This window comes from Halovenus aranensis (assembly GCF_900100385.1).
Classification (GTDB): Archaea; Halobacteriota; Halobacteria; order Halobacteriales; family Haloarculaceae; genus Halovenus; species Halovenus aranensis.
In genome coordinates, this window is record NZ_FNFC01000009.1 from 1 (window position 1) to 54,712 (window position 54,712).

The 54,712-nt window shown below is 63.2% G+C and carries 61 protein-coding genes and 1 pseudogene (1 of these 62 cut by a window edge); 36 read left to right on the plus strand and 26 right to left on the minus strand.

What is annotated here, in order from left to right; all coding sequences use genetic code 11:
* The coding region (locus BLR34_RS09985; RefSeq protein ID WP_092702565.1) for a PKD domain-containing protein at nucleotides 1-3,067 on the plus strand (3,067 nt) is incomplete at its 5' end.
* Nucleotides 3,068-3,079: 12 nt separating this feature from the next.
* Here BLR34_RS09985 and BLR34_RS09990 read toward each other — a convergent pair.
* Complete coding sequence (locus tag BLR34_RS09990; protein ID WP_092702567.1) at nucleotides 3,080-3,823, minus strand: SDR family NAD(P)-dependent oxidoreductase; 744 nt, start codon at nucleotides 3,821-3,823, stop codon at nucleotides 3,080-3,082.
* A gap of 86 nt (nucleotides 3,824-3,909) precedes the next feature.
* Here BLR34_RS09990 and BLR34_RS09995 point away from each other — a divergent pair, with 86 nt between their 5' ends.
* On the plus strand, nucleotides 3,910-4,368 hold the full coding sequence (locus BLR34_RS09995; protein ID WP_092702569.1) for a hypothetical protein: 459 nt from the start codon (nucleotides 3,910-3,912) through the stop codon (nucleotides 4,366-4,368).
* Nucleotides 4,369-4,444: 76 nt separating this feature from the next.
* On the opposite strand, the gene BLR34_RS16975 is transcribed toward BLR34_RS09995, so the two are convergent.
* Nucleotides 4,445-4,603, minus strand: coding sequence for a hypothetical protein (locus BLR34_RS16975; RefSeq protein ID WP_176765288.1), 159 nt, complete (start codon nucleotides 4,601-4,603; stop codon nucleotides 4,445-4,447).
* Nucleotides 4,604-4,731: 128 nt separating this feature from the next.
* On the opposite strand from BLR34_RS16975, the gene BLR34_RS10000 reads away from it, so the two are divergent.
* The 5 genes from BLR34_RS10000 to BLR34_RS10020 all read left to right on the plus strand — a co-directional run bounded on the left by BLR34_RS10000 (nucleotide 4,732) and on the right by BLR34_RS10020 (nucleotide 7,452).
* Nucleotides 4,732-5,550: a hypothetical protein gene (locus tag BLR34_RS10000; RefSeq protein ID WP_092702571.1), complete on the plus strand. Its 819-nt coding sequence runs from the start codon at nucleotides 4,732-4,734 to the stop codon at nucleotides 5,548-5,550.
* Between the two features lie 43 nt (nucleotides 5,551-5,593).
* Nucleotides 5,594-5,857, plus strand: a complete 264-nt coding sequence (locus BLR34_RS10005) for a hypothetical protein (RefSeq protein ID WP_092702573.1) — start codon at nucleotides 5,594-5,596, stop codon at nucleotides 5,855-5,857.
* Between the two features lie 41 nt (nucleotides 5,858-5,898).
* Entirely contained in the window at nucleotides 5,899-6,558 is a 660-nt protein-coding gene (locus tag BLR34_RS10010; protein ID WP_092702575.1) for a YkgJ family cysteine cluster protein, read from the plus strand.
* 90 nt (nucleotides 6,559-6,648) lie between these two features.
* Nucleotides 6,649-7,029 (plus strand): TRAM domain-containing protein, encoded by a 381-nt coding sequence (locus BLR34_RS10015; RefSeq protein ID WP_092702577.1) that lies wholly within the window; start codon nucleotides 6,649-6,651, stop codon nucleotides 7,027-7,029.
* A 174-nt stretch (nucleotides 7,030-7,203) separates the two neighbouring features.
* Nucleotides 7,204-7,452: a DUF7123 family protein gene (locus BLR34_RS10020; RefSeq protein WP_092702579.1), complete on the plus strand. Its 249-nt coding sequence runs from the start codon at nucleotides 7,204-7,206 to the stop codon at nucleotides 7,450-7,452.
* On the opposite strand, the gene BLR34_RS10025 is transcribed toward BLR34_RS10020, so the two are convergent.
* Both BLR34_RS10025 and BLR34_RS10030 read right to left on the minus strand, forming a co-directional pair.
* Nucleotides 7,442-8,062, minus strand: a complete 621-nt coding sequence (locus BLR34_RS10025) for a winged helix-turn-helix transcriptional regulator (protein ID WP_092702581.1) — start codon at nucleotides 8,060-8,062, stop codon at nucleotides 7,442-7,444. The two genes, BLR34_RS10020 and BLR34_RS10025, sit on opposite strands and share 11 nt — an antisense overlap.
* A 62-nt stretch (nucleotides 8,063-8,124) precedes the next feature.
* Entirely contained in the window at nucleotides 8,125-9,252 is a 1,128-nt protein-coding gene (locus BLR34_RS10030; RefSeq protein WP_092702583.1) for an SPFH domain-containing protein, read from the minus strand.
* A 250-nt stretch (nucleotides 9,253-9,502) separates the two neighbouring features.
* Between BLR34_RS10030 and BLR34_RS10035 the strand changes: the two genes are divergently transcribed.
* From BLR34_RS10035 to BLR34_RS10045, 3 genes are all read left to right on the plus strand, one after another.
* Nucleotides 9,503-10,264, plus strand: a complete 762-nt coding sequence (locus BLR34_RS10035; RefSeq protein ID WP_092702585.1) for a TrmB family transcriptional regulator — start codon at nucleotides 9,503-9,505, stop codon at nucleotides 10,262-10,264.
* A 38-nt stretch (nucleotides 10,265-10,302) separates the two neighbouring features.
* A complete protein-coding gene (nth, locus tag BLR34_RS10040) occupies nucleotides 10,303-10,986 on the plus strand; it encodes an endonuclease III (RefSeq protein ID WP_092702587.1) in 684 nt (227 codons plus the stop codon).
* A 75-nt stretch (nucleotides 10,987-11,061) separates the two neighbouring features.
* A complete protein-coding gene (locus BLR34_RS10045; protein ID WP_092702589.1) occupies nucleotides 11,062-12,489 on the plus strand; it encodes a PAS domain-containing protein in 1,428 nt (475 codons plus the stop codon).
* Nucleotides 12,490-12,507: 18 nt separating this feature from the next.
* Here the strand turns inward: BLR34_RS10045 and BLR34_RS10050 are convergent, their stop codons facing one another.
* Nucleotides 12,508-12,936 (minus strand): bis(5'-nucleosyl)-tetraphosphatase, encoded by a 429-nt coding sequence (locus BLR34_RS10050; RefSeq protein WP_092702591.1) that lies wholly within the window; start codon nucleotides 12,934-12,936, stop codon nucleotides 12,508-12,510.
* Between the two features lie 102 nt (nucleotides 12,937-13,038).
* Here BLR34_RS10050 and BLR34_RS10055 point away from each other — a divergent pair, with 102 nt between their 5' ends.
* The 4 genes from BLR34_RS10055 to BLR34_RS10070 all read left to right on the plus strand — a co-directional run bounded on the left by BLR34_RS10055 (nucleotide 13,039) and on the right by BLR34_RS10070 (nucleotide 15,819).
* Nucleotides 13,039-13,362, plus strand: a complete 324-nt coding sequence (locus BLR34_RS10055) for an uS10/mL48 family ribosomal protein (protein WP_092702593.1) — start codon at nucleotides 13,039-13,041, stop codon at nucleotides 13,360-13,362.
* 51 nt (nucleotides 13,363-13,413) lie between these two features.
* On the plus strand, nucleotides 13,414-14,703 hold the full coding sequence (locus BLR34_RS10060) for an amidohydrolase (RefSeq protein WP_092702595.1): 1,290 nt from the start codon (nucleotides 13,414-13,416) through the stop codon (nucleotides 14,701-14,703).
* A gap of 52 nt (nucleotides 14,704-14,755) precedes the next feature.
* Complete coding sequence (locus BLR34_RS10065; RefSeq protein WP_092702597.1) at nucleotides 14,756-15,094, plus strand: 2Fe-2S iron-sulfur cluster-binding protein; 339 nt, start codon at nucleotides 14,756-14,758, stop codon at nucleotides 15,092-15,094.
* A gap of 134 nt (nucleotides 15,095-15,228) precedes the next feature.
* Nucleotides 15,229-15,819, plus strand: a complete 591-nt coding sequence (locus tag BLR34_RS10070; RefSeq protein ID WP_092702599.1) for a DUF7110 family protein — start codon at nucleotides 15,229-15,231, stop codon at nucleotides 15,817-15,819.
* A gap of 70 nt (nucleotides 15,820-15,889) precedes the next feature.
* On the opposite strand, the gene BLR34_RS10075 is transcribed toward BLR34_RS10070, so the two are convergent.
* From BLR34_RS10075 to BLR34_RS16980, 4 genes are all read right to left on the minus strand, one after another.
* On the minus strand, nucleotides 15,890-16,675 hold the full coding sequence (locus tag BLR34_RS10075; RefSeq protein WP_092702601.1) for a DUF7388 family protein: 786 nt from the start codon (nucleotides 16,673-16,675) through the stop codon (nucleotides 15,890-15,892).
* Nucleotides 16,676-16,750: 75 nt separating this feature from the next.
* Nucleotides 16,751-17,344, minus strand: coding sequence for an NUDIX hydrolase (locus tag BLR34_RS10080; protein WP_092702603.1), 594 nt, complete (start codon nucleotides 17,342-17,344; stop codon nucleotides 16,751-16,753).
* A gap of 25 nt (nucleotides 17,345-17,369) precedes the next feature.
* Nucleotides 17,370-17,858, minus strand: a complete 489-nt coding sequence (locus tag BLR34_RS10085) for a DUF7109 family protein (protein WP_092702605.1) — start codon at nucleotides 17,856-17,858, stop codon at nucleotides 17,370-17,372.
* 32 nt (nucleotides 17,859-17,890) lie between these two features.
* Complete coding sequence (locus BLR34_RS16980) at nucleotides 17,891-18,061, minus strand: HVO_0758 family zinc finger protein (RefSeq protein WP_176765289.1); 171 nt, start codon at nucleotides 18,059-18,061, stop codon at nucleotides 17,891-17,893.
* A 128-nt stretch (nucleotides 18,062-18,189) separates the two neighbouring features.
* Here BLR34_RS16980 and folP point away from each other — a divergent pair, with 128 nt between their 5' ends.
* The 3 genes and pseudogenes from folP to BLR34_RS10100 all read left to right on the plus strand — a co-directional run.
* Nucleotides 18,190-19,368, plus strand: a complete 1,179-nt coding sequence (gene folP / locus BLR34_RS10090; RefSeq protein WP_092702608.1) for a dihydropteroate synthase — start codon at nucleotides 18,190-18,192, stop codon at nucleotides 19,366-19,368.
* A gap of 2 nt (nucleotides 19,369-19,370) precedes the next feature.
* Nucleotides 19,371-20,480: a glycosyltransferase family protein gene (locus BLR34_RS10095; protein WP_092702610.1), complete on the plus strand. Its 1,110-nt coding sequence runs from the start codon at nucleotides 19,371-19,373 to the stop codon at nucleotides 20,478-20,480.
* A 43-nt stretch (nucleotides 20,481-20,523) separates the two neighbouring features.
* A pseudogene (locus BLR34_RS10100) lies at nucleotides 20,524-20,823 on the plus strand (DUF5518 domain-containing protein); the annotation flags it as partial.
* On the opposite strand, the gene BLR34_RS10105 reads toward BLR34_RS10100, so the two are convergent.
* Nucleotides 20,746-22,047, minus strand: coding sequence for a lycopene cyclase (locus tag BLR34_RS10105; RefSeq protein WP_368086087.1), 1,302 nt, complete (start codon nucleotides 22,045-22,047; stop codon nucleotides 20,746-20,748). The pseudogene BLR34_RS10100 and the gene BLR34_RS10105 overlap by 78 nt on opposite strands.
* Before the next feature lie 64 nt (nucleotides 22,048-22,111).
* Nucleotides 22,112-23,368 carry an RNA-guided endonuclease InsQ/TnpB family protein gene (locus tag BLR34_RS10110; RefSeq protein ID WP_092702614.1) on the minus strand — a complete coding sequence of 419 codons (1,257 nt, stop codon included), beginning with the start codon at nucleotides 23,366-23,368 and terminating at the stop codon, nucleotides 22,112-22,114.
* A gap of 252 nt (nucleotides 23,369-23,620) precedes the next feature.
* Between BLR34_RS10110 and BLR34_RS10115 the strand changes: the two genes are divergently transcribed.
* Together BLR34_RS10115 and BLR34_RS10120 are read left to right on the plus strand one after the other, a co-directional pair.
* Nucleotides 23,621-24,259, plus strand: coding sequence for a metal-dependent hydrolase (locus BLR34_RS10115; protein ID WP_092702616.1), 639 nt, complete (start codon nucleotides 23,621-23,623; stop codon nucleotides 24,257-24,259).
* A 47-nt stretch (nucleotides 24,260-24,306) separates the two neighbouring features.
* Nucleotides 24,307-25,059, plus strand: coding sequence for a creatininase family protein (locus BLR34_RS10120; RefSeq protein WP_092702618.1), 753 nt, complete (start codon nucleotides 24,307-24,309; stop codon nucleotides 25,057-25,059).
* A 4-nt stretch (nucleotides 25,060-25,063) separates the two neighbouring features.
* Here the strand turns inward: BLR34_RS10120 and BLR34_RS10125 are convergent, their stop codons facing one another.
* The 3 genes from BLR34_RS10125 to BLR34_RS16985 all read right to left on the minus strand — a co-directional run bounded on the left by BLR34_RS10125 (nucleotide 25,064) and on the right by BLR34_RS16985 (nucleotide 26,096).
* Nucleotides 25,064-25,471 carry a DUF5790 family protein gene (locus BLR34_RS10125; protein ID WP_092702620.1) on the minus strand — a complete coding sequence of 136 codons (408 nt, stop codon included), beginning with the start codon at nucleotides 25,469-25,471 and terminating at the stop codon, nucleotides 25,064-25,066.
* A 68-nt stretch (nucleotides 25,472-25,539) separates the two neighbouring features.
* Nucleotides 25,540-25,941, minus strand: coding sequence for an Hsp20/alpha crystallin family protein (locus BLR34_RS10130; RefSeq protein WP_218120877.1), 402 nt, complete (start codon nucleotides 25,939-25,941; stop codon nucleotides 25,540-25,542).
* On the minus strand, nucleotides 25,938-26,096 hold the full coding sequence (locus BLR34_RS16985; RefSeq protein ID WP_176765290.1) for a DUF7559 family protein: 159 nt from the start codon (nucleotides 26,094-26,096) through the stop codon (nucleotides 25,938-25,940). Before BLR34_RS16985 ends, BLR34_RS10130 begins: the two co-directional genes overlap by 4 nt.
* 139 nt (nucleotides 26,097-26,235) lie before the next feature.
* Between BLR34_RS16985 and BLR34_RS10135 the strand changes: the two genes are divergently transcribed.
* Together BLR34_RS10135 and BLR34_RS10140 are read left to right on the plus strand one after the other, a co-directional pair.
* Nucleotides 26,236-26,475 carry a PRC-barrel domain-containing protein gene (locus BLR34_RS10135; RefSeq protein WP_092702622.1) on the plus strand — a complete coding sequence of 80 codons (240 nt, stop codon included), beginning with the start codon at nucleotides 26,236-26,238 and terminating at the stop codon, nucleotides 26,473-26,475.
* Nucleotides 26,476-26,479: 4 nt separating this feature from the next.
* A complete protein-coding gene (locus tag BLR34_RS10140) occupies nucleotides 26,480-26,938 on the plus strand; it encodes an NOB1 family endonuclease (protein ID WP_092702624.1) in 459 nt (152 codons plus the stop codon).
* Nucleotides 26,939-26,941: 3 nt separating this feature from the next.
* Here the strand turns inward: BLR34_RS10140 and BLR34_RS10145 are convergent, their stop codons facing one another.
* From BLR34_RS10145 to BLR34_RS10155, 3 genes are all read right to left on the minus strand, one after another.
* Complete coding sequence (locus BLR34_RS10145) at nucleotides 26,942-27,100, minus strand: CopG family transcriptional regulator (RefSeq protein ID WP_092702626.1); 159 nt, start codon at nucleotides 27,098-27,100, stop codon at nucleotides 26,942-26,944.
* Between the two features lie 62 nt (nucleotides 27,101-27,162).
* Nucleotides 27,163-27,936, minus strand: coding sequence for a CPBP family intramembrane glutamic endopeptidase (locus BLR34_RS10150; protein ID WP_176765291.1), 774 nt, complete (start codon nucleotides 27,934-27,936; stop codon nucleotides 27,163-27,165).
* Between the two features lie 40 nt (nucleotides 27,937-27,976).
* Entirely contained in the window at nucleotides 27,977-28,162 is a 186-nt protein-coding gene (locus BLR34_RS10155) for a DUF7554 family protein (RefSeq protein ID WP_092702630.1), read from the minus strand.
* An 83-nt stretch (nucleotides 28,163-28,245) separates the two neighbouring features.
* On the opposite strand from BLR34_RS10155, the gene BLR34_RS10160 reads away from it, so the two are divergent.
* From BLR34_RS10160 to BLR34_RS10170, 3 genes are all read left to right on the plus strand, one after another.
* A complete protein-coding gene (locus tag BLR34_RS10160) occupies nucleotides 28,246-29,316 on the plus strand; it encodes a helix-turn-helix transcriptional regulator (RefSeq protein ID WP_092702632.1) in 1,071 nt (356 codons plus the stop codon).
* A 97-nt stretch (nucleotides 29,317-29,413) separates the two neighbouring features.
* Nucleotides 29,414-30,463: a hypothetical protein gene (locus tag BLR34_RS10165; protein ID WP_092702634.1), complete on the plus strand. Its 1,050-nt coding sequence runs from the start codon at nucleotides 29,414-29,416 to the stop codon at nucleotides 30,461-30,463.
* Between the two features lie 30 nt (nucleotides 30,464-30,493).
* The gene (locus tag BLR34_RS10170) at nucleotides 30,494-31,627 is read left to right on the plus strand and encodes an aspartate aminotransferase family protein (protein WP_092702637.1); all 1,134 of its coding nucleotides are present in this window, start codon (nucleotides 30,494-30,496) and stop codon (nucleotides 31,625-31,627) included.
* Between the two features lie 16 nt (nucleotides 31,628-31,643).
* On the opposite strand, the gene BLR34_RS10175 is transcribed toward BLR34_RS10170, so the two are convergent.
* Nucleotides 31,644-34,403 (minus strand): hypothetical protein, encoded by a 2,760-nt coding sequence (locus tag BLR34_RS10175; protein ID WP_092702639.1) that lies wholly within the window; start codon nucleotides 34,401-34,403, stop codon nucleotides 31,644-31,646.
* Nucleotides 34,404-34,517: 114 nt separating this feature from the next.
* Between BLR34_RS10175 and BLR34_RS10180 the strand changes: the two genes are divergently transcribed.
* Entirely contained in the window at nucleotides 34,518-35,408 is an 891-nt protein-coding gene (locus BLR34_RS10180) for a winged helix-turn-helix domain-containing protein (protein ID WP_092702641.1), read from the plus strand.
* 18 nt (nucleotides 35,409-35,426) lie between these two features.
* Here BLR34_RS10180 and BLR34_RS10185 read toward each other — a convergent pair whose 3' ends face one another.
* Both BLR34_RS10185 and BLR34_RS10190 read right to left on the minus strand, forming a co-directional pair.
* Entirely contained in the window at nucleotides 35,427-37,466 is a 2,040-nt protein-coding gene (locus tag BLR34_RS10185) for a DEAD/DEAH box helicase (RefSeq protein WP_092702643.1), read from the minus strand.
* A 72-nt stretch (nucleotides 37,467-37,538) separates the two neighbouring features.
* Nucleotides 37,539-37,871: a 2Fe-2S iron-sulfur cluster-binding protein gene (locus BLR34_RS10190; RefSeq protein WP_092702645.1), complete on the minus strand. Its 333-nt coding sequence runs from the start codon at nucleotides 37,869-37,871 to the stop codon at nucleotides 37,539-37,541.
* 494 nt (nucleotides 37,872-38,365) lie between these two features.
* On the opposite strand from BLR34_RS10190, the gene BLR34_RS16990 reads away from it, so the two are divergent.
* From BLR34_RS16990 to BLR34_RS10215, 7 genes are all read left to right on the plus strand, one after another.
* Nucleotides 38,366-38,530 carry a hypothetical protein gene (locus BLR34_RS16990; protein WP_176765292.1) on the plus strand — a complete coding sequence of 55 codons (165 nt, stop codon included), beginning with the start codon at nucleotides 38,366-38,368 and terminating at the stop codon, nucleotides 38,528-38,530.
* A 179-nt stretch (nucleotides 38,531-38,709) separates the two neighbouring features.
* Nucleotides 38,710-41,844 (plus strand): S8 family serine peptidase, encoded by a 3,135-nt coding sequence (locus tag BLR34_RS10195; RefSeq protein WP_092702647.1) that lies wholly within the window; start codon nucleotides 38,710-38,712, stop codon nucleotides 41,842-41,844.
* A gap of 72 nt (nucleotides 41,845-41,916) precedes the next feature.
* Nucleotides 41,917-42,450 carry a glycerophosphodiester phosphodiesterase gene (locus BLR34_RS10200; protein ID WP_218120878.1) on the plus strand — a complete coding sequence of 178 codons (534 nt, stop codon included), beginning with the start codon at nucleotides 41,917-41,919 and terminating at the stop codon, nucleotides 42,448-42,450.
* Nucleotides 42,408-42,524: a hypothetical protein gene (locus BLR34_RS17595; RefSeq protein WP_368086088.1), complete on the plus strand. Its 117-nt coding sequence runs from the start codon at nucleotides 42,408-42,410 to the stop codon at nucleotides 42,522-42,524. The genes BLR34_RS10200 and BLR34_RS17595 overlap by 43 nt, the downstream gene beginning before the upstream one ends.
* A gap of 64 nt (nucleotides 42,525-42,588) precedes the next feature.
* A complete protein-coding gene (locus BLR34_RS10205; RefSeq protein WP_092702649.1) occupies nucleotides 42,589-43,779 on the plus strand; it encodes a sensor histidine kinase in 1,191 nt (396 codons plus the stop codon).
* Nucleotides 43,780-43,966: 187 nt separating this feature from the next.
* Nucleotides 43,967-46,138: a polyphosphate kinase 1 gene (gene ppk1 / locus BLR34_RS10210; protein WP_092702651.1), complete on the plus strand. Its 2,172-nt coding sequence runs from the start codon at nucleotides 43,967-43,969 to the stop codon at nucleotides 46,136-46,138.
* A 194-nt stretch (nucleotides 46,139-46,332) separates the two neighbouring features.
* Nucleotides 46,333-47,013 carry a metallophosphoesterase family protein gene (locus BLR34_RS10215; RefSeq protein WP_394327690.1) on the plus strand — a complete coding sequence of 227 codons (681 nt, stop codon included), beginning with the start codon at nucleotides 46,333-46,335 and terminating at the stop codon, nucleotides 47,011-47,013.
* A gap of 61 nt (nucleotides 47,014-47,074) precedes the next feature.
* Here BLR34_RS10215 and BLR34_RS10220 read toward each other — a convergent pair whose 3' ends face one another.
* The 4 genes from BLR34_RS10220 to BLR34_RS10235 all read right to left on the minus strand — a co-directional run bounded on the left by BLR34_RS10220 (nucleotide 47,075) and on the right by BLR34_RS10235 (nucleotide 51,089).
* Complete coding sequence (locus tag BLR34_RS10220) at nucleotides 47,075-47,959, minus strand: DMT family transporter (protein WP_092702655.1); 885 nt, start codon at nucleotides 47,957-47,959, stop codon at nucleotides 47,075-47,077.
* A 477-nt stretch (nucleotides 47,960-48,436) separates the two neighbouring features.
* Nucleotides 48,437-48,805 carry a cupin domain-containing protein gene (locus BLR34_RS10225; protein ID WP_092702657.1) on the minus strand — a complete coding sequence of 123 codons (369 nt, stop codon included), beginning with the start codon at nucleotides 48,803-48,805 and terminating at the stop codon, nucleotides 48,437-48,439.
* A 48-nt stretch (nucleotides 48,806-48,853) separates the two neighbouring features.
* Nucleotides 48,854-49,738, minus strand: a complete 885-nt coding sequence (locus tag BLR34_RS10230; RefSeq protein WP_092702659.1) for a winged helix-turn-helix domain-containing protein — start codon at nucleotides 49,736-49,738, stop codon at nucleotides 48,854-48,856.
* Between the two features lie 67 nt (nucleotides 49,739-49,805).
* A complete protein-coding gene (locus BLR34_RS10235) occupies nucleotides 49,806-51,089 on the minus strand; it encodes an NAD(P)/FAD-dependent oxidoreductase (RefSeq protein ID WP_092702661.1) in 1,284 nt (427 codons plus the stop codon).
* A gap of 61 nt (nucleotides 51,090-51,150) precedes the next feature.
* On the opposite strand from BLR34_RS10235, the gene BLR34_RS10240 reads away from it, so the two are divergent.
* Genes BLR34_RS10240 through BLR34_RS10250 form a run of 3 tightly spaced genes read left to right on the plus strand, consistent with a single transcriptional unit; the run spans nucleotide 51,151 to nucleotide 53,405 of the window.
* On the plus strand, nucleotides 51,151-51,342 hold the full coding sequence (locus tag BLR34_RS10240) for a hypothetical protein (RefSeq protein WP_143414149.1): 192 nt from the start codon (nucleotides 51,151-51,153) through the stop codon (nucleotides 51,340-51,342).
* A 20-nt stretch (nucleotides 51,343-51,362) separates the two neighbouring features.
* Complete coding sequence (locus tag BLR34_RS10245) at nucleotides 51,363-52,697, plus strand: M28 family peptidase (protein WP_092702665.1); 1,335 nt, start codon at nucleotides 51,363-51,365, stop codon at nucleotides 52,695-52,697.
* A 54-nt stretch (nucleotides 52,698-52,751) separates the two neighbouring features.
* The gene (locus BLR34_RS10250) at nucleotides 52,752-53,405 is read left to right on the plus strand and encodes a hypothetical protein (RefSeq protein ID WP_092702880.1); all 654 of its coding nucleotides are present in this window, start codon (nucleotides 52,752-52,754) and stop codon (nucleotides 53,403-53,405) included.
* A gap of 3 nt (nucleotides 53,406-53,408) precedes the next feature.
* On the opposite strand, the gene BLR34_RS10255 is transcribed toward BLR34_RS10250, so the two are convergent.
* Both BLR34_RS10255 and BLR34_RS10260 read right to left on the minus strand, forming a co-directional pair.
* The gene (locus BLR34_RS10255; protein WP_092702667.1) at nucleotides 53,409-53,756 is read right to left on the minus strand and encodes a fluoride efflux transporter FluC; all 348 of its coding nucleotides are present in this window, start codon (nucleotides 53,754-53,756) and stop codon (nucleotides 53,409-53,411) included.
* Nucleotides 53,753-54,121 carry a fluoride efflux transporter FluC gene (locus tag BLR34_RS10260; protein WP_092702669.1) on the minus strand — a complete coding sequence of 123 codons (369 nt, stop codon included), beginning with the start codon at nucleotides 54,119-54,121 and terminating at the stop codon, nucleotides 53,753-53,755. The genes BLR34_RS10255 and BLR34_RS10260 overlap by 4 nt, the downstream gene beginning before the upstream one ends.
* A 160-nt stretch (nucleotides 54,122-54,281) precedes the next feature.
* On the opposite strand from BLR34_RS10260, the gene BLR34_RS10265 reads away from it, so the two are divergent.
* Nucleotides 54,282-54,712 carry the 5' end (the start) of a tubulin/FtsZ family protein gene (locus BLR34_RS10265; RefSeq protein WP_092702671.1) on the plus strand. 643 nt of this gene lie beyond the right edge of the window, so 431 of the gene's 1,074 nt are visible here — the first part of the coding sequence; the start codon lies at nucleotides 54,282-54,284; its stop codon lies off the right edge, out of view.

Consider the following 54,712-nt stretch of genomic DNA (forward strand, 5'->3'; position numbering starts at 1 on the left):
GGGAACAGTTCTCGGCGACCACGAGACCGACGTAGAGCCAGAAATCGGTCCCACTCTGGTCGAGGCTGACCCGGAAGCGGGGTTCGAGTACCCTTACTTCCTGTACGCCCCGACCCGAGACGAAGGCGACGAGCCACGGCCGGTACTCGCTCAGCCGAACAACACGGGCTACTCGACCGACGACTTCAGCGTCCACCGCGAGCGAGCCAAAGAGACGGCTGAACGCTCTTCGGGGCGGCAGATAGTCGACCGGCTAACCGCGCCGTTTCTCGTTCCCGTGTTCCCACGGCCGCGCCCAGATTCCCAAAACCCGAATGGGTACAACCACGCACTCGACCGCGATATGTTCGAACTGGAGGAAGGCCCGCTCGAACGCGTCGACAAGCAGTTGCTCGCGATGGTCGACGACGCCCGCGACCGTCTCGACGATGAGGGGTATCCTGTCGCCGAAGGGTTGTTACTCAACGGCTTCTCTGCGAGTGGGAACTTTGTCGAGCGGTTCGCGAGCCTCCACCCTGATGAGGTAATCGCAGTCACGGCGGGCGGCATCAACGGGATGCCACTGCTGCCACTCGACCGGGCCGACGGACGGGAGTTGCCGTATCACGTCGGCGTGGGCGATATCGAGGAGTTGACCGGCGACGCCTTCGACGCCGACGCGTTCGCCGACGTCCACCGGTTCCTGTATCTGGGCGAAATCGACGTGAGCGACACCATCCCCTACGGCGACGTGTTTCCGGCCGACCTGCGGGAGGTCGCACTGGACGTGTTCGGGTCGAACATGCAACGCGACCGACTCCCGTACGCCAAACAGGTGTACGAGGACGTGGAGGCAAATGCCGTCTTCCGGATGTACGAGCGTGAGCCACACACGCCGCGACCAGCAATCGACGATATGGTTGCGTTCCACGAGCGGTCACTCGCGGGCGAGTCGATTGACGATATCCGCGCCGACCTCGGGGGGAACGTTCCGGAGTTGGGTGCTCACGTCGAGAGTGACGTGACCGAGCTAGAGGTCGACGAATCGGTCACGTTCGACGGCAGTCGGTCGTCACTCGACGCGGGCGAGATAACCGACTACGAGTGGACGATTGACGGCGACCGGACGGCGACCGGCGAGACAGTCACGCACACGTTCGAGACAGCAGGCGGGCACGCGGTACAGTTACGCGTCGAGACGGCCGATGGGACGGCCGACGAGACAGTCCACCAAGTCGTCGTTGGAGGGGGTCAGAGTGTGTCTGAGCCAGTAATCGAGGTGTCTGAGCAGTCATTTGCCGACCGGACGGTGACGATAGACCGGGTTGCGACGGACCGCCCTGCGAGGCTGGGCGTCAGTGGCCTAACTGGAACTATCGGACTCGACGCGGACGAGGAGCGCGCCAATCTCACGCTCGACCTGACAGAACGACCGTCGCCGGGCGAGGAACTGCGCGTGTCGCTGTACGACGCCGACACCGGTCAGGGCTTTGCCTCGAAAACCGTGTCGGTGACAGGTGACCTGTCGGACCGCACCGAGGGAGTCGAGCCGACACTGATCGAGGCCGACCCGGATGCTGGCTTCGAGTACCCCTACTTCCTGTATGCGCCAGAGCGGTACGCAGACGAGACACCTGGCCCGATGGTCGTTCAGCCAAACAACACCGGCACATCGACCGACGACTTCTCGCGACACCGAGAGCGAGCCCGCGAGGCCGTCGAGAGAAATCCGGGGCGACTCGTGGCCGACAGCTTCGCGAGCCCGCTCCTCGTGCCCGTCTTCCCCCGTCCGCGTTCAGGTGAGATTAATTTCCGGTACTACACACACCAACTCGACAGAGATACGCTCGAAATCGACGAGGGACCGCTGGAGCGAATCGACCGCCAGTTGCTCGCGATGGTCGACGACGCTCGCGACCGTCTCGACGATGAGGGGTATCCCGTTGCCGACGGGCTCGCAATCGACGGGTTTTCTGCCTCGGGGAACTTCGCGAATCGGTTCACAGCACTCCACCCCGAGGAGGTGTCGTCGGTCACCGCCGGCGGCGTGAATGGGATGCCGCTTCTCCCACGAGAGTCGGCACAGTCACAGCCCTTAGACTACCACGTCGGCGTGGGCGATATCGAGGAGTTGACCGGCGACTCCTTCGACTTAGAGGCCTACCGCGATGTCGACCAACTGCTGTACATGGGGGAGTTCGACGACAGCGACACGATTCCGTACGGAGACGCCTTCTCCGAGGAGTTGCGCGACGCGGCGCTGTCGGTGTTCGGCCCACACATGACAGACGACCGGTTCCCGTACGGTCGGGCAGTCTACGATGCGTTCAACATCGGGACTGTCTTCCGGACGTATCCTGGGTCTGCTCACACCCCTCGTCCCGCAATACGTGACATACTCCGGTTTCATAAGGCGAGTTTCACCGGTACGGACACGGAGACACTACGGGCGCGATTTGGGGGCCAGACGGCGAATACGCGAGCCCATGTCAGGTTCGCGCCCACGCGACCGGCTGTCGACGAACGCGTTACGTTCGATGCAAGTCAGTCCAACATTCGAGGCGTCGACGCCGAGCCGGAGTCGTATGAGTGGGCGTTTGCCGACGGACGGACCGCGACCGGCCCGGTGGCACGTCACACGTTCGACTCGACGGGACGACACGCCGTCGAACTCACTGTCACGTACACCGACGGCACAGTCGTAACCGCCGTCGAGTACGTGCCGGTGGGACCAGACGGCACACAGGTTTACAACGACGGCGTCACGTCCGAGACTGGCGGCGAGCCAATCGCGTATCGCTCACAGTCTGAGTCGTCGACCCCGACAGCGACCGAGACACCGACACCCACAGAGACGACGCCAACGCCGACAGCGACCGAGACGCCGACCGAGACAGCAACCCCGACGGCGACAGCGACGCCGACAGAGACGACACCCGAGGCCGAGCCGTCACCGACCTCGGCACCGGCGGCCGACGACGATGGTGCCAGTGTCTTCGGTTTCGGCGTTGGAAGCGCGCTCGCCGGCCTCGGCACCGCAGCGTACGCTGTCGCCCGACGACTAGGCGACGAGGACGAGACAGAGTAACAACCGCCCTCGTCAGGACGACTGCTCTGTGAGTCGTCCCCCGTCGACGGCGACGTTCTCGCCGCTGATGTATGCGGCCCCATCGGAGAGGAAAAACAGGAGCGGAGCAGCCACGTCGTCGAACGACGCCGCCCGGCCACGCGGGTACGCAGACACGTCGGAGACGGTGTTTTCGACGGCAAACGGCGAGACGGCGTTGACGGTGATACCGTCGTCTTGCGTGTCGCCGGCCAGCATCCGCGTGAACATCAGGACGCCGGTTTTCGCCACGAAGTACGGAAAATTCACCGGCGCGGCGTGCATCCGGTCGCTGTCGGCAAAGCCGATGTTGACGATGCGACCCCATCCCTTGTCGCGCATGCCCTCGAGCGCCCGCCGTGAGCAGAGTACAGTGCCATAGAAGGTGCTCTCGACGACGCTTCGCCAGGCGTCCCACTCGATGTCTTCCCAGTGGCGGGCGTCGAAGTTGCCGACGTTGTTCACGAGTACGTCGACATGCCCGAGTTCGGCCGCGGCCTCGTCGAACATCGCATCGACCGCGTCCGGGTCGGTGATGTCACCCTGGACCGTCGTCGCGGCAACGCCGTGTTCGCGCGCTTCCTCGGCCGTCGCAGCGGCCTCGGCGTCGCTCTCGCGGTACTGAACGACGACATCGGCGCCGCAAGCTGCGAGGCGAAGCAGTAACTCCCGGCCAACGCGGGTGGCGCTTCCGGTGACGAGTGCTGTGCGACCGTCCAAATCTGGCTCTGGAGCCATACAGTACTGAGAGTCGAGACCGTCTTAAATCGGATACCAACACTGTTTCCTGGCGAGTATTTAGGTGTCCCACTCGTGTCGTGAGTATGGACCTAGACCGGTTTGCAACAGACAGTCCGGCCGACGACGCGCCGGGCGAGGCGTCGGTCTGTGTCGTGGCGACCCAGTCAGAGACGTTCGAGCGCTGTCGGGAGGGGTACTATCCCTCGCCGCGGTCCTACCCCCGGACCCGCGAATCCTTCGAGTACATGGCCTTTTATCGTACGGCACCGGTCTCCAGCGTGACACACTACGCCCGAGTCACGGACCGCGTTCCACAGACCCGCTCCGAGACGGGACCGATGGACGAGGCGGACTGGGCGGCACTTATCGACCCATTCTCGGAGGAAGACGAGGTGGTCGTCTTCACCCTCAGTGACCCCGTCCCGCTCGATACCCCCGTCGCGAACGACGAGAACGGCGTTCGTGGGGCGTGGTACTGTACAGTGGCCGACCTCCGGTCCGCGTCGACGCTTTCGGCGCTTGCAGACAGAGCGCGGACCTGACACAGAGACAAACCGGTACAGACATCAATATCAAGAGCGAGCGACAGCTGGGTGTGAAAGAGTGTGTGACGGACCGTCAGATTTCGTCGACAGAACTGTACTTGTTCCAGCACTGGCAGTCGAGGTCTTCAATCGAGTTCACTTCGTCGGGCAGGTCGGATATCGGCATCCCGTCCCCAACTTCGTCACAGTCGTCGTCATGAACGGTAAAGTCGTCGCTCGACATAACCGGCATACATACGAATACGAGTGAACGATAATAAATTCTGTCACTAAGACAATTCGACAGCACAATCGTGAGACCACCAGTGACCAGTGCGATAAAAAGACAGTAATTTGACGGTACAGCGAGAATTTTGGCCCGTGGTTGGATTAGACAGACTCATCATCGGCGGCTTACTTGCGGTGGTCGGTCTGGTGTTGCTGTATCGCCTTGCAGGTGTGGTATCCGCGTTTGCCACCGTGTGGGCTGCATCGCCAAGCGAGAATCCGACAGTTGCCGACGGCGAGCCGATTACAGTCGACGGGCGGGTGTTCGTCGAAGAGTCGGCAACTGTGACCGACCGGTTGTTTCCCGACGCGCCGGATGTCGGCGGCTACGTCTGGCAGGCCGGCTTTCCCAGCGCAGGGACGTACACATACGACTCGGCACGCGGTGAGTTCCGCCAGCGTCGGACGCCGTTTGCTTCTGGCGTCGAATCCGGACAGCTCGGCGTCGAGAGTGGTGGACAGCGGTTGTACCTCGATTTCGACTGGCTCCGAGACCAGTACGACTGTCCGGCGCTGACAGACCTCGAAGTCGGCAATCCGCGTAAGAACGTCTCACTTCCGGCACTGGTGACGCGGTATCTCATCGACTCCGAGTTCGTCTGTCTGCACTCGACGGTCGGTGAGGTGGCCGTCGACAAGCTCACCGATGTCGTGGAACTGTACCGCGACGACGTTCACACAGACGAGTTCTTCGTCGACGCACGGGGAATTCCGGCCGGCCAAGAGCTGTTCGTCCACGGCAACGTGAAGCTGCGAAACGGCCGCCCAGCGGTCGTCGGCACCGACGACACGCCGCTTGTCGTCTCCGACCGTGGAAAGCGTGGACTGTGTCGGATGCTCCTGTGGAAGGCAGCGAAGTACGGGCTTGTTCTCGCTGTGGTCGGATTACTCGGCGCCGTATTCGTGCTGTGACCGGTCGGGTGTGCTTATCAGGCTGGGGGGCGGAGTATCGCCTATGTTCACGCTCGACGTAGACCGATTCACCTTCGAGTTGAAAGACGGGGCGCTCAAACACGTCGGTGCCTCGAACAAATCCGCGACGGCGAAGCTCTACGACGTCGAGTCCGCCGAGGTCCGCGAGTTCGGCGACGAGCGGGTGAAAATTACCTGTGAAGACGACAGCGGCAACGAAATCGAGGTGGCGCTCGGTCCCGAGGCGGCGAGTGACGTCGCACAGGAACTCACACAGCTCGAAGCCGAGAGCGAGGTATTCGAGTAGACGCCCCGACGCGCTTTTCAGGCCGCCGACGAAGACTCTGTGTGGACAGCCTGGAGACGGAACTCGACCGCGCTCGCTCGCTGTCGGTCGACAGCCTCGCGGACGCAATCGAGGCAATCGGCTTCGAGTGTACCCACTGCGGGGCCTGCTGTAAGGCCGCCGACTGTGGTGATTCAGACGATTCCGACGAGGAACACACCGCGACGGTGTTTCCCGACGAGGTGCGCGAGTTACAGGACCGCGGGGACTACGACTGGCGGGACGTGGCCCGACCGATGCCGTACGGCCTCACCGAGGGCGACGACGGCCCGACGGGGGAGACCTTCGAGTGGGCGCTCCAGACCGACGACTGCGGGGACTGTACCTTCTACGATGGCGGTGCCGCCCGGTGTACGGTCCACGAGGACCGCCCGCTCATCTGCCAGACATACCCCTTCAGCGTCGCACTTGGCGGTACCTCCCAGCCGATGGGCGAAGCCGTCGACAGCGAGGGGATGGTCCGGGCACACGAGTGCGAGGGGCTGGGCCAGGACATGTCCCGCGGCGAGGCCGAAGAACTGGCCGCCGCGCTCAAAGAGCGCGCGGTCCGCGAACTGGAAGAGGCGATTGGCGTCCGAGACTCCTACGAACCCGTCGAGACGGAGGGTATCGTCGTCTACGATTCTGAAGGCCCGAAAGACGCCGACGGACGGCCGTACTGACCGCAATCCCGGACGCAAGCTGGGTGGTGGCAGATAACAACTACTTTGACGGTGGCAGTTGCCAGAGTACATACGGAGGTTCGACTACCTGTGGAGATTTCAGATGAACTCCTCTGTCTGTACAGCGCCGATGTATCGGACGACGGCGATAGCTACCGCATCGAAGTACCGCGTCGCGAGGTCGAGACGGGCGCGGTGTCGGTCGGTGAGACCTACCGGGTCGCACTCATCGCTCCCGAGAGCGAGTCGACGACCGAGGCCGAGGTCTCTGACGAGCCCCAGCCGCCGGTCGAGCCCGGCGAGATTCGCTACGTCGAAATCGAAGACCTCGGCAAACAGGGCGACGGCATCGCCCGCGTCGAGCGAGGGTACGTCATCATCGTCCCCGACACCGAGGTCGGTCAGCGGGTCAAAGTCGAAATCACCGAAGTCAAATCGAACTTTGCGGTCGGCGAAGCGATTCCCGAGTAAGCCGGCGTCGCTGTTTCGGTGCTGTACCAGTGACACCAGTGTGACCGGCGGTGAGTGATGTCAGTCCACGCCCGGCGGGCGTCCGACGCTGTTCTGTGGGCAGAATCGCAGTACTGCGCGGTGTTAACTCTTCGTACCAAACCGGCTATAGGTGAACAGTTCCGAACGTAGTGTATGAGCACGACGGCCGAGACCGCGACAGGTGTCCCGACCCTCTCAGAGAAACAACAGCGCATCCTGGGCTACCTGCGAGACAACGCCGACGAGCAGACCTACTTCAAGTCTCGGCTCATCGCCGAGGACCTCGACATGTCGGCCAAAGAGGTGGGGACGAACATGAAAGCTATCGAGCAAGGCGAGTTCGACCTCTCCGTCGAGAAGTGGGGGTACTCCTCCAGCACGACGTGGATGGTCACGACGTAGCGTCGGGCGCGTAATCGAGTAAAGCCGGCGCAATCGACGCCAGCGCCGCAGCATCTTCGCCGAAGGAGTCTGCATACCGGACTAGCAGTACCATCACCTGTTCGGGTTCTGTAACACTGTAGCCGTCGGCACGCGAAAGGAGTCCGTTCTCTTCGAGCCGAGCGGCGTGTTTGCTCACTGTCGGTCGGGAGACATCGAGTCGAGCGGCGATATCACCCGCGGACGCGCCGGGGTCTTCCAGCAACGCGACGAGGATGCCTCGCTGGGTCTCTCGGCGCAAGTGGCCTAACACGACCTGTTCGAACTCGGAGAACTCGTCTGCCGGGAAATACCGGCGGTAGTCGCCGTCTTTCCGGCTCTCGACGACACCGTCGTCTTCGAGCTGGCGGAGGTGGTGTTGAGTCTCGCCGGTCCCGAGTTGCAGGTCGTCACGTATCTTCGAGAAGTGTGCGCCGGGCGTCGTACTCAGATAGCCAGTCAGGGCCTCAGGGGCGTCGCTGTCGCTCTCGTCGGCACTCGCGAAGCCGACGAGCGGGCTGGCCGCTCCCAGCGCGGCAAAGCGGCGGAGTGTCGCCCGTTTCGATTGGTCGACACTCCTGTCTCGGGCCATATCGGGGCAACGTTGGGTAGACGTATAACCGCTTCGCTCGTTAAAACGGTCGCCGCGACCCGCTACGCGCCGTCTCCGGCCTCGGGGTCGGCACCGTCGTCGATGATTTCGTCGGGGTCTTTGATGTCTGCGCTCGTCTCGCCAGCCTTGACCGCCTGTGCTTCTTCCTCCATTCCTTCGATGTCGACGATTTCGTCTTCGTCTTCGAGTTCGCCGAGAATCTCCTGGATGTCGTCGAGACCGAGCATCTCACGGGTCTCCTCGTCGAACTCCAGTCCTTCGAGGACGTGGCCGTTCTCCTTGACATCACTACCCTGGAGGTGGCGGCCGTACCGCGAGACCAGCGACGTGAGTTCCTGGGGCAGGACGAACGTGTTCGACTCGCCCTGACCGATGCCTTCCAGGGTCTCCATCCCCTTGTCGATAATCGCCCGCTCGCCCATCGAGTCGGCCGCTTTCGCTCGCAGGACCGTCGAGATGGCATCGCCCTGCGCTTCCAGAATCTGGCTCTGTTTCTCACCCTGTGCGCGGATAATCTGGCTCTGCTTGTCACCCTGGGCCTCCTCGATAGAGCTGCGGCGTTCACCCTGGGCTTCCAGAATCATCGCGCGGCGACGGCGCTCTGCGGAGGTCTGTTTCTCCATGGCCTGCTGGACGTCTTTCGAGGGGTTGACCTCGCGGACTTCGACTGACTCGACGCGAATCCCCCACTCGTCGGTCGGCTCGTCCAGCTCTGTCCGGATTTTTGCGTTGATCTCCTGTCGCTTGTTCAGCGTATCGTCGAGTTCCATGTCCCCCAGCACGGCCCGCAACGTCGTCTGGGCCAGATTCGACACCGCACGCTTGTAATCGTCAACTTCGAGGAACGCCTTCTTGGCGTCCATCACCTTGATGTAGACGACGGCATCCGCGGTTACCGGTGAGTTGTCCCGCGTGATGGCTTCCTGACGGGGCACGTCGAGTGTCTGTGTCCGCATGTCGAACGTGTACGTCTTCGTCACGAACGGCAAGACGATGTTCGGCCCCGGTTCGAGCAGGCCCTGGTACTTCCCGAAGCGAGTGTAGGCTCGCTTCTCGTATGCGCGGACGATAACGATACTCTTGTAGGCGGTAACGACAACGAGGACGAACAGTATTGCGGCAATCAGGCCCCCCGCCGACCCTGTTGCCAACACTGCTTGTGATACCATAACATTCTGAACTTGGGTATCGCCGCACTAAAGTGTTGGTCGTCGTTTCAGCGTATCTCGATACGCAAAGCAAATGTGCCTGAAATGCCACAAAGAAGTTCAAGGATAATTTCCAAAAGTTATGTGCGGGCGTTGTCAGAGTGATCTCACCGTCGAAAACAGCAAGATACGTTAGTATTGAGGTACAAACACCCACCGTCTCGCAGGCGTACCGAGAGTCGCCAGTGAGCGTAACCGAAACAGGGAGACCATGGACGAGAACGAAGCCATAGCGGGGTTGAAACAGCTCGGGCTGACGACCTACGAGGCCCGAGTGTTTGTCGCCCTCCAGAAACTCGGGACGGGAACAGCCAGCGAGATAAGCTCGGTCGTCGACGTGCCGCGGTCACAGGTCTACGGCGCGGCCGAAGGGCTCGAAGAGCGCGGGCTCGTCGAGACACAGCAATCGACGCCGACGGCGTACCGGCCGGTCCGGCTCGAACAGGCGCGACGGCTGTTGCTCGACCAACTCGCCGAGACGGGGACGGAGACGTTCAAGTACCTGGAACGGGTGCAGGATACCCACGAGGGTGAGGAACGTAGCGAATCTATCTGGCTCATCAACTCCCGCGACGCAATCGTCTCGCGGACAGTCGAGATAATCGAGGCAACTGACCGACAGCTTCTCTATGCCGCCACCGAGGTCGATGCGCTCGAAGAGGACGTACTCGCTGTGCTCGATGCTGCCGCGGCTCGGGGCGTCCAGGTCGTCGTCAGCAGTTCGAATCGAGCGGTACTCGACGCGGTACCGGCAACAGAAGGGTACCAGACCTACCGTGTACCCGAAGACCGGGATATGAACGTCGATACCGGGCGCGTACTCGTCGCGGACGGCGACACGGTGCTGGTGAGCACACAGTCGGCATCGGCAGCTGAAACGAGCCAGGAAATCGCCTTCTGGACGAGCGAGAACCCGTTTGCCGCCATCTTCGTCGAACTGGTCGAAGCCTGGCTGCAAGACCCCTTCGAGTGAGGCGGTGGGCTGAAGCAGCCGCCAGACTCAGTAGTGCCATGGGCACGATGCTGTCGTCGGCAGACGAGCAGGCCAGCGAGTTACTCGACCGACTCCACGACGAGTATCCAGATTCGACGATTTCGCTGCGCTTTTCGAGCCGGCTCGAACTGCTGATAGCGGTCATCCTCTCTGCACAGTGTACCGACGAGCGCGTCAACGGCGTGACCGAAGACCTCTTCGAGAAATACGACGGTCCCGAGGCGTACGCGGCCGCCGACCAAGACGAACTCGCCGAGGACATCAACTCGATTACCTACTACAACAACAAGGCGGGCTATATCCGTGACGCCTGTCGGCAGATTGTCGAGGAACACGACGGCGCGGTCCCAGACACCATGTCGGCGCTGACAGACCTGTCGGGCGTGGGTCGAAAGACCGCGAACGTCGTTCTCCAGCACGGCCACGACGTGGTCGAGGGTATCGTGGTCGACACACACGTCAAACGCCAGAGCCGACGGCTCGGCCTCACCGAACAGTCCACTCCAGAAGCAATCGAGCGCGAACTCATGGAGGTAGTACCAGAAGACGAGTGGCAACAGTTCACACACTTACTCATCAGCCACGGGCGGGCGGTCTGTTCGGCGCGAAGTCCCGACTGTGAGGCGTGTGTACTCGAAGACATCTGTCCCTCCTCGAAACTGGACAACGAAACGGACCTCGCGTCGGGAGAGGCCTGGTAACGCCAGCGCCGTTAGGCCGGGGATATATGCCGGCAGCGTACGAACACCGTATACGGAGATTCAGAGGTAACGCCGATGAATATCGATTCTGTTAGACAGTACCAGGCACTCGTCGAGCACTCGACAGACAGTATCACGCTCGTCGACGAGGCTGGCATCGTCCAGTTCAAAAGCAAGTCCGCAACGCGTGTTATCGGGTACGACTCCGACGAACTGGTTGGTGAGAACGTCTTCGAGTACGTCCACCCAGAGGACAGGCCGCGGGTGCGGGAGGCGTTCGAGGAGGTCGTCGACTCGCCCAGCGGAACGACAGGCATGATAGAGTACCGGTTCGACCACGGCACCAAGTCCTGGACCTGGATGGAGTCGACGCTCGTCAGTCGGACCGACACGGCGCTCGATGGCTACGTTATCAACACCCGCAACATCAGCGAGCGGAAAGCCCGCGAGCGCGAACTCGAAGAGGAGCGCCGGAAGTACTCCACGCTCGTCGAACAGAGCAACGACGGAATCGCTATCATCCAAGATGGCGACATCGTCTTCACTAACGAACAGTTCGAGCGGCTGTCCGGCTACGACGAGCGCGAACTTCTCGGCACGTCGTTCCTGCAGGTCGTCGCACGTGAAGACCGAGAGCTAGTCGAACAGCGGTATCAGCAGCGATTCGACCCCGACGCCGACGTACCGCCGTCCCGGTACGAGATTCGCGTTCTCACGAGCGACGACAACCATCGTGTCGTCGAGCTCAGCGTCGCCAAGATACAGTACGAGGGCGACGACGCATCGCTCGCGATGGTCCGCGACGTGACCGAGCGAAAGAGCTACGAGGAGGCACTGGAGGAGGTCAACGCCGAACTGGAGCTGTTGAACCGGATGGTCAGACACGACATCCGCAACGACATGAGCGTCATCCTCGCGTGGGGTCAGTTACTCGAAGACCACGTCGACGAGGCGGGCCGAGAGAATCTCGACAAAATCCTCGCGAGCAGCGAACACGTCGTCGAACTCACCGAGATTGCCCGGGACTACGTCGAGGTGTTGACCAGCGACGGCGACCTCGAACCTAAACCGGTGGTGTTGGCCGAGGTGCTCGAAACCGAGTTGGCGCTCCGCCGCGAGTCGTTCCCGGAAGCGGAGTTCGTCGTCCCCGAGGAGATTCCAGAGGTCGAGGTGCTAGCAAACGAGATGCTCGGCTCGGTGTTCAGGAATCTCCTCACGAACGCCGTCCAGCACAACGACAGTGACACGCCGGTCGTCGAACTCACAGTCGAGCGACGTGACGACGACGTTGTCGTACAGGTCGCGGACAACGGGCCGGGCATCCCCGACCCACAGAAAGCGACGGTCTTTGGCAAAGGCGAGAAAGGACTCGACAGCCCGAGCACCGGCATCGGGCTCTATCTCGTGTACACGCTGGTCACACAGTACGGCGGCGCTGTCCACATCGAGGATAACGACCCCCGTGGTGCGGTGTTTTCGGTTCACCTGCCGCGTGCGGAGTGAGACGAGGTGTGGGCCGGACTACTCCTCGGCGAACTTGTCGTCGAGGAACTTATCGGCCTTGCGCAGAATTTCGCGTGGCCCGTCCTGCGTAATCGTGTTTATGGCCTGTTCGTAGTCGCGCCACTGGTGGTCGCGGTGTTCGTGTGACAGTTCCGCCGACGCCTCGAACGAGCGAGCGATAAACAGATGTACTGTTTTGTGGATAGTGTCGCCACCCGCCTCGAAGACGTAATCGTACTCCTCACGGAAGCCATCGATGAGCCGGAAATCGGCAATTCCGGCCTCCTCTTTCACCTCGCGTATCGCCGTCTGCTGGAGTTCCTCCTTGCCTTCGACGCCGCCTTTGGGAAATTCCCAGTCGCCCGGGCGGCTTTTGAGCAGGAGGTACTCTCGACGGCCACGTGTGTCGCGAAAGAGGATGGCTCCCGCGCTCGTGGCCTCCTTCATTGAAAGCATGTAGTATGGCATGCGTTAAGTGAATGTCGAACAGTTGCTCTGGGGGCAATCGAAAACGAATGGGTTTTGTCTTCGCCCGTGCTGGCGTCGTGTATGCCGTTCATCACTCGGCTCACGCTCAAGAGTGGAGACGGAGACCTGCTCGAGTCAGTCGTCTCCGATATCAAAGAGCGGGCCGAGCGCAAGGGTGTCGAGTTCAAGGGGCCACACCCGAAGCCGCCGTCGCGCCAGACAGTGCCGCTGTACAAGGGCCTGCGTGTAGACGGCCGATTCCGCCCGTGGGAGTACACCGTCTACACTCGCGTCATCGAGATTATCGACCACAACGAATTCGCCCGCCAGATTGCCGGCGAGGAGTTCCCCGACAGCATCCACATCTCCGCGGACATCGAGCAGTTCAGCCAGACCGGCGAGTAAACGCGAGACAAAACCGGCCGTGTTTATGTCCCTCAAACCGCGTGTCACCCTATGGGCGACGTTACCGACACAGACTGGCTCGTCTCGCTGCGCCGGGAACTCCATCGCCGTCCGGAGCCCGCCTGGTGTGAGTTTTACACGACTGCACGTATCGTCGAGGAGCTACAGGCACTCGGCGTCGACGACATCACGCTCGGTCCGGAGATACTCACAGAGGGCGAACGCCAGGGCGTTCCCGACCGGGAGACCCGCGACGCCTGGCTCGACCGGGCACGGGAAACCGAGGTCGACGACGCGGTTCTCGACGAACTCGCCGGCGGTTACACCGGTGCGATAGCGACAATCGAAGGCGGCGACGGCCCGACTGTCGCTCTCCGGGTCGACATCGACGGGCTCCCACAGCGTGAGGCCGACGGTCCCGGCCACCAGCCCGCAGAGGAAGGGTTCCGCTCGGTTCACGAGGGGTACATGCACGCCTGCGGGCACGACGCACACGCGACGTTTGGCCTCGGTGTCGTCCGTGCGTTCGCCGACGCCGACTTCGATGGCACCCTGAAAGTCATCTTCCAGCCCGCCGAGGAGGTCGTCGGCGGCGGCAGACCAATTGCCAGAAGCGGCCACCTCGACGACGTTGACACGCTGCTCGCAGTCCATATCGGTCTCGACAATCCCACCGGAACCGTCGTCGCCGGGATGGGCGGATTCTACGCCGTCTCACACCTCGAAGCGACATTTACCGGCGAGTCGGCACACGCCGGCGCGCGACCCAACGCGGGGGCGAACGCGGTCCAGGCGATGGCGACTGCGATACAGAACCTCTACGGCATCGCGCGCCACGGCGACGGTGCGACCCGGGTCAACGCCGGTGAGGTCGCCGGCGGCACGGCCTCGAACATCATCGCCGAGGACGCCTACATAGAGGGCGAAGTCCGCGGCGAGACGACCGACCTGATGAACTACACACGCGACAGGGCCGAACAGGTCATCGAGTCGGCCGCGGCGATGCACGACTGCACCGTCGATATCGAGCGCGGCAGCGAGGCACCCAGCGCCGAGAGCGACGACGCCGTCGCCGATGTCGTCGCCGACGTGGCGGCGGACCACGGCGGCGTGACACACGTCGCGCCGACCGGCGAACTCGGCGCGAGCGAGGATGCGACATACCTGATGAACCGTGTCCAGGATACCGGCGGCCTCGCCTCCTTCGTCGGTATCGGGACGAACCACCCCGGCGGTCACCACACCGCGACCTTCGATGTCGACGAGCGCTCACTCGGAGTCGGCGTCGACGTGCTCACCGGTACAATCGAAGACCTATTTCGGGACGAACACGACGCGTAACGTGGCGGATAACACCTTAACAGTTTAGTGACGTACGGTTGTAGACCAGGGCATGACAGAGTACACAGTTGAGTTCGTCGGCACCGGTGAGAGTATCACCGTCTCCGACAAGGAGACGATTCTAAACCGGTGTATCGAAGAGGGAATTGCTCAGGAGTTCTCTTGCCGGGTCGGGATGTGTCTCGCCTGTTCGGCGAAAGTCGTCGAGGGCGAGGTGACACAGCCGGCTGCCCGCGGCCTGACCGACGAGGAGAAATCAGAGTACGCACTGACATGTATGGCTCGACCCGAGTCCGATCTTAAACTCGACCGTGGCAAATACCCGCCGAGCATCGAGGCAGAGCACGCCGCCGAAGAGGGCACTGGAGACACGGCCGCCGCTGACGACTGAGCGACAAAGGCAGTCGGTGTCGTCGGTCGAACGCGGTACCGAAGGATAGCCCATTTATGGGTGGGACCCGTAGGTACCTGTATCGAGTCGTTGCCAGAGCAGACAACCCGGTTCACTCAGCTCCCCCTACATCCATGACCAGCCGCGTATACAGACTCCACTCGACGCTGGAACTGCCACTCGAAGAACTCCACGAGTATCTGGAGGACCCCGACCTCCCCGAACGCGTCGACGACATCGAGTTTACCCGACGAAACAACACGCTCATCATCAGTGCGGTGCCGGCTGATGAAAGCATCAGCAAGTACACGCCGACGGCGCAGTTGAAAGCCAGCGTGACAGAGAACCGCGTCTACGAAGAGGACCCAGAAGAGACACCACCGGGGAAACCGCCCCGGACCAGCGGCGGCGGTCCCCAGTGGGGCTCGCTGGACGAGGAAGAAGAAATCGAGTCAGAACTCGTCGAGTACGCCTGTTTCAAGGGCGACCGCGAGACGGTACTCCAGAACACTGCACTCCAGTACCAGATGTTCGAGGTCCTGTGTGAGATTGCCCGTCGGGCCGAGAAGGGCGCGCTCACCGCCGTCGCAACCAACGAAGAAGACATCGAGGCGATTCGCATCGTCGACGGCGAGGAGGTTCCGGCCTCGATTACCGTCACCGAGGACCCCGGCGAGGGCGACGAAGACAGCGGTGTCGACTGGCGAAGCAACGAGTTCATCTAGCCGCACGTCCGGCTGGTCGACTTCCTTTTTGTCGTAAGTTGTGTGTACACAGCCGCGTCGACAGCGGCGGTTACACCCCGAGGGCGTCGAGTCCACGGGCCGGGTAGGCGACGATGTGGTCGACGCCAGCCTCCTGGAGGAGGTCGACCTGATGGGAGACGCTGTCGTTGACGCCGACGAGCGCGTAATCACAGCAGGCTTCGAGCAGCGTCTCGCGGGCGTCACCCTCGATGTCGCTGTCCCGGGGGCAGTCCTCGGGGAGCGCGGCCCGCACGGGGCCACGGCGGGCCGTGTACTCACCGACAGCATCGAGAACGACGTCTTCGTCGTCGGTCAACACCGTCGGCGCGTAGACGGCAATCTCACCGTCGAAACCGACCTCGCGGAGCGCCCGCACGTCACGGACGGTACTTCGCGAGAGGAGTTCGTACTGCGTGCCGCCGGCAGCGAGGGCCGTGCGTTCGATGCCCTCTGTACCGACCCACGGCGCCTCGCTGTCGGCGACCGCGGCACCGAGTCGCGGAGCGATAGCCCGCTTTCGCTCGGCGCGTTCGAGGTAGGCAGGGTGGCCGGCGACGAGGACCTCGCCGACGACCTCGGGAATGTCGGCCCGGACACTCTCGTCGCCGAGCGGGTCGAACCCGTCGGCGCGAACCGGGACCGTGGCCCGCACGTCGGCGTGTTCGGCCAGGCGTTCGAAGACGGCTGGCGCTGGGACGTGCTCGTGGCCTTCGTAGTCGATGGTCACAGTCTGCACGTCCAGGTCGCGGGCGCGTTCGACGTCGACCTCGCTCGGCTTGAGCGCGACCGCGTCGATGCCCACGTTTGTCAGCCGTTCGCCTGTTAGTACTGTCATGGCCGTTTCGTCTGTGTTTCTCTACCGCCGGTGAGACATAATCCTGTCGGTCGAGACGAAACTCCGGGTGCGCTGCTATAGCGGGTAATCTGCGTCCGCGTCGACGACTTCGTCGACCTCGGGTGTCGTCCAGTCGGTCGTCAGTTCGAGGAACTGGACGAGCATACGGGCTGTCGCCCCCCAGACTGTGTACTCGTCGACATAAAAATAATGAACCCGAATCCGGCCGCGTTCGGGGTGGTCGCGGTACTCACCGTGGTAGTTGTCGCGGTCGGTGAGTGCCGCCACCGGGAGGACTGCAATCTCGGCCACCTCGTCGTCACAGGGCTGGTACTCCTGGTCGGGCACCCGGGCGACGAACGGGCTGACCGAGAAGCCGGTGACGGTCACGATATCGTCGAGTCGGCCGACGAAGTCGGCTTCGTCAGGGTCGAGACAGATTTCTTCGTCGGCCTCTCGGGTGGCCGTCTCCGAGAGCGTATCGTCTTCGGGCTCGCGTCGCCCTCCGGGAAAGCTCATCTGACCGGGGTGATTCGAGAGGTGATCCGCACGCTTGGTAAAGAGGAGATGCGGCGTGTCGCGCTCGATGACGCCTACCAGGACCGCCGAGTCGCGGCGCTCGGCCGTCGTCAGCGTCGGGTCGAACCGCTTCACCCCGTCGAGGTGCATGCCTGTAGCAACGTGACCCAGCGGCTTAATTCGTTTGTGTCGCCCCAGCCAGTTCCTCGCGAATCCCCTCGACCGTCACGCCCGCCCAGGGTTCGAGTTCGTAACTCGCATCCAGCAGCGTGTCGATACGCTCCGTGTCGTCGGCCTCGATAGCCGCCATAGCGTCCTCGCGGAACATCTCGACGACCGCCGGACCGACGACTTCCGTCGAGACGGTCCTGGTCTCGACGTCCAAGATGTGTGGCAGGTCCCGCGCGTCGGTCGGCAGTGTCGGGAACGCGAGCGGCCCGGCGAGCAATAGCGGCTCGGTGACCGCCGCCCCCAGCGCGTCCGGGTCGACGGCGACGAGATAGTAGGCTTTGATTGCCTCATCAATTGGGTCCTCGAAGGCGCTCGCGTCGTAGCCCTCGCCCTGTCTGTACGCAAGTTCGGCGAGCGCCTCCGAAAGCTCGTCGTGTGTGAGCCCCCCAAAGAGGTCGACGACGCCGGCCAGCTCGTCTCCGGTAAACTCCATATGCTACTTCGGGACTGGCGTGGTCTTTACTGTTATCCGACTTCCTTCCACTCTGCGCCACACTCGGGACAGACCCGTACCTTGCCGACGACCTCCGGGTCGTTCTCCGTGTCGAGGTCGATATCACACGTAGAACACCGTAATCGCCCGTACGTGTCTTTCTCCAGCTCTCCGGCCCGTAGCCCCTTTCGTGTCGATTCCATAGCTGTGTGTATGTGACACAATCGTAAAAGATTCATGTTGTATTACCTATATATAGAGCGTCCGGCTGGCCGGGTCGGTCACCTTCCGGAACCGGCAATCATTAATAGATACAATCCAATTGCCGGTAATGCGAACTGTCGACGCAGCAGGGCTGCGTATCGGTGACGAGTATCCGACGCGGATTATGGGCGTCTTGAACGTCAGTAAAGAGTCACCGTACGACCCGTCGGTGTACGACGACCCGGGCGAGGCGGCGGCGTACGTCGACGACGAACTCATCGGAGAGGGGGCCGATATCGTCGATGTCGGCCTGGAATCGGCGAACAAACGCCTCGATGTGCTGTCGGCCGAGCAAGAACTCGAACGGCTTGATACCGCCGTCGAGACGATTGAATCCGTGAGCGGCGATGCCATTTTCTCTATCGAGACGCGGTATGCATCGGTAGCGGCCGCCGCGCTTGACCGCGGATTCGACATGGTAAACGACATCTGTGGCTTTGCCGACCCGGAGATGCCCGAAATCTGTCGGGAGTACGACGTGGCTGTCGGCAAGATGGCGAGTCCGCCGGACATCGAACGCCCCGGGGCCGTCGGCGACGTGGACTGGGCGGACGCCCGCTCGCCGGAGTGGGCACAGCAGGCCGACTACGTCGACAAGGTCTACGCCGCACTCGACCAGAACGGGATGACCGAGAAGACGATTCTCGACCCCGCATTTGGGGGCTGGAGTGAAGCCAAGACCATAGACAACGACCACGAGACGTTCCGCCGGCTGCCGGAGTTTCGCGCCTACGGACGGCCGCTGCTCGTCTCTATCAACCGCAAGAACTTCCTGCGGACCCTCGCCGACCGCTCGACCGAGGAAGCCCTCCCTGTCAGCCTCGCCGCAACCTCGATGGCCGTCGAGCGCGGCGCACACGTCGTCCGGACCCACGACGTTGCGGAGACGAAAGACGCCGCGCGTATCGGTGACGCCTTCACCGAGCGAGCGAGCACGACCGCCTCGGGCGCGACCGCAACAGAACTCAACGCCCCGACGACCGGCGAGCTACGGCGGCGTATCGACGGAATCGGTGCCGACGGAGACGCCGACAGTCTCGCGGGTCGCGTCCTGCAGGTCGATGGCCTGAGCGAGGCGGCGCGACGGGAACTCGCCGAGGCCGCCGAGCAGGTGGGCGTCACGGTTGTTGCCGGCCCAGACGGTCTCTTGCTCGGTGGCTCTGGAGCCGCTCTTTCGGCGCTTGCCGACGGGCTATCGACGCCGGAACTCGACGGCGTCGTCGACGTCTGCCGGACTGGGAGGTAGCGATGGATTACGCACAGGAGTACGTGACGACGGTACACGACCTGACGGACCCGACGCCAGCAGCACCGCTGGCGGAGTGTGCGGTCGTGGTACCGATTGCCGGCGACGAGCCCGCAGCGGTGACGCCCGAACACATCTTCTCGACGCTGGAGACAGTCGGCCCGGCTTCTGTGGTCGTGCCACTGCGCGCTCCCGCGGAGACGGCTGGTGCGTTCAGAGAGTGGATACAGAACTTCGAGGTCCCGGTGACCGTGCTGTGGTGTGACGCCGACGGCATCGGCGACAGACTCGCCAAGCACGGTCTCGATGGCCCGCACGGGAAAGGGCGTGACGTGTGGCTCGGGCTTGGCGTCGCCGCCGACCGGGCCGACTACGTCGTCGTCCACGACGCCGACGCGACGACCTACGGTCGCCACCACGTTCCGCGACTGCTCGCGCCGCTTACCCATGGCCACGACTTCGTCAAGGGGTACTACGCCAGAGTAGAGAACGAACAGCTCTACGGCCGACTTACTCGTCTGTTCGTCGCGCCGTTGGTAGACGCGCTCCGTGAGAACCGCCGAGCGGCGTTTCTGGAGTATCTCGATGCCTTTCGGTATCCGCTCGCTGGCGAGTTCGCCGTCACCGCCGAGGCCGCCAGACGCCTCCGCGCACAGCGGACCTGGGGGCTCGAAGTCGGCCTGCTCGGTGACGCCTACGGGGTCGCTGGCCGGGACCGGACCGCACAGGTCGACCTCGGTGTCCACAGACACGACCACCGGCCGGTCGAGGGGTCGAGCGGGCTATCGACGATGGCCGACGAAGTTGGCGCGGCGCTGTTCCGAGCGCTTGCTGACCACGGCATCGACCCCGACTACGACCGACTCCGTGAGCGGTACCGGACGGCCGCCGACCGCCTCGTCGACCAGTACGCCACCGCCGCCTCACTCAACGACCTCGAATACGACCCGGCCGCCGAGCGCGAGCAGGTTCGTGCCTACGCCGAGAGCGTCGACGCTCCCGGTCCCGACGACAGACTGCCGGCCTGGACCGAAACCGACCTCTCGCCGTCGGCCGTGCTACACGCGTCACGGAACACGGAGACGACCGCAAGCAGTCCATCTCCGGACTGAAGGTGGCCGCCGGGTTCAAATGACCCCGGCGCGATGAGTCACTATGACTGACTGGGATGCGGTCCTCAGCGGCTTTCTTACCATCGTCATCCTCGGGTTCCTCGGCATCATCATCCCGGGTGTGGGACAGCTCACAGCAGCACTGCTTGGCGGTGGCGTCGCCGGATACAGAGCGGGCGGTGGCCTGGCAAGCGGGTTCTGGCACGGGCTGCTCGCAGGCAGTTTCGGCGGCGTCGTCCTCGGTTTCGTTCTCTTTGTCGTCCTCTCAGTCACGGGGCTGGCGTTCGGCCCCGTCGGGGGCGCTATCGGCAGTGCGCTCGGGCTCGGGACGTTTTTCGTGGTCGTGGCCATCGCCATGGTCGCGGCGGTCGACAGCGCCGTCGGCGGTGCCCTCGGCGCGCTCGTTGCCGAGTGAGTGAGCCGCGAGCGCCTCGTGTATCCCGAGGACCAGCCCGGGCACCACGATCATGAAGATGTGTTCCTCGACCGGGATACCAAAGAGGTCGTACCCCGTTCGCATGGTGATGTCGAAGACGCCGACTTCGAGCGTGTACCAGTCCCAGACGTAGGCGATGGGGTAGACCGCGAGGATGGTACGGGCGGCCCGTCCCAGTGCATCGGCGTAGACGAGAAGCGCGAGTGCAAGCGAACCGAAGGCGACCTCGGTCGCCAGATAGGTGTACGAGCCAAACACGGTGATATCGGGAAGCGCGACACCGGCGAGTGGTTCGAACCAGACCGCCATGACGAGGACGGCGAGGAAGACGTATGCGCCGCGGATGAGCAGCATCGTCCCGACGGTTGGCCCGCCTCTGCTGGCGACCAGTGCGACCATGCCGAAGGCGAGTGCGCCAAGGGGTGACGACGGCGGGAAGAGCCCCGAAAGCGTTCCCCAGAGGACGCCGACCAGTCCGAACACGACGAGCGTAAACGCAAGCGTCCGTGCCCGGGAGCGACCGAGCACGACCGCGACCGTCGCCTTCGAGATAGAGCGGTCGTAGTCGTAATCCTGCTCGTCGTCGATGATTTTCACGCCGGCAAGCGTCACCAGAAAGACGAGCGCGAACCCGACGGCGGTCGGAGAGACTGCCGTCGCCTGGACGTAATGGCCGCCGACGATTGCGAGCGCGATGCCAGTCGGATAGCCGAGCGTCGTCGTCACGGGGTTCGTGTCCAGTTGCGGGGCATGGAGGAAGCCGATAAACCAGGTCGGCAGCGTAATCAGGACCGCAGTGGTGTCGACCAGCACACCGAGGGCGAGGACACAGGCGGCGAACCCGGCGGTCGCTCCGACGAGCGCGAGGCGACAGCCCCGGCCTGTCAGGGGATGGTCGTCGTCCTCGCCGCGCCCATAGAAGTCGACGTAGCCGTCCTTGACGTGAGCCGTGTAGACGGCACAGAACATCGCCGCCATGTGGACGGCCCCGACGCCGAGACCGAACTCGCCCGCGACGATTGCGCCGAACCAGGAGGCTGCAAGCGGCGGCAGCATAAACACCGGATGGACCTGTGAGGCCAGCGCCCGCAGGTCCGCTCGCGGCCCAGTCGCGTGGCGTGCAATTGCCATATATTCACATTGTCCAGCCGCCGAATAAGTCTATCCGTGAGACCGATACCCAGAGACATTTGAGCTACCCACCCGTGAACAGGTGGGATTCAGCGTGGACTCCCGTTCTGGCCTCAGTTGAGGCAGGTGATTCATACTCACCATTCACGTTCAACGTCCCGCTGTTCAAGCGCACGCCCAAGGGTGCGCCTCCGTCGTCGCCTGTTTGGTTCCGACGGAGATACCGCAGGCCAATGTTTTTCGCCGCATCGTAGTCAGCGTGGTTCAGGTAGCCGCATTTCAGACACGCAAACGACTCACTCTCGCGGTTGTCTGGGTGGGTAAATCCACAGTGTGAACACCGCCGAGACGTGTTCTCCGGGTCAACCTGTGCTACGTCGATACCGTACTCTACGGCTTTGTACTCGGCGTATTCGTACAAGCGGGTAAACGCCCACTTGTGACCCCACGACGCCCCAGTGCGGTCACGGATGTTCGTTAACTCCTCGAACGCAATCACCGAACACCCGTGGTCACGAGCTTCAGCAACGAGTTCGTTCGATATGCGGTGGAGTGTCATCGTGAACCGCCCTTCCTCTTTGCGCCCAACCGACTGGATGTTCTCGTGTGCCCACCGTGTGCCGTGTTCCTGCAAGTCGCCACGCCGCTTCTCGTATTCACGACGCCAGTGGTTGAACTCGTTGCCCGTCCAGAACGTGCCAGTCGAGGCAACGGCAAGGTTGTTCACGCCGAGGTCAACCCCGAGAACTGTTCTGTTCTCAGTGGTTGCCTGCTTCGACGTGTCAGGCTCCACGTCCGTCTTGCAGTGGATGTGAAGCATCCAGTTGCCGTTACTGTAGTGTAGCTCCGACCCTGTTGTCTCGTACTCGTCGGAGAAAAGGTAGTCCGCGTGGGGCGTGTCACTGGCCTTGTCTGGCAACACGTAGTCGGCCTCGATACGACCGTCCGTGGTAGCGAGACCCACGTGGTCGTCGTGAAGTGTCGCCGTGCGATGGTCGTAGACGACGTGTGGACTGGTAAAGTGAGGCTTGCTGGCTTTCTTCCCGTTTTTCCAGCGTGCAACGACGCTCTTGCAGGCTTCGGCGGCCTTGTTGCGGGCGGCTTGTACCAGTCCACCGTTGAAGCCGTCTGTGGCTTCGCGCACCTCATCATAGGTTTCGTCGTCCAACGTCGTCTTGCTGGTGGTGACGTATTCACCCTCGAACGCATGGTCTGTGACGTACTGAGCGCACCACAGGAATGTATCGACGGTATCTTCGAGGAGTGCGGCGCCGTCACTGTCCACGTCGAGTTTGACCGGAACAGTTCGCCGCACGCCTATATGTTAATATGTAACTGCATAGATTCAAAATTACTGGGGGAGTAGGCCAAGTCTTTGCTGATAGAGTGGCTCAATAGCGTACGGATTCAGCCACCCCCTGGAGAGGTTGGTTTGGCGGTGTTTAGTTAAGCGACCGTGGAGTCAAAGAACCAGAAAGGGGCTGGAACTGCACAGCTGATAAATTCTGCTAGAGTAAACACTACCGTTGGTTTTCTCCTGCATTTTATAACGGCCGACATCGAACCGGCAGGTATGCCGAACTACCCGACACACGCCCGATGGGGGCGTATCGGTGCTATCGTGATTGCGTTCGCAACCGGCGGCGCACTCTTTGCCGTGTTCGCGTCGCCAGCCCTGGCGCTCGCTGGCGCGGCCGGCGGTGGTGCAGCGACCTTCGTCGGCGCGCTGTTTCCGGATATCGACCACCACAAGTCAATACCCCGGCGGAAGGCAGTCAGAGCGTTTCAAGTACTCGTCTGGCTGGGCGTCGTCGCGCTCGCGGTGCTTTCCTGGGATATACTCGTCGAGGGGGTCGAGACGGCGCTTGTCGGCCCGGGTGAGACCGCCCTCGCGGAAGGACTCGGGAACGCGCCCGAGATTCCGCCCGCCTTCGTCGCGAGCATCGTCGTCCTGCTAGTCGCGCTCGGTCTCGCCAGGGTTGTCGACCCGTTCATCGGACTGGTGACACGCCGCCACCGCGGCTGGACCCACAGCGTCCCGATCACCTTCGTCCTGACCGGTGCCGTCGCCGGTGCGGTCTGGGTCGCCACCAGCGATATCGTGCTCGCGGACGGGTTGGCCTTCGAGCGACAGGTCACGGCGGTCAGTGTCGTCGGCACCTTCTTTCTCGGCATCCTCATCCACCTCGGCCTCGACGGCGAAATCATTTGAGCAGGTGAGGGGGTGAAGCTTTATCTCTCCCGCCCACAGGCGGGGATATGAAGCTCTCGGAGCACACCTGGACCGACGTTGCGGACTGCGAGACAGACCTGGCGGTCCTCCCTGTCGGCAGTACCGAACAGCACGGTCCACACGCCCCGCTTGGGACTGACGCGCTGACGGCCGCCGCCGTCGCCGAGGCGGGTGTCGACCGCTACGACGGGACCGCCGTCATCGCACCGACGATTCCGGTCGGCGTCGCGGCCGAACACCGGCAGTTTCCCGGCACGCTCTGGGTGAGTCCCGAGACGTTCCGACGGTACGTCCGCGAGACAATCGAGAGCCTGAGGACCCACGGGTGGGACCGTATCGTCGTCGTCAACGGCCACGGCGGCAACGTCGACGCGCTCCGGGAACTCTGTGGCACCCTCGTCCGCGAGTCGGAGGCCTACGCGGTTCCGTTCACCTGGTTCGACGCCGACATCTACGACGACATCGAGACAGATATCCGGATGGGTCACGGCGGCCCTGTCGAGACGAGCGTTATCCAGCACACTGACCCCGAACTCGTCCGTGAGGAGCGAATGAAGCGCGCCGGCGAGGAGAGCGCCACAGGGTGGGGAGAGTACCAGTCTGGTGTTAACCTCGCTTACGACTCCGCGGAGTTCACCGAGAACGGGGTCGTCGGCGACCCGCGCGAGGGCGGACCAGCGGTCGGCGAGGGGTTGCTCGACGGTGCGGTGACGGCACTCAGCAGACTGTTAGAAACGGTCGCCACGCGGGATGTATCACGACCACAGCGGCGGGACTGAGAACTCAGGCCTCGGCAGCGTCCTCATCTGCGTCTTCGAGGGCGCCCTTTAGCTGTGGGACCGTGCTGGTGAGGTCACCCACCTGCTCGCTCGCGTCCTCGATGTCGGCGATGAGGTCTTCGACCTCGGCAATCTCCGCTTTGAGGTCCTCGGCATCCTCGAACGCATCTGCCTTCTCGCCCATCGTGAACCACTTTTTCGCGTCGCGCAAGTCGTCGCGGGCGTCGCCGACATCGAGTGCCGAACGGAGCGCGTTGAGCACGCCCAGCGTGTTCTCGGCGTCGACCTCCCAGACCGTCTCGGCGTCCGGAAGCGACTCGCGGGCGGCGTTGAGCGAGGACTCGACATCCTCGCGCATCTCTGAGGCCGCCTCGGTGAACAGTTCGTCGTCGTCGAGTGTTGCCTGAGACATATCTGGTAGTATGCTACCGGTAGGGTTAAAAGACCGCCTGAAAGTGAAAGTGAAGTTACCAGGGCGTGTCAGGATTCGTCTGCAGTCGCCGACTCCGGCGACGTTTTCGGAAGCTGAACGCGAAGGGTCCCTGCGTCGGTAAGCGTCGCACTCGCCTCGTCGGGGTCGACCTCGGCGTCGGTGGGAACGGCGACCCGGCCGTCGAGTGTCAGCCCTCGTCCCGGAAACTGCATCTCGAACCCGTCGTAGAAGTCCCGGAAGCGGTCGACCCGGACGACGATTGCGTCGTCTTCGTATTTCACCTGTACGTCGGCGGGGTGTGCCCCCGGCGCGTCGAAGACAGCGAGGAAGGCGTCGTCGCTCTCGTAGAGGTCAGCCGGCAGCGGTCGCTGCTCCTGTGCGCGGCCGAACATCCGACCGACCGTCTCGAACAGCGACGAGCCGACCGATTCGCCGAGGTCCTGAATCATAGCTCGACCTCCGAGAGGCACTCGGTTCCGTTACAGTACGGACACTGGAAGTCTGTAACGCCGACCTCCTCGGGCATGTCGTAGGTGTAATGAAGCTCGAACATGTCGAGTTCACAGTCGTCGGCCGTACAGACGACTTCGAGCGTGGCTGGCATAGCTGACAGTAGGGCTGGAGCCGTAATCAATTGCCGGGTCTGCGGGCCGAACGGCCGGGACACCGGGTGCAGGCCCGACCAAAGACGTTAGCCAGACAACAATAAGATTCAATTGGGCGGGGTGGGAATAGGGCCAACAATGGCAGAAATACTCGCCGAGAACCTGTCCGGGAAAGCGGTCATGGGTACGGACGGGACCGAACTGGGGATGTTGTACAACATCTCGATGGATTTAGACACCGGACAGCTAGAGAATCTGATTATCACACTCGACGAGACCGCCGACCCAGCAGAGTTCGAGCGAAACGAGCAGGGTCGGGCGCTCGTTCCAGTACAGCGCGTGCAGGCAGTCAAAGACCACATGATAGTCGACCGGTAATCGAATGTACGTTCTCGATTCCTCGGCGTTCATCCACGAGTATCACACCGACGAACCGATAGCCTCGGTGCCGCTGGTCCGGGAGGAGCTCGAAGACGAGAGTGCCTACCGGTTCGACGCCCTGGAGGGCTCAGGGATGCATCTTCACATCCCCGACGAGGAGACGGTCGTCCGCATCGAGCGCGCCGCGCGAGAGACCGGCGACCTCGAAGAGCTCTCCGAGACAGACGTTCGACTCGTCGCTGCGGCCTTCGAGCTCGATGGCACGCTGGTCACCGACGACTACGCGATGCAAAACGTGGCCGAGAAGCTGAACGTCACCGTCGAAGTTATCGAACGTGACGGTATCGCCGAACAGCGCGACTGGACGTTCCAGTGCCAAGGCTGTGGCCGAGAGTTCGACGACCACCACGACCGCTGTCCAATCTGTGGCAGCGACCTCTCGCGGAAGAACCCGGCCTGACCGCTACTGGTCTGGGACGCCAGCACCCTCTTCGAGGGCGTCGGGCCCGAGGTCGACGAGCTGGCGCAACACCTCTTCCTCGGTCACACCGTGTTCCTGTGCCAGCGTCCGGACCTCTCGCGAGGTGCCGTCGTCACACACCAGTGTGTAGTGGGCGACCATTGACAGAGACTACTCGCCAACAGGGCTTAAAATGGCGTCAGACAGCTGTCTGACCGCCGCCTCTACAGTATGTTCGTCGCGCCCACGTAGAGATTGAGATAGATAACGACATTCCAGCAGGCGTGGACGGCAATCGGCACGGTGAGGTTCTCGGTGTACTCGTGTACTCCGCCGAGGACCAGTCCGGAGACGAAAGCGACGGCCACGTACGCGAGTCGGCTCCCTGCGCCGACAAGTGCAACGTAGTGAACCAGCCCGAAAACGAGCGCCGCGCCAAGGATGCCCGGAATGACGCCGTAGGCGCGTCGGAACAGCCCCTGAACGACACCTCTGAAAAGCAGCTCCTCGGCCGGGGCGTTCAGGAAGACGACCAGCGGGACGAAATAGAGGAACAGCTGGGGGTTGTCCTTCCCAATATCGACGGTGGCGTTTTCGGCGGGTTCGAGGCCGAGCTGTGCGAGAACAACGTCGAGGCCGACCATGAACGCGACGAGCAGCGAGAACCCGAGCAGTATCCACCGGATATCGTGCCAGGTCGGGCGGACAGCCCGGACGAGTGCGCCATCGTCCCAGCGGAGATAGGCACCGGCGACGACGAAGAATCCGACGAAGTGTAGCCCCATCGGCACAATCTGTGTAAGCACCGGCGCATTCGCCTCTGTCAGACCGGCCCCATCGAGTACCGAGAGTCCGAAACTCTGGATGATGCCAGCAACGAGAAAGGCGACGGCAACGAGCAATAGCGCGTGTGTGATGTTCTCGACGCGCTGGAGAGGGTCGGCGGTCCGAACGAGCGGCCGTTTTTCGGGGACGCCGTCGTCGGCTGTCGGCTCCATGCCTATCCTAGCGTCCTCACGGTCAAGTTTGCACCGATTCCTATATGCGGTCGAGCAGCCAGAGGACGATGAGGACAGCAATGACGAGTCCAATGAGGTTCGGAAGCAGGCCCAGGAGACTCCCGAGCAGGTCCACTGTCGCATCCAGAACCTCAAGGACGAGCCAGACGAGGACCAGCACCAGGATGACTTGCAGGAGCGTATCGGCGTCGAGTTCTGCTCGCATACCAGTCTGTGTGTTGGCCAAGGTAAAATTCGTTCCGGCCGGTCGGACAACACATATGACGCCACGGCAAGAAAGCACGCACGATGAATCGCACTCGCTGGACCGTCATCGTGGGTGCTGTCGCCCTGGCCGCGGCACTATTCGGGGCAGCCGCGGTCGTCGGTACGGCCGGGGCCGCCGACGACGCGCCCGAGGGGGCGCTGTTCCAGACGGATATCGACGCTGACACCGTCAGGATGGCGGCGACTGTCGACCAGGCCGGGGACGCAACGTGGCAGGTGACTTACCGGCTCGACCTCGACGGCAACGAGTCGGTGCAGGCATTCGAGTCACTCCGGGCCGACATTCGTGCCAACGAGTCGGCGTATCTCTCCCCATTTACCGACCGAATGCGACGGACCGCAGACACCGCGTCGAACGCGACTGGACGCGCGATGGCCATCAGAAACACCACTATCGACACCCAGCGGATTACACAGCCCGACGCCGAGTTCGGCGACGTCGTCTTCTCCTTTAGTTGGACGGGCTTTGCCGCCGTCGACGGCGGAACCGTCCGCGCAGGCGACGCAGTCGACGGGCTCTTTCTCGACGAGCAGTCGAGTCTCACCCTCAGCTGGACGGGCGAGTTGACCGTCGATTCACAGACGCCACAGGCGGACACGGCCACCGGACAGCGGCTCACGTGGCGCGGTCCCATCGAATTCGAGACCGGCGAGCCACGGGCAGTCTTGGTTCCGCCATCAGAGAGTGACGGGAACGCAATATCGCCACTGATGGTCGGTGCGCTGCTGGTCGCCGTTGTCGGTGTCGGTCTGGCAGCGTTCCTCAGCCGACGCGACGGCGACACCCCGACGGTAACAGAGGAAGAGCCGACCCCCGCGGCCGAGTCGGAGAATCAGGGGCCGCCCTCAGAGCTGTTGAGCAACGAAGAGCGCGTACTCGCGCTCGTCGAAGACAACGGCGGCCGAATCAAACAGAAGGAAGTCGCCGAACGCCTCGACTGGAGCGCGGCGATGACCAGCCAGGTCGTCGGCGACCTTCGAGAGGCCGACGAAATCGAGACGTTCCGCATCGGCCGCGAGAACGTGCTGACACTGCCCGATGTGGACATCGTCCCGGAGGACGAAGGGACGAGCGAGGACGAGACCGGATAATCACCAGACGCCAACGGCTAAATCCGAGTTAATTCGGACAAAATTGGGGTTGAAGACCGTCTATTTATAAGCGATAGGGGTACCATGGATACAGTAGATGAATCGAACTGTCCCGTTCGTCGTGGTCGCTGTGGCGTCGCTCGCGGTGCTTGCACTCCCTGCGATGGGGATGGGACCGACCACCGGCGGGGCCACACAGGTCGACAGCAACGCCACCGCCCCCGGTGAGCAACTGTCAGGCGTTGTCGGCGTCCAGGGGGCCGAACTGGACGGCGCGCTCGAACAGCGAGCCTTCGGTATTCAGTTCTCTCAGGCCGCAGATAACGACACGAAGGCAGCCATCCTCGCCGACCGACTCCAGAGCGTCGAACAGCGGCTGGCTGCCCTCCGGGACCGCAAGGCTACCCTCGAAGCACAGCGCAACGCGGGCGAGATAACAGACGGAAAATACCGGGCCAAAATGGCGAAAGTCGCGACACAGCTCAAGGTACTCTCGCGAGCCACGAACCAGACTGAGCAGGCAGCCGGCAACGTGCCGGCCGCCGCCCTCGAAGGGCGCGGTGTCAACGCGACCGCCATACAGACCCTGCGAGACCGAGCCAGTGAACTGTCCGGTCCCGAGGTAGCCGCAATCGCTCGGGACATCGCCGGCCCCGGTGCCGGCAAGGCACTTGGTCGTGGGAACGAGACGACGCCGGTAAACGGAACGGGGCCACCCGGCGCAGACAGCAACCGTGGGGACGGACAGGGCAAGTCGGCCCGTAGCGACCAGGCCGGCGACGAGCGCCAGTCGCCGGGAGAGAACAGGCGCGAAAACAGCACCCGGGTAGCAGACGGACGTGACGGAGCTGACGACAGAGGCGGCGACCGCGGGAGAGACGATACCGCTTCGGACGACACAGCCGGCGATAGCGAGCAGAACCCAGACGACTCTCCGGGCAACGAGACAGAGCCCGGCGGCGACGGGACGCCTACTGAAACAGAGTCAGACGACACACAGACCAATACGCCGACAGACGACGGCACGGACAGACAGTCGCCGGGCAACGACAGGGTGGACGACTCCACCGCGGATGACGAACGCGACGACGAGGACGACGAAGGTGACGAGGGCGACGACAGGAGTTCCTCGAAAGCGCAACGATAATCGCCCCGGGGGTGCTGAGTTGGGATAACCATGAGTGGATTCACCTATTCGCAGAAATCGATGGAGATAGCCGGTGGAGAGGGGGTCTACCTCACCGACAGCGAGGGTGTCGAGTACCTGGATTTCGGTGCGAACTACGCCTGTACGCCGCTCGGTCACGACCACGAGACAGTCCAGTCGGCGGTCGCCGACCAGCTCGATGACCTGACGTTCGTTCAGGCGGTGTACCCCGTCGAGACCCGACAGCGTCTCCACGAGACACTCGCTGCGGCCGCGCCGGCAGACCTCGACAACGTCTGGGTCTGTAACTCCGGCACCGAAGCTAACGAGGCCGCGCTCAAGTTCGCCCGCTCAGCGACTGGCAACACGAAGTTCGTCGCCGCGACGCACGCGTTCCACGGACGGACGATGGGGTCGCTCTCGCTGACGTGGAAAGACAAGTACCGCAGCCACTACGAGCCACTGCTCGACGAGACGGAGTTTGTCCCCTACAACGACAGCGAGGCACTGTCCGAGGCCGTCGACGACGACACCGCAGCGGTCATCCTCGAACCAATCCAAGGGGCCGGCGGTATCAACCCCGCGACGGTCGAGTTCTTGCAGACGGCACGCGAGGCAACCGAGGAGATGGGCGCGGCGCTGGTCTTCGACGAGGTCCAGACCGGGCTCGGCCGGACCGGGCGGATGTGGAACCACGAACGCGCGGATATTGTCCCCGATATCGTGACGAGTGCGAAGGGGCTGGCCAACGGCCTGCCTATCGGCGCGACGCTGTGTCGCGACTGGATTGCAGCGGCGTACGGCAACCACGCCTCCACCTTCGGCGGTAGTCCCGTCGTCGCCGCGGCCGCCGAGGCGACTCTCTCGACGATTCACGACGAAAGGCTGCCAGCACACGCCGGCGAGATGGGGACCTACCTGCGCGAGCGCCTCGAACGCGAACTCGGTGACAGTGTCCGGGACGTTCGCGGCGAAGGGCTGATGGTCGGCGTCGAAATCGAGGAGAGCGCGGCAGACGCCGTCGCCGCGCTCGCACACGACGAACACGTGCTGGCGCTTACAGCCGGAAAACACGTGGTTCGATTCCTGCCGCCGCTGGTCGTCGACGAAGGCCACGTCGACCGCGCGGCGAACGCGCTCGCGGCGGTCCTGAGAAAGGAGTAACGAGACGGTTGCGGTGTTACTCGCTGAGGTTCGTCCGGTCGATTACCTCGCCCTCGTTGTAGATGAGGAGGACGTTGTCTGGTTTCTCCTCGGCTTCGATGGTCATCGAGTCACCTTCTGAGACGGTCCCGTCGCCGTCCCAGTCGGCGAGCCCCTCGGTTGCTGGTGGGGCGTAGACGCCGAGGCTGTCGGCATCAATTTCGTCGCCGCCGTTGTGCTCGATACTGAGCGCGCCTTCGTCGCTGTCGTAGCTGACGGCGAAGCTCGCATCTGGAACGACGGTGTACTCTTGGACTTGTGTCGCATCACCGCTAGTCGGCCACTCAATGACGATTGTCGTCCCCGCCTCGAACGAGCCGAGCTCGAGTTCGTCGCCCTCTTCGAGCGTGTCGTACTCCTCGCCCGGCTGGGTGTCGAGTTCCTCGCCGTCGGCGAGGAAGCGGAACTCGCTGGCGTCGCGGGAGGTGTCCTCGCGATAGGTCGCGACGAGCGTGCCCTCACGGTTCTCGAAGTTGAACGCGTACCGTGGCTGTGCGCTAAACCGATAGACCGTCGACCATCGCCGGTCGTCCGTCGTGACGACAACGTTGATACTCGTTTCCGGACCCACGTCTTCCAGAGTTACGCTGTCACCGTTTGACAGCGTTTCGATGTCCGAGAACGGCTTTTCGTCGTTTTCGTTGTCTGCGTCGCGACTGTAGCGTCGGACTTCGAGGTTCGAGGCATCGGCCGTCTGCTGGCCAGTGTAGGCCAGTTCGACCGTCTCGTTCGAGGGGTCGTAACTCGCCTGGAACAGGTCACGCCCGGTGACCCGCTGTGTAATCGTCTCCTCGGTCTCGCCGTCGGTCCAGACGACTTTTACCTCTTGGAACGGCTCGCCGTCCACCGAGAGCGAGTCGCCCTGGCTAACTGTGTCGTACTCGTCGCTGAACTGCGTCTCAGCCGCCTCGTCGTTGAACGTGAGTTTGAGGTTGCTTGCATCGACCTCCTCGCCGTTCTGGTGTGTGAGCGTGACAGTGCCCTCCTCGTCGTCGTAGGACACGTTCATGTAGACCCGAGGCGTGATGACTATCTCTTCGATGACAGTCGTCTCGTCGCCAGCGGTCCACTCGACGACGATTTTCGTCCCGTACTCGACATCGGGAAGCGAGATTTCGTCCCCGCGTTCGAGCGTGTCGTGCTCGTCTGCCGGCTGTGTCTCCATCTCCTCGTCGTCGGCGAGGACCCGGAAGTTCTCGGCGTCTCGGGCGATGTCGTCGTAGTACCGCAGCGTGAGTCCTTTGTCTCCACGGTTCATCACAGAGATGCGTGGTTCGCGGATGCGGTATCTGACAAGCGTCCTGTCAGGCCCGAATGAGCTTGCCGGTTTCTGTGGGACATCGAGTCTGAGCTCTACTCTGTCACCGATTCCGGCCTCCTCGACGGTCAACGAGTCGCCGGTCGTGAGCGTGTCGCCCAGCTCTTCGATTGGTGCCGTGAGCTGTTCGGTTTCGTATCGGTACGTGTTGTCGTCCTCGTCGTTGTCAACACGTCGCCGGACCGTGAGGGCGAGACGGTCCGTTTCGGCGTCCATCTCGCCGGTGTAGGTCATTTCGACTGCTTTCGTCGACGGGTCGTACGATTTCTCGAAGGAGTTGCGACCGATGGCCTCGTTGACGTACGCGAAGTACTCGTTTGCTTCTTCGTCGAACCAGCGGAGGTAGACGACTGCGAGCGGGCCAGTATCGACCGTAAGCGAGTCGCCTTCGGTGAACGTCTCGAACTCGTCGGCTGGCTGTGTCTCCGCCATCGCACCGTTGACCCAGAGTTCGAGCATCTCTGCCGGAATCGACTCTCCGCTGCGGTGTGTGAGCGTCACGGTTCCCTCGCCATCAGCCGTCTTTATGCCGACTGACGCATCGGGGGCCGCCTCGCGAGCACGCCGTGGCGGCGCTTCGACAACCGTCTCCACGTAGGCGAAGCCGTCGTCGTACTCGGTCTCAAGCTCGACAAGTGTACCCTGTTCGAGTTCCTGGAGAATCTCTTTGACGGCATCGTCGTCGAGGTCGACTCCATCGGCCGCTTCGAGGAGATACGCGTTCTCGAATGTTCCCTGCATTCCGCGAATCTGGGAGGGCGACTCCTCGAATCCGGCGCTGAACGTCTGAATCTGTTCCGAGAGTGATGCCGAGGCAAACTGGAGATCCGTGATATAGTAGAAGTGCGATTTGTCGCCGAGACGGTCGAACGCCTTGCTGAGCGTCTCAACCCCGTCGACTGCAGAATCAGTTCCACCGACCCCGACTTCCTGGGCAGTCTCGGCCGCATCGATGCGCACGTCCGAGTCCTCGGCGCTCGCAAAGGCGAGCATCCCGTCGGTGCTCGCGGTTGCGCGTCGATCGTCCTCACTGTCACCGATGCGCCACCCACCGATTTCGTCGACCTGTTCTCCCGGCTTCGGTGTGCCGAACGAGCCGAGGATAGCGCCAACGGAGAGTCCGTCGTCGGTCGTGGCGGTCGCGACGGAGTCGACGTCCGCAATGTCGATTTCCTCGAACTGAGTGAGAATCGCGGCTTCGTAGGTAAGCTCGTCCCGGCTGGTGGCCTCGACTGTCGTCTCGGTAATGCGGCCGTATTCGGCGTCAAGTTCCGAGGGTGCAGGGACGAGGTCGAGTGCCGTCTCTATCTCGACAAGTTCCTGCGTTGTTGTCTGTTGTGCCTGTGCTTTCGGTACGCGGCCGCTCAGGAGAACTGCAGCAGCACCTCCAGAGCTAAGGAGTAAGTCTCGTCGTTTCATGGGGACCTCAAGCTACTGTTCACTTGGGAGGCTTTTTATTCATACGGTGTCGTTTCTGGCCCAGCAACGAACAGCAGCCACCGATTTATCACGCGTGCGGTCTATGACTCCCCTATGGACCACCCGCAGTTCGTCGAACACACGGAACCAGAAGCCGTGTTTTCCCTGCTGTCTGACGACAACCGAATCGCTATTCTTCGGGCGCTCTGGTACAGTGACGAGCCGTTGACGTTCTCGGAACTGCACGACGCCGTCGACATCACAGATTCAGGGCAGTTCAACTACCACCTCAACAAGCTCGTCAGCCAGTTCGTCGCGAAAAGCGACGACAGATACACCCTCACCGCTGCCGGCGCGCGAGTAAACGGCGCAATCGATGCCGGCTCGTACACGACCAGCGGGAGTATGGAGCCAATGGCACTGGAGGCGGCGTGTCCGACCTGTGGCGGCAACCGGACCCTCGGGTACGAGGACGAGGTGGCGCGGGTAGAATGTGACTCGTGTGACGTGGCCGCGGAATTTACTGTTCCACCGAGCGCGTTCGTCAACTGTGAGCGCGGCGAAATCCCGACGGTCGCCGGACAGTATCTGCGGACAATCGCAGAACGCCTCGCAAACGGGTTCTGCTGGCAGTGTGACGGGCCGGTCGAACAACGTGTGTGTCGGCTCTCGGAGGCCGCAATGTGGGAGGAAAGTGACTCGGATGACGGAGGCATAGACAGCGACCTAAGCGACACGCCCGTCGTCGAGTACGAGTGTCTCCAGTGTGGCATGAAGCCGACGGCAGGACTGACGTTCGCACTCGTCTCTGCGCCAGCGGTGGTCAGCTTCTATCACGACCGTGGTGTCGACATACGGGACCAGTCGTTCTGGCAGTTTGCGACCTTCAGCGACGAACAGGTTCGCAGCGACGACCCCTTCCGGGCGAGTGCGACGTTCACCGTCGACGGCGACCAGTTGACCGTCGTTGTCGACGACAACCTCGCCGTCGTCGAGACGGAATAGTTGCACCCGCCGGTGGCGTCACTCCTCCTCGTCGTGTTGTTCCATCCGGGCGACGATGTCGTAGGGGCTGTCGTCTTTCCGGATTCCGTCGAGCAGGAGAAACGCCTGGTCCGGCGAGAGGAAGTGACTCGTCACGGCTCGCCCCAGTCGGGTCGGGTCGAGGTCGTCGATGAACTCGTATTCGAGGAGTTTGCCAAGGGCGTACTTCGTCGGCACCTCGCCGACCATCCGCTCGTTGAGCTCGCCCGCCTGTGCGCCGGCGACGGTAATGTTCGCGAGTGTCTCCTCGACCGCGGCGGCGCCGTCGTAACGGGTCGTCACCGGCTCCATCTGGCCTTTCAGGAGCTTGAACGCCACCTCATCTTCGGTCATCTCCTGGCTGCCGTGATAGCTGCCGTCTGGCTCGACGAGCAGATACACCGTCCCCTTGTCGTGGTAGTCGGGGCGTCCGGCCCGGCCCAGCATCTGGTGGAACTCCTGGACAGAGAGCCACTCAATGCCCATCGCCAGCGAGTCGAAAATCACCTGTGAAGCCGGAAAATCGACGCCGGCAGCCAGCGCCGCCGTGGTGACGACGGCGGCAAGCTCTTGATCGGCGAACTGGCGTTCGACCCGTTTGCGCCGCTTGTTGTCCAGCCCGGCGTGGTAGGGAGCCGACGAGTACTCCAGTTTGCGGGAGATTTCGTGACAGCGCCGCCGGGAGTTGGTGAATACGATGGTCTGTCCCCGGTACCCCTTGCTCGATTTCTGGTCGAACGCTCGGCGGACGAGCTTGTTCTCGATGCGGTCTTTCTCGCGGCCGTCGGCGAAGGTGACGTGGCGCTCGATTGGGACCGGCCGCTCCTCGAACTCGATGAGCGTCGCCTTCAGTGACTGCGCTAGCGTCTCCGGATTGCCGACCGTCGCCGAGAGGTATATCCACTGTGTGTCGCTCTCGCGCTCTTGACAGTAGTACTTGAGCCGTGTGATGAGGCCGTCGAGGCGGTGGCCGCGCTCGCCCTCGCCGAGCGTGTGCACTTCATCGATGACGACGGTTCCCACGTCGCCGAGGTTCTTTCCGGTCCGAAGCGCGTGGTCGATTCCCTCGTAGGTCCCGACGATAACGTCGGCACTGGGGTCGAACCGTTCGCCGTTGTCGTTGACACGGCTGGCCCCGACCCGGAGCGTCACGTCGACGATGTCGCCGTAGCGGTCCTGAAACTCCTCGTATTTCTGGTTGGCGAGCGCGACCAATGGAACGAGAAAGAGCATTTTCCCCTCGCCGTTGAGCGCCCGGTCCAGCCCGGCCATCTCGCCGACGAGCGTCTTGCCCGTCGCGGTGGCACTGACGACGAGTTGGTCGGTGCCCTCGGTGACGCCGTTCTCGACGGCGAGGCTCTGGACGGGCAGAAGTGTATCGAAGCGACTCTCAAGCTTGGACTGGATGCCCGGGTGCAGCGACAGCGAGTCGACGGGGACCGGGTCGACGTTCTCGACGGTCGGGCTAATCTCGTCGAACTTGGTCAGCTCGGGGTCGAGTTCGCCTTTGAGGAGGTTTGTAATGCGCTCGAGGTCTTGCACTTCGAGTAGGAGCGATTCGAGGCGGTCCTGTGCAGTCCCCGAAATCTGTCCCTCGTAGGCGAGTTGACGGTCGAGTTCTTCCCGGGCACAGTCCGGACAGATGGACTCGTCGTTTTCGGTCTCGATAGCTGTCTCGGCGGTAATCGGGGAGTAGCGGCCGCTGGATGCACAGAGCCGGCAGGTCCGGACGACCTTCGCCCCGAGCTGGTAGGCATCGAGCAGCGCCCGTAGCTCCTCGCGGCCGTGCCGTGAGGTCTGCTCGGAGATGCGAATGCGAGTGGCTCGTCGGGCCATGTCGACGAACTCGTCGGGGCTGTGGAGTTGCTCGTCGCTTCCGTCAGCAATCCGGAGCCGCGCCGGTCGCGGGCCGGCGTTTGTCTCTTTGACCTCCAGGTGGCCGTCGAGTACCCGGTCGCCGTCGCGCTCGACGACGAGCCGGTAGGTATCGCCGGCCTCGTGGAGAAAGAGCGTATCGACGCGTGGAACCTGCCGTGACACACGTTTTTGTACTCTCTCCCGGTATTTGAGTGCCCCGAACTCCCGACGGCACGGTAACGGCGAGTGGTCGCGCTACTCCTCTGGTTCGCGGTCAGTGTGTTGTCCCCAGAAGCCGGGGTATTTCTCGACGGTTACGTCGCCGTAGACGCGGGTCTGGCAGGCGAGACGGAGCCCCGACTCGGTGTCGTGTGGTGGCACCGACAGCCGGACGGATTCGCGGCGTCCTCGGGAGTCTACGTCGCCGCTGACCGCGACCGCGCAGGTGCCACAAGAGCCAAGGCCCCGGCAGTTGAGTGTGTCTGCCCGGCCGTTGTGTGGAGAGCAGCCCGCATCGAGCAAGACGTTTCGCAACACCGCCCCCGGTTCACAGTCGATTTCTCGGCCGCGAAACGTGACAGTGGGCATGCGATAGATTGTCGTGGGAGGTACAAAACGACACCGGTAGCCACGAACGTTGTTACGGTGTACTGGGGTCGATTGCCCCGCTACACGCTGGTTCGGACACATCAGTGTATGATGAGAATGAAACACAATACCACGGGAATATCACTACTTGTTCGCGAGATAGTTGCCCATGAACGACGGAACCTCTGAGCGCTCGGCGTCCCTCGACGAGAATCGCACCCACTGCGAAGAGATGGCCAAAGCGGTGTCGGTAACGGATTCTATTCGCAGAACATCACCCAATCGCGACCGCTCTCGCAGACGACCTGAGTGACGGAGAGGTAACTGTCGAGAACCCGCACCCTTCGACCGAGGAGTCAGTAACACCGGAGGACGAGCCACCGTACAAGTGGACACATGGGCTGGGCGAGGTTCTGAGTGCGCTCGTAGACGCCGGTATCGAGCTACAGTTCGTCCGCGAACACCCGTTCTCGATACTCCAGCGCTCGCCCGGGATGGTACAAAACGAGGAGGGGAACTGGCGACTTGAGACAGACATCGACCTCCCTCTGACGGTGACAGTGACGGGAACGATGACGGCTGAGACAACACAGCCGCGCCCGACAATGCCCGAGAGTAGCGGTTCGGCGGAGACGGCCCCCAGAGCCTGCCCGATGTAATCGACAGGGAAACGCCGCCGGGCCACTCGTCGAAAATCCCACGGTATCCGGTGCCACAAACCGACACACAACGGCGGAGACGTGCGATGCCGGACTACCGGTCCTGTGGCCAGGTCGGCAGTTCTATCATTGATAATAGCTGACGTGGATTTATATAATCCGAACACAGTGTCTGCTTCGTGGACAAATATAGCTATTCGCCGAGTAGACGGGAGTTCATCGCCGGAACGGTCGGGGTCGGTGCAGCGGGGCTGGGGCTGGCGTCGACTGCTGGCAACGCGCGGGCGGAAAGCATGGACACTCTGGACACCTCTGGCACAGTCAGGGCGGTCGTCCGGTTCGACCCTGCAGAGGGGACTGGGAAGGCGACACTGCAACAGCACGCACGCATCACCCAGCGTGCCTTCGAGCAGTTCGCGGCCGGACGGGCGGACATCAGCATCGAGCGTCGGTTCTGGGCCGCAAACGCCGCCTCGGTGTCCGTCGACCTCGGGAGCGTCGGTCGGGAGACGATTCTTGGTGTCGATGGCGTGACCGAGGTGCATCCGAACTACGCCGGGCGGGCAGACAGTGCTGTCGAAGAAACGTCAACGAAAGCGTCAGCCGAAACCAGTGACACCGCCACACAGGAGACAGGCGTTACGTATCCTCTCGCGGAGATGAATGTCCCGCAGGCGTGGGAGGTACACGACACTCGTGGCGAGGGCGTCGACGTGGCGGTCATCGACACGGGCATCGACACTACCGGCCACGAGGGTCTTGCCGCCTCGCTGGAGCGAGGTGGCTGGGCCGAGTTCGACGAGAACGGCAATCGGCTCGACACAGAGCCAAACGAGGGGTCAGACGTGCTCCGCGGCCACGGCACAGCCGTCAGCGGCGTCATCGCAGGCGGGACAGACGATGAGGGTGACAGCTACGGCATCGCACCGGGGGTGAACCTCTACGTCGCGACCAGCGTCTCTAAACCACCAGAGGGCGTTCGGCTGCTCTCCGTAGTCGCGGGCATCGAGTGGGCCATCGAACAGGAAGTAGACGTCCTGTCGATGAGTCTGGGCCATCCGCAGTACAGTCACGCGTTCGTCGAACCAGTCCAGAATGCAATCGAGAGCGGTATTCTCGTCGTCGGAAGCACCGGAAACGCCGGACGGTACACGGGCGTATCACCATCGAACATTCCGGGCGTCCTCGCGGCCGGTGGCATCAACGACGACCGGCAGCCGTACGACGATGGAAGCGGTGAGCAGGTCGATACCGAACGATACTGGGGAGATGACGCCCCCGACTCGTGGCCCCAGACGTACACTGTTCCGGACGTGACTGCGCCGGCTGTCGACGTCCCGTCGGCCTACCTCGACGGTGAGTATACCGCCGATAGAAGCGGGACGAGTTACGCAGCGCCGTGTGTCGCCGGCGTCGCTGCCCTCGCTCTCGCCGCGACCGACGCCGACAGCGAGGCGGTCCGAAACGCAATCATCGAGACGGCGTGCCACCCGGCTACCGAGAACGAGTTCGACCTCGACCCGGGACACGACGACCGGTACGGTCAGGGCATTGTCTCCGCGCTCGCAACAATCAGCCATCTCCGGGCCAGCGAGACCGTTTCCGGGACAGTCACTGACGAATCCGGCACTCCACTCGACGGCGTGACCGTCGTCTCGGAGGTCGGTCTGCAGACCGAGACCGACGACCAGGGAACGTACGAACTAACGCTTCCACCAGTTACCCAGCCCGTCGGCGCGACCGGTCTCGGGTTCGACACGACCGGCGGGAGAATCGACCCTGCCAGCACCGACACACAGTCGTTCGAACTCGCCCGGACGGACGGCCCCGAGGTCGAGATGACCGGCCGGATGGCGACGCGAATCGACCCCGGCAACGCGGCAACGGCAACGTTCGACACCGCGAACGTCGAAGCGGTCACGGTCGTACCGGAGGTCAACGGACCGGCTGACCCGGAGGCGCTGGACCTCACGGTCAACGACACGGCAGTGGCGTTCGGAGAACCGGTCGCTATCGACCCAGACCGCACGCAGGTTACGGTTGGCATAGCTGTCCCCGAGTCGGCCCTGATTGCGCAGTTCCGGGCGAGTTACGAGTTCACGGGCGGCGAGGAGTCAGTCGAGGGACGCGGTCATCTGGTCTACGCCCATCCCGACCCATTCGTTATCTCACCCTCGGACCCACCGAGCCTGCAAACACCAATCGACCTGATGGCACCCCGGACGACGCTCGAACTGACAGACGGCCAAGCGGCCGCGGTTGCGAGCGGAGACGACGACGCGGGAGTCGTCATCGACAAACCGCTAACAGTACGGGCCACCGACGGGGCGACACCAGAGATTCAGTTCTCGAACGAAGGGGCCGACGAGCCGGCGGCCGTGCTCGTCTTGGCGAACGACGTGACGATATCGGGACTCGATGTCGACGGTTCGGGTGCCGAGACGGGAGTCCAGGTCGGCCTCGGTATCAGAGAGACATTTAGGGACGGGAAACCGTGGCCCTCGGGCGTGACAGTTCGTGACCTCTCTGTTGCCGGGGCGACGACAGCGATTCGCTCGTATCAGTCGCCAGCGCTACGAATTACGAACAACGAGCTGACCGCCGACGTGACGGGCATCACCGTCGCAGGCCGGGCGAAGGTCACCGTTCGAGCGAACGACGTGACCGATGTCGAGACAGGTATCGAGGCAGTCGGCCAGGTCGATGCTATCGAGGCAAACAGTCTCTCGGACATCGGCGGAACGGGCATCTCGGTCGGGACGCCACGCTTCTTGAGTCGTCACTGGGGGCAGGAAATCGGCCCAGTTCGGTCGAACACTGTCACCGGCGCGACTCGCGGGATTGCCATCGAAGGGGTGACGACCCGTCCGGTCGAGGAGAACGACCTGTCCGACATCGGCGAGACGGCACTCGTCGTCAACGGCGGTATACTTGCCCCGCTCCGGTCTAACAGCATTGAGAACGCTCAGCGAGGGATTACGATTGCCGACGACGCGGACGTAGCGACGGTGAGTGACAACGAGTTCACCAACGTCGAAGAGCCCGGCGACGGTGTCGAGGCAGACGACGCCCCCGGGGACGACCAGAGCGACACTACGCCCGAGCCGACGGAAACACCAGACCAGCGCAACACAGACGAGCCCACGCCCGAGCCGACTGTCTCCCCGACCGAAACGGAAGCTGGACCGGCCGCGACAGAGACCGCCGAGACAGACGGCTCCGGTTCAGAGTTCGGTATCGGGAGCGCAGTCGCCGGTCTCGGGACCGTCGGCTACCTGTTGAAACGGCGGTGGGCAGACGACGAGACGGAGTAGGTCCGTTCTGCTGTCTACGGACGCTATCTCGTCGGCGGACGACCTAGCAGGCAGACGGCCCGAGGCCGGGGCATGCGACAGGGACAGCGACTGCAGGTAATCGGTCACCGGGGCTGTGGCACACACTATCCGGAGAACACGCTCACGGCAATTCGGGGCTGTGTGCCCCACGTCGATGCGGTCGAAATCGACGTACGGCGGTGTGCGAGCGGCGAGATAGTCGTCTTTCACGACGAGACCGTCGACGGAGCGACCGAGCCGATTCCCACGCTAGCCGAGGCACTCGATGCGCTTCCCGACGACACAGGGGTAAACGTCGAACTCAAACACGCGGGGATGGCCGATGAAGTCGCGGCGTTGCTCCGAGCAGTCGACGACGCGATGGTCTCCTCGTTCGAGGCGGCGGCGCTCGAACCGTTCCGAGAGGAGTCGATTCCGACGGCATACCTGTTCGGAGAAGGGTTCGCGTCGGGGCTGGATACTGCCACAGCACTCGGTTGTTCGTTCAGCCCCACTACGCAGACACCGACGGTGAACGCATCGAACAGGCCCACGACCGCGGCTTGGCCGTCAACGCGTGGACGGTTCCCCGCGAGCGCGATGTGAAACGGCTCCACAATGCGGGTATCGACGGTGTCATCGTCGATTCCTGGACGATTGTCCCTGGTGGGGTGTACTGACTCGTAGGGAGCGATATGTAGGACTCCTAGTAACGTTCACGGTACTCACCGCTGAGGTTTACCTGTGAACGAGTCACCTGTCTGGGCCGACTCCGATACTGCGACGAAACTGCGACAGCTACACGACGTGACACGGCAGATGATGCAGGCCGACTGTCACGAAGAGCTGTTCACGCGGGTCACGGCCGCGGCCGACGAACTTCTCGGCTTCAAATACAACACGGTCCGCCGACACGACCAGAACCCCGACCGGCTCGTTCCGGTCGCCGTCTCGCCGGCGCTTTGCGACCAGAGCAACCGCCGCGTGTACGAACGAGACACCTCCGTCCAGTGGAACGCAATCGAAACCGGCCGAATGCTCGTCTTTCAGTCAGTCGCCGACATCGAAGACGGCGTCCGCCGGCCCGGGGACGGGAGCATGATGGTCGTGCCGCTGACCGGGTACGGCGTGTTGACACTTGGGTCCCCGGAGCCACGGAGCATCGACGAACGCGACCGCCAACTCGCCAGAGTCTTCGGTGCGAACATCGAGACAGCGGCCGAGCGGGTCGAACAGCTGCGAGCACTCGAACGCCGAGAGAGACGGCTCGAAGCCAAGACCGAGCGACTCGAACGGTTTGCCAGCAAGCTCGGCCACGAACTGCGAAATCCGCTGAACGTCATCGCCGGCAAGGTCGACCTGGCGCGACAGACCGGCGACCCGAGCCACTTCGACGACCTCGAACAGTCGGTCACGCGGATGACAAAACTCGTCGACGACCTGCTGGCGTTCGCCCGCGAGGGCGAGATACAGGTCGACCCCGAGTGGCTCGACCTGGGAGGACTGTCGACGGACTGCTGGCACGCCGTCCCGACCGAGGAGGCCGCCCTTCGCGTCGAGTCGACGGCGACGATCCGCGGTGACGCCGACCGAGTGCGTCAGGTACTCCAGAATCTCTTTCGAAACGCCGTCGAACACGCCGGCAAGGGCGTGACAGTCACCGTCGGCACCCTCCCGGAGGGGTTCTACGTCGAGGACGACGGAAAGGGTATCCCACCGTCGAAGCGTGACCGAATTCTCGAAACGGGCGAGACAGCCAAGGCCCACTGGACCGGTATCGGATTGCGGGTCGTCTCGGAAATCGCCGAGGCTCACGACTGGACCGTCCAGGTCGGCGAGAGCGACGACGGTGGCGCACGGTTCGAGTTCCGTGGGGTGGAGTGTGGCCCCGGCCAGCACCGCAGTGCGCCCGCCCCCTCTGCAAGCGGCCAGTGACCCGGCTGCCAGTCGGTGCGCTCCGGAGAATGGTATACCGGTATTGAGTCCAACGTACCGGTACGGACCACTCCTAGCAACCCTTTTGCAAGAACTCCGGGAACGTGGCCAACGAATGCGGCGACGGCGCGGCGACTAACCCCGCAGTCTCGCGCGTTGCCCGCACAGCAATAGAGACGACCGGACCATGTCAAACAAACATCACCGATACGAGTGTCTCTCCTGTGAAAGCGGGTTCGAGACCAAGGCACAGCTTCGCGGACATCTGAACAACGGACACACCGACTGTGAACCGGGTGGCGAAGTCGACCTGACAGACCCGGAGTACTACCTGAGCCGGGAGCTGAGCAAACTCGAGTTCAATCGACGAGTCCTCGCGGAGGCGACAGACGAGCGCAATCCGCTGCTGGAGCGCCTGAAATTTCTCGCTATCTTCACACAGAACATGGACGAGTTCTTCATGAAACGGGTCGGCGGGCTCGAACAGCAGCGCGCTGCGAACATCACCGACCGCTCGCCAGACGGCCGAACCCCCGACGAACAGTGGCGTGACGTACTCGACATGGCGGGGCCGATGCTCGAAGAGCAGGCCCGAGCGTACCACGACCACCTCAGGCCGGCACTCGCCGACGCGGGTATCGCCGTCCTCGATTACGCCGCCCTTTCGTCGGACGAGCAGGCGAGACTCGACGACTACTTCGAGAGCTCCATCCTGCCGACGCTGACCCCGCTGACGATTGACTCCGCGAAGCCGTTCCCGCATATCTCGAATCTCTCGCTGTCGCTTGGCGTGTTGACCCAACAACCGGGCGAGAGCGACGCGACGTTCTCCCGGGTAAAGATTCCAAAGAACCAGCCGCGGCTGGTTCAGGTCGGCGATGACACGCGCTACGTACCACTCGAACAGCTGGTGGCTGCCAACCTCGCGATGCTGTTCCCCGACGTCGACATCGTCGAACACGCCGCGTTTCGTGTCACGCGCAACGCCGAGGTCCGGCGAAACGAAGAAATCGCCGAGGACCTCGTCCAGCGCGCCGAGGAAGTCATCGAACGCCGACAGTTCGCAACGGTTGTCCGGCTGGAAATCGCCGAGTCGATGTCGGAACGGATGCTCGACACGCTGCTTTCACATCTCGATGTCGACGAGCGGGCAGTCTTCGGTCTCCCGGCACCGCTCGATTTCCGGGATTTCGACCAACTGCTCGACCTCGACAGGCCCGACCTGACCGTCGAGGAGTGGACGCCACAGCCACACCCGCGGCTGTCTCGGCCCCGCCACGATTCGGGTGGCTCGATTTTCTCGGAGATCAAACGCGAGGACCTACTCGTCCATCACCCGTATCAGTCCTTCGAGGGAACCGTCCAGCGGTTCCTCGACGAGGCCGCCGACGACCCGAACGTCCTCGCAATCAAGGCCGCAATCTACCGAACAGCGAGCGATTCGAAGGTCGTCCAGCGACTCATCGAGGCGGCCGACAACGGAAAACAGGTCGCGGTCATGGTCGAGTTGAAAGCGCGGTTCGACGAGGAGAACAACCTCGAATGGGCCAAACGACTCGAAGAAGAAGGTATCCACGTCGCTTACGGCACAATCGGCCACAAGACACACACCAAGACGATGCTCGTGGTACGGCAAGAAGACGACGGCGTCCAGCTCTACTCACACGTCGGCACCGGAAACTACCACTCCGAGACGGCAAAGCGCTACGAGGACCTGGGACTGTTTACTGCCAGCCGCGATATCGGCCAGGACCTCGTGAAGCTCTTTAATTACTTCACGGGCCACTCGCTGCACGACCAGTACCGCGAGCTGCTCATCGCGCCGGGGAACATGCGCGAACGGTTCGTCGAGCTGATTCGCCGCGAAGCAGAACACGCTCGCGAGGGAAAAGAGGCGAGTATCGTCGCCAAGGTCAACCGCCTCGAAGACCCCGAGATTATCGAGGAGCTGTATCGCGCCGCCCGTGCAGGCGTCGACATCGACCTGGTGGTACGCGACATCTGTCGGCTCCGGCCCGAGCTGGCCGGCGTCAGCGACAGTATCACCGTCCGGAGTATCATCAACCGGTTTCTGGAGCACTCCCGTCTCTTTTACTTTCACGACGACGGAGCCGGGCGCTACTACATCGGCTCGGCCGACTGGATGGAGCGCAACCTCGACAACCGCGTCGAGGCGGTGACGCCGATACACGACCCAGACATCCAGCAGCGCCTCCGGCATGTCCTCGACCTCTCGCTTGCCGACAACTACAACGCGTGGGAACTTCAGCCAGACGGGAGCTACGTCCGCCATACGCCCGGCGAAGACGAGCCAATCAGGAAGACTCAAGCGCAACTCATGCGTGAGGCACAGGAATGAAACGCCGGGTGAACCGCCTCCGTATGACTATATAGCTGTCCGAGACGGCATGTAGGTGAACTAGCAGGACATTTTACCGGGAGATTCACAGTCTGGGTATGGCCACAGAGCGCCGCGAGGATGCCCGTATAACCCCGAACCCATCGAGCGACCGGCTGGCGAGTACGGTCGGCGAATGGGGTGCGGGGACAGCCCTGAGCGACGTGAGTTTCGACGACCGAGTCGCAGCGAACCACCTGCGACTGGACGCCGAAGCCTACGAGAACGTCTACGTCGTCGGCGACGTACACGGCTGTCTCCCAGCGCTCCAGGACCTCTGGGACCGGCTCGACCCGTCACCGCGGGAGATGGTCGTGTTCGTCGGCGACCTGATACGCAAGGGACCGACCAGCACCGGCGTCGTCGACTTCGTCGCCTCCCGGCCCAACGCCGTGAGCGTTCGGGGCAACAACGAGATGAAGGTCATCGAGGGGACCGTCGACACGGTCCGGTTCGAGCCGGTTCGAGAGGCCATCGAGTCGACGCCGCTGGTCGTCAGCTGGGAGGACTCGATGGCCGTCCACGGCGGCGTCGACCCCCGGCGGGCGCTGTCGGCACAGGCGCCAATCGACCTGCTCGAAACGCGGGCAATCCCGCCCGAAAACGGGTACGACGGCCCGTTCTGGTTCAAGCAGTACGACGGCCCCGGGCGGGTCTTTTTCGGACATACGGTGCTCGAATCACCGTTTCTCTCTGAACACGCGGTCGGTCTCGACACCGGCTGTGTCTACGGCGGCGAACTGACCGCCTACGACTGCAACCGTGACGAAGTCGTCAGCGTCACGCCCGAGCGCACCTACCAAGAGCGCGCCGACGAGAAGATACTCTCGTTCTGACGATTCGCAGGAAGAGTATTCGTAGTAATAGATTGTAAACAACGTTCTACGACGCTTTACTTCAACTGTCGGTCTGGATGATGAGGACACCCGCGAGAATCAGCCCACCCCCGACAAACAGGAGCCAACTGGGGGCTTCACCGAGGACGACGATACCGAGCACGACAGTCACGAGGGGCTCGGCGGTGCCGAGAACGCTCGCGTGACTGGCCTGAATCCGGTCGAGTGCGGCGATATACAGGAACATCGGCACGGCGGTTCCAATTGCGCCGATACCGAGGACGACGAGCCACTGGTCGAGGCCACTCGGTAGCGTCAGGCGGCCGGTGCCGCCGCCAAAGAGCAGGAACGCCCCTGCGGTGCCGACGAGGACAGTCCCCGAGAAGGCATCAGAGTCGGCGGTCGCGAGCGCGGCCCGGCTCCCGACGACGTAGCCAGCGAGGCCGAGCGCGGCCAAGAGAACGAGCGCCACGCCGACGAAATCGACCGCGTCGGGGTCGCCGCCGACGATGAGCCCGACTCCACCGAGCGCGAGCGCCAGCGCGCCGACCTTGCGCCCAGAGAGGGGTTCGTCGAGCAGCCAGACCGCAAGGACGTAGACGTAGACGGGATAGGTGTAAAAGACCAGCCCGGTAAGCCCCGCCGGGATGAACAACAGCCCCCAGAAATAGAAGCCGGTAAAGAGGGCATAGAGCACGCCGAGCGCGAGTGCAGCGCGACTCTCGCGCCTGTCGAGCAGTGTTGCCCGTCCGGTGACGGCGAGCCCGGCCCAGAGGAGCGCCGCCCCGACGAGAAAGCGAAAGACGAGGAGCGTGGTCGTCGAGAGGCCGACCTCTGTCGCAATCTTGCCGAAGATAGCAAGCGTTCCGAAACAGGCCGCCGAGACGAGTCCCATGACGGCGCCGACGGTTCGTCGGTCGGTCGCCAGCAACTGCTGTCTGCTCACGGACTGGAGGACGGCTGCGGGCGGCTAAGTTCCTCCGTTTCGGACTCGTAGTGATTATCGGGGTCCTGAGCGTATCATGTAGCCACACGGTTGGATTAGCGGTCAGTACAGCCACCTTTTTCATCGTCGGGTGTCCTCGCTCACTACGTTCGCTGCGGGCACCACTCCTCGAAAAACGTGGGTGAAAAAGGCCGACGACTCGTCACTGCGTTCCTCGTCGTCGGTGAAACGCCTCGCTTCGCTCGGCGTATGCTTGCCCGACGTAGCTTGGTCAATGCACGCTCTGCATGTTTCATATCACCTCAAACACCATTCTTGTTTGGTATCTTCTTCACCAGTCAATAAACCCGCTACTGACCGGCTGAGAACATTTCTCTGACACAGTCTTTCCCACCATGTCACCGTCACAGCGGTGTCACAAACTGTGATACGGCGATATATGTCACCGGATTATAAAAAGAACTGCAATAACCACTCTCACTCGACGAGCTGGATGTCGTCGTCGCCGGTCGGGACCGCACAGATGAACGCGCCGTCCTCCTCGCCGGGGTTGCGGTACCAGTGGACCGCGCCGGCCGGGATGTGCAGCGAGTCGCCCGCACTGACGGTGTACTCGGTGTCCTCGATGCCGACGACGTACTCGCCTTCGAGGACGTACTGCTCGTGTTCGATTTCGTTGGTGTGTTCCGGGACGGTCCCGCCGGCCGCGAGCACGAACCGACGGATGGCGACGTTCGGTGCGCCGTGGGTCTCGTTTATCAGGACGCCCTTCGAGAGGCCGTCGGCCGCCTCGACCTGTTCGTACTCGATGTCGTCGCTGTGTCGGATACGGTGGTCGTCTGGCATAGTCGACCGTGCGACCGGCTGGAAGATAAACCGTCGGAAACGAGCAGTTTACGAACAGCCGATGCAGGCGGTTTCGGTGACAGTCAACTCCTCGTCGAGCGTGACGTGTAGCTCCTCGGAGCCGACCGGAATCCGGACCGAAATCGTGAGTGGCTCCTCGGATTCGACGGCCGTGTACTCGTCGTCGACACACCACGGGAGCGTCCAGTACGGCCGGTCGGTCAGCGAGATGCCGTGGTCGTCGTAGAAGGAGGCGACCCGCGTCTCGTCGAGCAAGACGAGTCCGACCGGCGAACAAAGTTCGTGACGACACTGCTGACAGACGTGTTCGGCCCGAACCGACACGTCGAGACAGCAGGGCTCCTCGCGCTCGATTGTGGTCTCCATCCGACCGCTACAGACCGGACAGACGCCGTCTGCGGCCAGACAGTGGAGATGTCGGACCCGCTCGTCGAAGGCCTGTGCAATCTCGTCTGGCGTTCGGTCGGCCAGCCCGCCTGGCGGGAACGGATACTGGCCGTGGGCCTTGTCGCAGTCGTCACAGGCAATCGAGAGCTGTTCGTCGTCGTAAACGGCGACGAGCGGCCCGCCACAGCGCGTACACGACCCCTGTACGTCGAAGGGATCGATGTTGGGCTGGCGGGTAAACGTCCCGGTTCGGATGGCCCGGATGACCTGGCCGCCGGCAAACCGGAGGTCGTACCCCTCCTCGGACTTGGCGACGAACTGGTCGGTGAGCTGTTTGAGGTGGTAGTTGAACTGCGCGCTGTCCTCGAGGTCGACCCTGTCGAACAGCTCCGAGAACCGGACCGGGCGGTCCTCGGCTCGCCACAGGGCTTCGAGAATGTCGAGTCGCGTCTCGTTTGCGATGACCGAGAGCGCTTCCGCCGGCGGCACGTTGCTCTCGGACGGCCCGTCGGTCATAGAACTCATACGTTGGTGTTCGTCGGAACACCACAAAAACGTTCGCTGAAACGAATTTCAGGAGCGCTAGCGTGAGCTACCGACCATCGATATCGGCTCGGGCCGCCTCAGCGGCCTCCCGTCCGCTGTCGAGTGCGCCCTGTATCGCCGACCAGTCGGTGTACTCGCCGGCGAGATACACCGCCCCCTCGGGTGCGTCGACCGCTGGCCACTGACCCCTGAAGCCGGGCTGTTGGGAGAGTTGCGCGAACGGAATCCGGTCGGTCCTGAGCAGTTCGAGGTCGGCGAAGTTGTTCTCGGGGAACCACGAGCCAAGCGCCGCCCGAACCTCCTCGGCCAGTTGCTCGTCGGTCGCCGACTGTTCGCCCAAGAACGTTGCACTGAGCAGGCGTTTCCCCTCAGGTGCGTATTCGGGCGCGACCGCCGACAGCACCGCGACCTGATTCGGCCGCGCGTCGGCGACGTTCAACAGGAGTCGCTCGCTGCCCGCCAGATGCTGGGTCGTCGGCAGCGAGAAGTACTGGGTCACACAGCCGCGTGCCACCGTGGGAATCGATTCGACACCGGTCAGCTCCTGGCCGGTCGGCGGGTCCGTCGCCACGACCGCCGCCGCCGTCTCGATGGTCTCCGATGTCGTCTCGACGACGGCACCGTCGGCCGGGCTATCGCCGGCGGGTTCGACCGCCTCGACGGTCGTTCCCGCCTCGATTGTCGCGCCGGCCTCCCGTGCCGACTCGGCGAGTTGGGCGGTCACCGCGCCCATCCCCTCGGCGGGGACTGTCGCTCGGCTGGTCGAGAGCATCTTGAACGTGTACGCGAAGACGAACGCCGACGAGGAGAGCGACCGGTCGAGCGTGATACCACCGTAAAAGGGCGCGATGAACCGCTCGCGGAACCGCTCGGAAAACCCCCGTCTGTCGAGGTACTCGACAATGTCCATGTCGTCAGCACCGTCGAGGTCGTCGAGCGACGTTCGGGCGAGTTCGCGTCTGAGCCGGAGGATGCGGAGCTTATCACCGATTGTCACGTCGCGGTTGAGTACCGTTGCCAGCAACGCGCCGGGGTCCCGAAGCGGGTCCGACAGTGTCGTCCGCTCTCCGGGCCGGACGAGTGTCGCGCCGGGTTTGAATCCCCGGAGCGAGAGCGCGTCCAGGTCGAGTTCCCGCCTGGCCGCGGGGTAGGAGGGAAAGAGTACCTGGAATCCGCGGTCGAGGACGAACCCATCCTCGCGGTCGCTTTGGACGCGCCCGCCGACTTTCTGGTCGCGTTCGAACAGCGTTACGTCGAGTCCGGCGTCGGCGAGGTGTCGTGTGGCTACCAGTCCAGCGAGGCCGCCGCCGGCGACCACGGCATCTGTCATACCATGGATGTTAGTCCCGACCACTAAAACGGCTACGAGGAGTGCTGACAGCAATCTGTTGTTGGCTCCTGCGGGTCGCCCCGGTTCGTGGCCGGATACGACCGAACAGGGCGGCCTCGGTGACCCGACCAATTTCGACCCGGCCGCCGTTGCCCGCATCGTCGAACAGACGACCGACGATATTCTGACTGCGCTCCGAGACGATACCGACGCGGGCTGGTACATGATTCCAACATGGGACAGGCTCTTGTGAGGGCTCGCCTAACCGCGAGTATGCGAAAGCTCCCCAACAGCGTCGTCGGGGACGCACAGACCAGCGACTTCGGCTGGGAGGTGCTGACCGACCTCGTCGACGTCGGGAATCGGATGGCCGGACAGGAAGGCGAGGCCGAGGGTGCGGCCGTCGTCCGCGACGCGTTCGAACGGGCCGGGCTCCGCGAGCCAGCTATCGAGCGTTTCGACATCCCCGGCTGGTGGCGTGAGGAGGCGACGCTCACGGTCGAGACGCCACGCGAACGCGTACACGAGAGCACACACGAGGTCATCTCGTTGCCCGGCTCGCCGTCCGGTACCGTCACCGCCGAAGTCGTCGACGTCGGTCCCGGCGGGTACGACGACTTCGAGGCCGCAGATATCGACGGCGCGGTCGTCATGGCATCGAGCGAGACGCCCGACTCCGCCGAGCGCTGGATTCACCGGATGGAGAAGTACTCCAACGCCGCCACAGAGGGCGCGGCCGCCTTCGTCTTCCGGAACCACATCGACGGCGCGTTGCCGCCGACCGGCGAAGTGGGCTACGGCAACCGCCCCGGCCCGATTCCGGCCGTCGGCGTCAGCAGTGAGGTCGGGCAGCGACTCGCCCGCTACGCCGAGGAAGGCACGACGGTCACCGTCGACTCCCAGTGTCGAAACGAGCCCGCGACCTCGCGCAACGTCGCGGCACGGCTCGGCCCCGAAGACGGTGAGGCGGTGCTCGTCACCGCACACGTCGACGCACACGACATCAGCGACGGAGCGCTCGACAACGGCACCGGCTCTGCCCTCGTCGCCGAAATCGGCCGGCTTCTCACAAGTATCGAGGACGACCTCGACCATCCCGTCCGATTCGTCACCTTTGGCTCCGAGGAAATCGGCCTGCGCGGCGCCTACCACTGGGCAGAGACGCGGGACCTCGACGACGTGAAATGCGTGGTGAACATCGACGGCGCTGGCTCGTCGCGCAACCTCTGGGTCGGGACAAACGGCTTCGACGCGCTCGGAGAGGTGTTCGAGGATGTCGCCGAGACCTTCGACGCACCGCTGTCGACGCGGTCGACCATCTCGCCACACGGCGACCAGTGGGCGTTCGTTCAGGAAGGTGTGCCAGCGGTTATGGCCGGCAGCGTCTCCGAGTCTTCGGGCCGGGGCTGGGGCCATACGCACGCCGACACGCTGGACAAACTCGACAGCCGTGACCTGCGTGACCTCTCGGTCCTGCTTGCCGAGGGGGTCGCCCGTCTGGCCGACGAGGACGTGACCGTCGAAACGAGAGCCAGGAATGACATCCGCGAGACAATCGACGACGGCTACGTCCAAGAACTCAAGACAGGTGGTCGCTGGCCGTACTGAGCGAGCGCGGCGACCGACCGAAACGGTAAGGTGGATGACGACGAACTGGGAGATATGGACGACGTGGACAGCCAGGAGATGCTCGGGACTGTCGTCGAGGAGTTTCTGGACCACGAGCGCGGGACGCGTGCCCTGCTCGACGAGTTCGAGAAGCTGTCCATCGAAGGCGAACACGAGGAACTGCGCGAGCGGATTCGCGATTTCGCCGAACACAACCAGGAGGTCTTCTATACGGTCGCGCTGGCGCTGACGAACTCACAGCATTTCTTCGGCGACGTCGAGGCCCAACTCGGCGTCGGGCCGGCGGATACCCTGCGCGACCTGGCCGAAACCTACCCCTCGCTCGCCGAGCCGTTCTATCTGGTCCGCATCGAGGTCACACAGGACCGGCGCAATCCGATAACCGAACTCGATGTGACGACGAGCTATCACCGCGAGGAAGAGGTGCCCCTGGTCGCGTACTCGGCGGCCTCCGGCGGCGTCAATCTCTACGACTACAAGGGCGCGCCACACGAAGTCCTCCAGACCGCCACGTTCCTCGTCGAAGCGACCAACGACTCTCTGGAGGCCGCGCTCGCACAGAACCACTCGGTCAACACCGACGAACTGAGCGAACTCATCGACCGCCGCGAACAGCTCGAATCACAGCTCAACGCCCTGCAGGACAACATCGACGCCCTCCGGCGGAAGCCGGTCGGCGACGAGTGAACCTCAGCTTAGAACCGCGACGAGGGTCGCGCCGGCAGCGACGGCGACGGTCGCTCCCAGAAGGTTGACTGCGGCGTTTGCCACTGCCAGCCGTCGGTCTCCCGTCTCGACGGCGTGGACGGTTTCGACGGCGAACGTCGAGAAGGTGGTGAAGGCGCCACAGAACCCGACCGCGAAGACGAGCGAGAGCGGATGTGTCGCCGGAAGTGCGAGCAACGCGCCGAGCGCGAAACTGCCGAGGACGTTCACCGCGAGCGTATCCAGAAGCCGTCGCTCGACGCGCTGGCCGAGCAGATACCGCGCCCACGCGCCGAGCACGCCGCCGGCCCCGACCAGCAGAAGCTCACTCACGTCCCCCACCTCGCGACGGCGTGGCCAAACAGGACGGCCGCGAAGCCGAGAACGTAGTTCGCGGCGACGTTCGTAACCGCGAGGGTGGGCGACAGCGACACCGTTTGTGCGGCGAACGTGCTGTAGGTCGTAACCGACGAGCAGAACCCGGTCCCGACAAGCAGGTGTGTCTGAGCGCTCAGTCGATCAGCGAGGCGCCGGTCGGAGACGAGAGCACCGAGCAAGAACGCCCCGAGCGCGTTCGCCGCGAGCGTCCCCCATGGAAAGGCAGTCGGCAACGAAACCGCAAGCACGTGACGCCCAGCGGCACCGACGAAGCCGCCAACGGCAATCAGTGCGAACGCCGACCGAGACGACTGTGTCATGTCTTCGCTCTCGGGAGAGAGTGACTCGTAGCTTTCGAACGTCGGCTATGGCGAATTCCGGGGCCAACAGTGTCCCGTTGCCGACGGTCACAAAGCCAAGACACAAACACAGCTGAGAGTCAGCAACAGTTACATGGTGGGGTAGTGAAAACAAGGTCACATGCAAGTCGTCCTGATTGGGGTCGGCCAGGCCGGTGGCAAGGTGACACAGGTCCTGGCGGAGTTCGACCACGATATGGGATTCAATGCAGTGCAGGGTGCGTTCGGCGTCAACACTGCAAAGGCAGACTTACAATCCCTCAGTATCGATACGATGCTCATCGGCCAAGACCGGGTGAAAGGCCACGGCGTCGGCGGCGACAACGAACTCGCCGCAGAGATTATGCAAGACGAGTCCACAGAGGTGATGGACGCATTAGACGGCCGCATCTCGACGAGTGCAGAGGCGGTCGTCATCGTCGCCGGCCTCGGCGGCGGCACCGGCAGCGGTGGAGCGCCCGCGCTGGCCCGTGAACTCCGGCGGGTCTACGAGGTTCCCGTCTACGTCCTCGGCATCCTCCCCGGCCGAGACGAGGGCGCACTCTACCAGGC

Coding starts and splice junctions, on each gene's coding strand:
- BLR34_RS16980 (WP_176765289.1), bottom strand. CDS start 18,061: ATGGAATCGACACGAAAGGGGCTACGGGCCGGAGAGCTGGAGAAAGAC.
- BLR34_RS10105 (WP_368086087.1), bottom strand. CDS start 22,047: ATGGCAATTGCACGCCACGCGACTGGGCCGCGAGCGGACCTGCGGGCG.
- BLR34_RS10120 (WP_092702618.1), top strand. CDS start 24,307: ATGAAGCTCTCGGAGCACACCTGGACCGACGTTGCGGACTGCGAGACA.
- BLR34_RS10250 (WP_092702880.1), top strand. CDS start 52,752: ATGGACGACGTGGACAGCCAGGAGATGCTCGGGACTGTCGTCGAGGAG.
- BLR34_RS10160 (WP_092702632.1), top strand. CDS start 28,246: ATGAATCGCACTCGCTGGACCGTCATCGTGGGTGCTGTCGCCCTGGCC.
- folP (WP_092702608.1), top strand. CDS start 18,190: ATGCGAACTGTCGACGCAGCAGGGCTGCGTATCGGTGACGAGTATCCG.
- BLR34_RS10150 (WP_176765291.1), bottom strand. CDS start 27,936: ATGGAGCCGACAGCCGACGACGGCGTCCCCGAAAAACGGCCGCTCGTT.
- BLR34_RS10050 (WP_092702591.1), bottom strand. CDS start 12,936: ATGAAGGAGGCCACGAGCGCGGGAGCCATCCTCTTTCGCGACACACGT.
- BLR34_RS10055 (WP_092702593.1), top strand. CDS start 13,039: ATGCCGTTCATCACTCGGCTCACGCTCAAGAGTGGAGACGGAGACCTG.
- BLR34_RS10230 (WP_092702659.1), bottom strand. CDS start 49,738: ATGAGTTCTATGACCGACGGGCCGTCCGAGAGCAACGTGCCGCCGGCG.
- BLR34_RS10260 (WP_092702669.1), bottom strand. CDS start 54,121: ATGACACAGTCGTCTCGGTCGGCGTTCGCACTGATTGCCGTTGGCGGC.
- BLR34_RS10005 (WP_092702573.1), top strand. CDS start 5,594: ATGTTCACGCTCGACGTAGACCGATTCACCTTCGAGTTGAAAGACGGG.
- BLR34_RS10025 (WP_092702581.1), bottom strand. CDS start 8,062: ATGGCCCGAGACAGGAGTGTCGACCAATCGAAACGGGCGACACTCCGC.
- BLR34_RS10145 (WP_092702626.1), bottom strand. CDS start 27,100: ATGGTCGCCCACTACACACTGGTGTGTGACGACGGCACCTCGCGAGAG.
- BLR34_RS09990 (WP_092702567.1), bottom strand. CDS start 3,823: ATGGCTCCAGAGCCAGATTTGGACGGTCGCACAGCACTCGTCACCGGA.
- BLR34_RS16985 (WP_176765290.1), bottom strand. CDS start 26,096: ATGCCAGCCACGCTCGAAGTCGTCTGTACGGCCGACGACTGTGAACTC.
- BLR34_RS10125 (WP_092702620.1), bottom strand. CDS start 25,471: ATGTCTCAGGCAACACTCGACGACGACGAACTGTTCACCGAGGCGGCC.
- BLR34_RS10060 (WP_092702595.1), top strand. CDS start 13,414: ATGGGCGACGTTACCGACACAGACTGGCTCGTCTCGCTGCGCCGGGAA.
- BLR34_RS10175 (WP_092702639.1), bottom strand. CDS start 34,403: ATGAAACGACGAGACTTACTCCTTAGCTCTGGAGGTGCTGCTGCAGTT.
- BLR34_RS16990 (WP_176765292.1), top strand. CDS start 38,366: ATGGTACAAAACGAGGAGGGGAACTGGCGACTTGAGACAGACATCGAC.
- BLR34_RS10030 (WP_092702583.1), bottom strand. CDS start 9,252: ATGGTATCACAAGCAGTGTTGGCAACAGGGTCGGCGGGGGGCCTGATT.
- ppk1 (WP_092702651.1), top strand. CDS start 43,967: ATGTCAAACAAACATCACCGATACGAGTGTCTCTCCTGTGAAAGCGGG.
- BLR34_RS10085 (WP_092702605.1), bottom strand. CDS start 17,858: ATGGAGTTTACCGGAGACGAGCTGGCCGGCGTCGTCGACCTCTTTGGG.
- BLR34_RS10130 (WP_218120877.1), bottom strand. CDS start 25,941: ATGATTCAGGACCTCGGCGAATCGGTCGGCTCGTCGCTGTTCGAGACG.
- BLR34_RS10095 (WP_092702610.1), top strand. CDS start 19,371: ATGGATTACGCACAGGAGTACGTGACGACGGTACACGACCTGACGGAC.
- BLR34_RS09995 (WP_092702569.1), top strand. CDS start 3,910: ATGGACCTAGACCGGTTTGCAACAGACAGTCCGGCCGACGACGCGCCG.
- nth (WP_092702587.1), top strand. CDS start 10,303: ATGGGCACGATGCTGTCGTCGGCAGACGAGCAGGCCAGCGAGTTACTC.
- BLR34_RS10165 (WP_092702634.1), top strand. CDS start 29,414: ATGAATCGAACTGTCCCGTTCGTCGTGGTCGCTGTGGCGTCGCTCGCG.
- BLR34_RS10235 (WP_092702661.1), bottom strand. CDS start 51,089: ATGACAGATGCCGTGGTCGCCGGCGGCGGCCTCGCTGGACTGGTAGCC.
- BLR34_RS10135 (WP_092702622.1), top strand. CDS start 26,236: ATGGCAGAAATACTCGCCGAGAACCTGTCCGGGAAAGCGGTCATGGGT.
- BLR34_RS10045 (WP_092702589.1), top strand. CDS start 11,062: ATGAATATCGATTCTGTTAGACAGTACCAGGCACTCGTCGAGCACTCG.
- BLR34_RS10070 (WP_092702599.1), top strand. CDS start 15,229: ATGACCAGCCGCGTATACAGACTCCACTCGACGCTGGAACTGCCACTC.
- BLR34_RS10170 (WP_092702637.1), top strand. CDS start 30,494: ATGAGTGGATTCACCTATTCGCAGAAATCGATGGAGATAGCCGGTGGA.
- BLR34_RS10245 (WP_092702665.1), top strand. CDS start 51,363: ATGCGAAAGCTCCCCAACAGCGTCGTCGGGGACGCACAGACCAGCGAC.
- BLR34_RS10035 (WP_092702585.1), top strand. CDS start 9,503: ATGGACGAGAACGAAGCCATAGCGGGGTTGAAACAGCTCGGGCTGACG.
- BLR34_RS10020 (WP_092702579.1), top strand. CDS start 7,204: ATGAGCACGACGGCCGAGACCGCGACAGGTGTCCCGACCCTCTCAGAG.
- BLR34_RS10200 (WP_218120878.1), top strand. CDS start 41,917: ATGCGACAGGGACAGCGACTGCAGGTAATCGGTCACCGGGGCTGTGGC.
- BLR34_RS16975 (WP_176765288.1), bottom strand. CDS start 4,603: ATGCCGGTTATGTCGAGCGACGACTTTACCGTTCATGACGACGACTGT.
- BLR34_RS10180 (WP_092702641.1), top strand. CDS start 34,518: ATGGACCACCCGCAGTTCGTCGAACACACGGAACCAGAAGCCGTGTTT.
- BLR34_RS10080 (WP_092702603.1), bottom strand. CDS start 17,344: ATGCACCTCGACGGGGTGAAGCGGTTCGACCCGACGCTGACGACGGCC.
- BLR34_RS10065 (WP_092702597.1), top strand. CDS start 14,756: ATGACAGAGTACACAGTTGAGTTCGTCGGCACCGGTGAGAGTATCACC.
- BLR34_RS10225 (WP_092702657.1), bottom strand. CDS start 48,805: ATGCCAGACGACCACCGTATCCGACACAGCGACGACATCGAGTACGAA.
- BLR34_RS10155 (WP_092702630.1), bottom strand. CDS start 28,162: ATGCGAGCAGAACTCGACGCCGATACGCTCCTGCAAGTCATCCTGGTG.
- BLR34_RS10140 (WP_092702624.1), top strand. CDS start 26,480: ATGTACGTTCTCGATTCCTCGGCGTTCATCCACGAGTATCACACCGAC.
- BLR34_RS10075 (WP_092702601.1), bottom strand. CDS start 16,675: ATGACAGTACTAACAGGCGAACGGCTGACAAACGTGGGCATCGACGCG.
- BLR34_RS10115 (WP_092702616.1), top strand. CDS start 23,621: ATGCCGAACTACCCGACACACGCCCGATGGGGGCGTATCGGTGCTATC.
- BLR34_RS10190 (WP_092702645.1), bottom strand. CDS start 37,871: ATGCCCACTGTCACGTTTCGCGGCCGAGAAATCGACTGTGAACCGGGG.